The 57,671-nt window shown below is 44.0% G+C and carries 39 protein-coding genes (2 of these 39 only partly in view); all 39 read right to left on the bottom strand.

What is annotated here, in order from left to right; genetic code table 11:
* Nucleotides 1–581, bottom strand: the 5' end (the start) of a protein-coding gene (locus HNQ56_RS02705) for a glycoside hydrolase family 43 protein (protein WP_429142503.1). 1,096 nt of this gene lie to the left of the window's left edge; 581 of the gene's 1,677 nt are visible here — the first part of the coding sequence; the start codon lies at nucleotides 579–581; its stop codon lies off the left edge, out of view.
* A gap of 55 nt (nucleotides 582–636) precedes the next feature.
* Nucleotides 637–2,862 (bottom strand): glycoside hydrolase family 95 protein, encoded by a 2,226-nt coding sequence (locus tag HNQ56_RS02700; protein ID WP_429142501.1) that lies wholly within the window; start codon nucleotides 2,860–2,862, stop codon nucleotides 637–639.
* Between the two features lie 75 nt (nucleotides 2,863–2,937).
* Nucleotides 2,938–3,903: an endo-1,4-beta-xylanase gene (locus HNQ56_RS02695; RefSeq protein WP_429142499.1), complete on the bottom strand. Its 966-nt coding sequence runs from the start codon at nucleotides 3,901–3,903 to the stop codon at nucleotides 2,938–2,940.
* Nucleotides 3,904–4,226: 323 nt separating this feature from the next.
* A complete protein-coding gene (locus HNQ56_RS02690) occupies nucleotides 4,227–5,747 on the bottom strand; it encodes a hypothetical protein (protein WP_429142497.1) in 1,521 nt (506 codons plus the stop codon).
* The gene (locus tag HNQ56_RS02685; RefSeq protein ID WP_429142495.1) at nucleotides 5,744–6,685 is read right to left on the bottom strand and encodes an ATP-binding cassette domain-containing protein; all 942 of its coding nucleotides are present in this window, start codon (nucleotides 6,683–6,685) and stop codon (nucleotides 5,744–5,746) included. Before HNQ56_RS02685 ends, HNQ56_RS02690 begins: the two co-directional genes overlap by 4 nt.
* Entirely contained in the window at nucleotides 6,654–7,328 is a 675-nt protein-coding gene (locus tag HNQ56_RS02680) for an ABC transporter ATP-binding protein (protein ID WP_429142493.1), read from the bottom strand. Before HNQ56_RS02680 ends, HNQ56_RS02685 begins: the two co-directional genes overlap by 32 nt.
* Nucleotides 7,329–7,332: 4 nt before the next feature.
* On the bottom strand, nucleotides 7,333–10,179 hold the full coding sequence (locus HNQ56_RS02675) for an ABC transporter permease (RefSeq protein ID WP_429142491.1): 2,847 nt from the start codon (nucleotides 10,177–10,179) through the stop codon (nucleotides 7,333–7,335).
* 13 nt (nucleotides 10,180–10,192) lie between these two features.
* Nucleotides 10,193–11,293 (bottom strand): efflux RND transporter periplasmic adaptor subunit, encoded by a 1,101-nt coding sequence (locus HNQ56_RS02670; protein WP_429142489.1) that lies wholly within the window; start codon nucleotides 11,291–11,293, stop codon nucleotides 10,193–10,195.
* Nucleotides 11,280–12,362, bottom strand: coding sequence for an efflux RND transporter periplasmic adaptor subunit (locus HNQ56_RS02665; RefSeq protein ID WP_429142487.1), 1,083 nt, complete (start codon nucleotides 12,360–12,362; stop codon nucleotides 11,280–11,282). The genes HNQ56_RS02670 and HNQ56_RS02665 overlap by 14 nt, the downstream gene beginning before the upstream one ends.
* A 23-nt stretch (nucleotides 12,363–12,385) precedes the next feature.
* A complete protein-coding gene (locus HNQ56_RS02660) occupies nucleotides 12,386–13,471 on the bottom strand; it encodes an efflux RND transporter periplasmic adaptor subunit (RefSeq protein ID WP_429142484.1) in 1,086 nt (361 codons plus the stop codon).
* Nucleotides 13,472–13,504: 33 nt separating this feature from the next.
* Nucleotides 13,505–14,632: a family 8 glycosyl hydrolase gene (locus tag HNQ56_RS02655; RefSeq protein ID WP_429142481.1), complete on the bottom strand. Its 1,128-nt coding sequence runs from the start codon at nucleotides 14,630–14,632 to the stop codon at nucleotides 13,505–13,507.
* Nucleotides 14,633–14,661: 29 nt separating this feature from the next.
* On the bottom strand, nucleotides 14,662–16,212 hold the full coding sequence (locus HNQ56_RS02650) for a glycoside hydrolase family 43 protein (protein WP_429142480.1): 1,551 nt from the start codon (nucleotides 16,210–16,212) through the stop codon (nucleotides 14,662–14,664).
* 23 nt (nucleotides 16,213–16,235) lie between these two features.
* Nucleotides 16,236–17,363 carry an SGNH/GDSL hydrolase family protein gene (locus HNQ56_RS02645; RefSeq protein ID WP_429142478.1) on the bottom strand — a complete coding sequence of 376 codons (1,128 nt, stop codon included), beginning with the start codon at nucleotides 17,361–17,363 and terminating at the stop codon, nucleotides 16,236–16,238.
* A 21-nt stretch (nucleotides 17,364–17,384) separates the two neighbouring features.
* Nucleotides 17,385–18,674 (bottom strand): endo-1,4-beta-xylanase, encoded by a 1,290-nt coding sequence (locus HNQ56_RS02640; RefSeq protein WP_429142476.1) that lies wholly within the window; start codon nucleotides 18,672–18,674, stop codon nucleotides 17,385–17,387.
* Between the two features lie 107 nt (nucleotides 18,675–18,781).
* Complete coding sequence (locus HNQ56_RS02635) at nucleotides 18,782–20,224, bottom strand: ABC transporter substrate-binding protein (protein ID WP_429142474.1); 1,443 nt, start codon at nucleotides 20,222–20,224, stop codon at nucleotides 18,782–18,784.
* Between the two features lie 62 nt (nucleotides 20,225–20,286).
* Complete coding sequence (locus tag HNQ56_RS02630) at nucleotides 20,287–21,288, bottom strand: carbohydrate ABC transporter permease (protein WP_429142472.1); 1,002 nt, start codon at nucleotides 21,286–21,288, stop codon at nucleotides 20,287–20,289.
* Nucleotides 21,281–22,189, bottom strand: coding sequence for a carbohydrate ABC transporter permease (locus tag HNQ56_RS02625; protein ID WP_429142470.1), 909 nt, complete (start codon nucleotides 22,187–22,189; stop codon nucleotides 21,281–21,283). Before HNQ56_RS02625 ends, HNQ56_RS02630 begins: the two co-directional genes overlap by 8 nt.
* A gap of 4 nt (nucleotides 22,190–22,193) precedes the next feature.
* Nucleotides 22,194–24,716: a DUF5696 domain-containing protein gene (locus HNQ56_RS02620; RefSeq protein ID WP_429142468.1), complete on the bottom strand. Its 2,523-nt coding sequence runs from the start codon at nucleotides 24,714–24,716 to the stop codon at nucleotides 22,194–22,196.
* Between the two features lie 14 nt (nucleotides 24,717–24,730).
* The gene (locus HNQ56_RS02615; RefSeq protein ID WP_429142466.1) at nucleotides 24,731–25,393 is read right to left on the bottom strand and encodes a YIP1 family protein; all 663 of its coding nucleotides are present in this window, start codon (nucleotides 25,391–25,393) and stop codon (nucleotides 24,731–24,733) included.
* Entirely contained in the window at nucleotides 25,390–26,865 is a 1,476-nt protein-coding gene (locus HNQ56_RS02610) for a hypothetical protein (protein ID WP_429142465.1), read from the bottom strand. The genes HNQ56_RS02615 and HNQ56_RS02610 overlap by 4 nt, the downstream gene beginning before the upstream one ends.
* A gap of 35 nt (nucleotides 26,866–26,900) precedes the next feature.
* Nucleotides 26,901–27,767, bottom strand: a complete 867-nt coding sequence (locus tag HNQ56_RS02605) for a carbohydrate ABC transporter permease (protein WP_429142463.1) — start codon at nucleotides 27,765–27,767, stop codon at nucleotides 26,901–26,903.
* 13 nt (nucleotides 27,768–27,780) lie between these two features.
* Entirely contained in the window at nucleotides 27,781–28,719 is a 939-nt protein-coding gene (locus HNQ56_RS02600; protein WP_429142461.1) for a carbohydrate ABC transporter permease, read from the bottom strand.
* On the bottom strand, nucleotides 28,712–31,639 hold the full coding sequence (locus tag HNQ56_RS02595; protein WP_429142459.1) for an extracellular solute-binding protein: 2,928 nt from the start codon (nucleotides 31,637–31,639) through the stop codon (nucleotides 28,712–28,714). Before HNQ56_RS02595 ends, HNQ56_RS02600 begins: the two co-directional genes overlap by 8 nt.
* Before the next feature lie 180 nt (nucleotides 31,640–31,819).
* Complete coding sequence (locus tag HNQ56_RS02590) at nucleotides 31,820–33,391, bottom strand: carboxylesterase/lipase family protein (protein WP_429142457.1); 1,572 nt, start codon at nucleotides 33,389–33,391, stop codon at nucleotides 31,820–31,822.
* Between the two features lie 5 nt (nucleotides 33,392–33,396).
* Nucleotides 33,397–34,467, bottom strand: coding sequence for an alpha/beta hydrolase (locus tag HNQ56_RS02585; protein ID WP_429142455.1), 1,071 nt, complete (start codon nucleotides 34,465–34,467; stop codon nucleotides 33,397–33,399).
* Nucleotides 34,468–34,528: 61 nt separating this feature from the next.
* Nucleotides 34,529–36,037, bottom strand: coding sequence for a GH39 family glycosyl hydrolase (locus HNQ56_RS02580; RefSeq protein ID WP_429142453.1), 1,509 nt, complete (start codon nucleotides 36,035–36,037; stop codon nucleotides 34,529–34,531).
* Between the two features lie 26 nt (nucleotides 36,038–36,063).
* Nucleotides 36,064–37,944 (bottom strand): methyl-accepting chemotaxis protein, encoded by a 1,881-nt coding sequence (locus HNQ56_RS02575; RefSeq protein ID WP_429142451.1) that lies wholly within the window; start codon nucleotides 37,942–37,944, stop codon nucleotides 36,064–36,066.
* A 262-nt stretch (nucleotides 37,945–38,206) separates the two neighbouring features.
* On the bottom strand, nucleotides 38,207–39,127 hold the full coding sequence (locus HNQ56_RS02570; protein ID WP_429142449.1) for a carbohydrate ABC transporter permease: 921 nt from the start codon (nucleotides 39,125–39,127) through the stop codon (nucleotides 38,207–38,209).
* 12 nt (nucleotides 39,128–39,139) lie between these two features.
* The gene (locus HNQ56_RS02565) at nucleotides 39,140–40,102 is read right to left on the bottom strand and encodes an ABC transporter permease (RefSeq protein WP_429143004.1); all 963 of its coding nucleotides are present in this window, start codon (nucleotides 40,100–40,102) and stop codon (nucleotides 39,140–39,142) included.
* Between the two features lie 105 nt (nucleotides 40,103–40,207).
* Nucleotides 40,208–41,923: an extracellular solute-binding protein gene (locus HNQ56_RS02560; RefSeq protein ID WP_429142447.1), complete on the bottom strand. Its 1,716-nt coding sequence runs from the start codon at nucleotides 41,921–41,923 to the stop codon at nucleotides 40,208–40,210.
* A 202-nt stretch (nucleotides 41,924–42,125) separates the two neighbouring features.
* On the bottom strand, nucleotides 42,126–43,781 hold the full coding sequence (locus HNQ56_RS02555) for an extracellular solute-binding protein (RefSeq protein ID WP_429142445.1): 1,656 nt from the start codon (nucleotides 43,779–43,781) through the stop codon (nucleotides 42,126–42,128).
* Nucleotides 43,782–43,802: 21 nt separating this feature from the next.
* The gene (locus tag HNQ56_RS02550) at nucleotides 43,803–45,416 is read right to left on the bottom strand and encodes a response regulator transcription factor (RefSeq protein WP_429142443.1); all 1,614 of its coding nucleotides are present in this window, start codon (nucleotides 45,414–45,416) and stop codon (nucleotides 43,803–43,805) included.
* 55 nt (nucleotides 45,417–45,471) lie between these two features.
* A complete protein-coding gene (locus tag HNQ56_RS02545) occupies nucleotides 45,472–47,226 on the bottom strand; it encodes a sensor histidine kinase (RefSeq protein WP_429142442.1) in 1,755 nt (584 codons plus the stop codon).
* Between the two features lie 227 nt (nucleotides 47,227–47,453).
* The gene (locus HNQ56_RS02540) at nucleotides 47,454–49,613 is read right to left on the bottom strand and encodes a glycoside hydrolase family 3 C-terminal domain-containing protein (protein ID WP_429142440.1); all 2,160 of its coding nucleotides are present in this window, start codon (nucleotides 49,611–49,613) and stop codon (nucleotides 47,454–47,456) included.
* A gap of 157 nt (nucleotides 49,614–49,770) precedes the next feature.
* Nucleotides 49,771–50,910: an alanine racemase gene (gene alr, locus HNQ56_RS02535; protein ID WP_429142438.1), complete on the bottom strand. Its 1,140-nt coding sequence runs from the start codon at nucleotides 50,908–50,910 to the stop codon at nucleotides 49,771–49,773.
* A gap of 114 nt (nucleotides 50,911–51,024) precedes the next feature.
* Nucleotides 51,025–52,440, bottom strand: coding sequence for a LysM peptidoglycan-binding domain-containing protein (locus tag HNQ56_RS02530; protein ID WP_429142436.1), 1,416 nt, complete (start codon nucleotides 52,438–52,440; stop codon nucleotides 51,025–51,027).
* A 75-nt stretch (nucleotides 52,441–52,515) separates the two neighbouring features.
* On the bottom strand, nucleotides 52,516–54,366 hold the full coding sequence (locus HNQ56_RS02525) for a sialate O-acetylesterase (RefSeq protein ID WP_429142435.1): 1,851 nt from the start codon (nucleotides 54,364–54,366) through the stop codon (nucleotides 52,516–52,518).
* A gap of 23 nt (nucleotides 54,367–54,389) precedes the next feature.
* On the bottom strand, nucleotides 54,390–56,393 hold the full coding sequence (locus tag HNQ56_RS02520) for an alpha-glucuronidase family glycosyl hydrolase (protein ID WP_429142433.1): 2,004 nt from the start codon (nucleotides 56,391–56,393) through the stop codon (nucleotides 54,390–54,392).
* 174 nt (nucleotides 56,394–56,567) lie between these two features.
* Nucleotides 56,568–57,671: the 3' portion of an extracellular solute-binding protein gene (locus HNQ56_RS02515; RefSeq protein WP_429142431.1), read on the bottom strand. Its footprint extends 603 nt past the window's final position; only the last 1,104 of its 1,707 coding nucleotides appear in the window; its start codon lies off the right edge, out of view — the gene reads right to left on this strand; the stop codon is at nucleotides 56,568–56,570.

Genomic DNA, 57,671 nt, shown 5'->3' with positions numbered 1-57,671 from the left:
ATAAAAAATTTGTCCTTTCCGTCGATGACCTTGTGCGCTGCCGCCGGCGCCCAGGAATTATTCCCCCACTTCGCCGCTCCGTTTGGTCCCGCCGCCTTGATTGCTCCATGATCCGTCCAATTCACCAGATCGGGAGAGGATATTACATTCAAGGTATTAATCCTGGAATAGCTATTGGGCTTTACTTTGCCGTCACCGTCATATTCCACGGTATCTCCGGTCATATAAAGATACACCCTGTCATTGTAAACCATCGCATAGGGGTCCGCCCCCAGCCTCTGGGTCATCAAAGGATTTTTAAATCCGTAATTCTTAAGGGCCGGTGTCAAAGTCAGGTTGTCAAAGCATATCATCCATTCGTCCTCCAATTCTTTGTTTGATTGCTGTTTCTGTAACGGTTCCCCCGGGTCATTCTCTCCCGCCTCGATAACAGGTGTTATCAAATTACTATCCGCAGTATTGCCGTCCGCATCCGCAATCATCTGTTGCTTATGATCCGTATCCGCATCCTGGCAGGCAGTCAGCATAAGTGAAAATAAAGAGAATAATATAGCCCCCGTCACTGCATGTTTCCTCATCATATCCATCCCCCTCGTCAGCACGGCATTCCGGTGCATAATGCCGTACGGTATTTGCTTAATCCGTCATTCCTATGTGGATGACAGCCTCCTCGCCGGCTTGTAAAGAGATCCTCCGCTTTTCCCCTTGATATAACAGGTCCGCTTTATATTCGTGTTTCGCCTTTATGATACATCTCTTTAATTGTCCCTTTGTCCACTCAAGATGGATATTCGCTCCGCCGCGGACGCAGAGACCGTCTGCCTCGCCGTCCGGCCATGCTTTTGGCAGCGCAGGCAGTAAGATCAGCCTTTCCGATGTGCTCTGAACCAGCATCTCGGCGATTGCAGCCGTAGCACCGAAATTACCGTCGATTTGAAACGGCGGATGATTATCAAAGAGGTTGGGAAGGGTGGACTGCGCATACAACTGTTCCAAATTCCAATACGCCTTCTCCCCATCCCCAAGCCTTGCATAGAGATTAATAATCCATGCACGGCTCCAGCCGGTGTGTCCGCCGCCGTGCATTAATCTCCGTTCCAGGGTAAGCTTCGCCGCTTCTGCCAGCTCCGGCGTGCCGTCCACCGTGATCTGATTGGACGGATGCAGCGCATACAGATGGCTGATGTGCCTATGTCCGGGGTCCTGCTCCTCATACTCCTTTGCCCACTCCATAATCTGGCCGTGCTTTCCTATCTGGGTGGGAACAAGCCTTCCCAGGCACTCTTTTATCTGCAACACTGTTCCGTCATTAATTTCCAATCGCTCCATGGCTTTCAGACATTGTTCAAATAAATCCTTGAGAATTTGATTATCCATGGTAACTCCTGCGGAAACCGCTCCGGCTTCTCCGCCGGGAAGAAGATAGAGATTCTCCGGTGATACGGAAGGGCAGGTCTTTAAGTATCCATCATCCTCAATGAGAAAATCCAGGAAAAATACTGCTGCTTCCTTCATGATGGGGAATGCCTCTTTTAAAAACTCCAGATCCATTGTATATTCATAATGCATCCATAAATGAGTGCAGAGCCATGCCGCTCCCATGACCCAGTAGGACCCCGGAATCCAGTGATCCTGAACTGCCGTATCCCCCCATAGATCCGTATTATGATGAGCTACAAAGCCCCTGCAGCCATACATTTTTCTGGCTGTCTCCCGCCCGTTGGGAAGCATCCTTTTTATAAGGTCAAACAAGGGTTTGTGACATTCGGAAAGATTACACACCTCTGCCGGCCAGTAATTCATCTCCGTGTTAATATTGATGGTATATTTGGAGTCCCAGGCCGGACGCATATCCTTATTCCAGATACCTTGCAGGTTGGCAGGCAGGGTTCCCTCCCGGCTGCAGGAGATCAGAAGATAGCGTCCAAAATCAAAGTAAAGCTTGGAAAGACCATAATCAGCCTCTCCCTTTTTTACCCGTTCCAGGCGCTCATCCGTTGGTATCTCATCATATATGGGCGTACCTGTCAATTGAAAAGTAACTCTGTCATACAGCTTTCTATAATCCTCCAGATGCCGTCTCTTCAATTCGTCATAGGTGAACTCGGAGGCCCTGGATAACACCTGCTCCAACTGTGTCTGCAATTCCTGGTATCGGAAGGTCGTACCGGCGGTATATAACAGGGTTACCTCATCTGCATCACTGACAATCAGATGTTCTCCGATCACCTCACAGGTTCCGCCCTCGGCAGCCGCCTTCAGAAGCATTCCAAAACATAATCCCCCCTGGCCCAGATTGCCGTCCATCATAATCATATCGTTTGATATACCCAGGGACCTGTCATAAAAGCGTTCACGCATAAGCAGGGCCGTAAAGGATATCCTTCCCTTTCCCTTCGCCTTCAAATGCATCACCATCACATCATCCGCTGCAGACAGAAAGCTCTCTCTTTCATAGACTTTCTTTCCCGCAGTAAACCGAATGCGGTGAATTGCATCCTGCAGGGAAAGACTTCTCTCGTAATCTTTCACCTCGCCAGGAATACCTTTAAACCGGAGAAAGAGATCACCAAGGGACTGATAGGGTCTCTGGCTCTGGGGGGTACCCGATAGCGCATATATCATCAGTTCTTCTGCTTCTCTGATCCGGTCCTGCTTAATAAGCTCTCTTATCTTTGGTAAATTCCTCAAGGCGTCCGGATTATTCCGGTCCATGGGACCCCCGTACCAGACACTGTCTTCGTTTAGTTGAATGTGCTCTTCATCCGTCTTCCCAAACACCATAGCTCCCATGCGCCCGTTTCCCAGAGGCAGAGCCTCCTCCCATACGGCCGCCGGTTTCCTATACCACAATCTGCTCATACACCGCTCCTTGTCCAAACTTAAAATCACCGGTCAACTTTCCCTGTTCTTTTTGCCCAACAATCCCTTCTATGGCTAGAACTCCATAATTCTATAGAACGCTTCCTTCGGATTATGTTCTTCATCAAACAGCAGCGGCCAGTTCTTACGGTTACGGGCCGGAAAATGATCCAGCCAGGTTGCGTCATCCGCTACCCCCCAAATCGTAACACAATCAATATGCTCCTTATACTCGCGGAAGATCTTGAAGGACTTCTCATAGACGCTTGCCTGCTTCTCAATTAATTCTGCTGTTGGCCCGGCGATGCTGCCATGATCATTGAATTCAAATAATGACACATCCATCTCGGTAATATGTAATTTTACACCCAGCTCTGCGTATAATTCAATGGCTCGTTTCAATTCATCGGCAGACGGTTCATATATATTATGATGGCATTGCATTCCTATTCCATCCACCGGAATTCCCCGCTCCCGCATATTTTTAATGGTATGGTATATTTTCTGCCTCTTTATGGGATTGGTTTCATTGTAATCATTATAATAAAGCTCCTTATCCGGTAATACCTCCCTTGCCATCAGAAAAATATCATCCATAAAGCCTTCTCCCAGTATCTCAAACCACTTTGACCGGCGCAATACCTCATCCGCCTTGTCCTCGATCGCCTCATTCACCACGTCCCAGGCAAATATTTCCTTGCTATACCGCCCTCCCAAGGCTATCATATGATTTCTGATCCGCTGTAATAATTGATTCCGGTCAGCATCTCTAAACACCCATTCGGGGGTCTGGTTATGCCATACGAAGGTATGTCCCCGCACTGCCATCTGATTATCCCTGGCAAACTCCATAATATCATCGGCAATGCCGAAATTAAACCGCTCTTCCTCCGGTGCAATACTGGAATATTTCATTTCATTCTCACAGGTAATTGAGTTAAAATGTTCCGCAATCACCTGAGCATGGCTTTTTACCGTCCTTTTGCTTACTGCGGCACCAACCTTAAAATAATCCTTGTATTTCTCTTTTAAACTCGTCATAATAATCTCCATTCTCCTGTCCTTACATGCTGTTATTCTAAGTATTCTATTCGGGTATTATTTTACGAACTAAATACATGTCATGATCCTGCTGCTCTCATGGGATTTTCCTGCCCCCGTCTGAACCAATGTCATTTAGTTAAGGCCCGGGCGCTGTACCAAGTCCCTTTTACGCTGACCGTCTGAGCGTATCTTGTGAAGCGGAGCGTCCTGAACACGCGAAGGTAAGGCAAGTAAAAGGGACTTGGTACAGCGCCCGGGCCTTAACTAAATGACATTGCCGTCTGAACTGTTACCTGCTTCCCATTCCTGTCCCGGTAAAATTAATATTTTCTCTTGATGTAAAAATTGATTTTCCGGTAATTTCCCGCCTTATCCCATAATTCTACAGTATATTCTCCGTCTATATAGCAGTAATAGGTATTGCCGGAAGCGGTTATCTCCTCGTTGTCAACCATTATTTTGCTTATGCCGGATAGGTTATCCCTAAACTTCAGTATAACGGATTCCTTATATGTTTTCCCGTCTTCCACTCCGGCGGTAGGGGCAGTGCGGTCAATGGTGAACGCAACGGAGGTATGGTTGCCTATTTTATCGTATACCTTCAGGGTATACTTTCCTTCCTCTGTTATCTTAACCCCGCTGGTTACTTTTTTACCATTCAGAGTGGTTTTGTTATGGTTAATACCGCTGTGCTTATCCGTCCAGGTTATGGTTACCGCTTTCTTATAACTTTTCTTGTCAGTTACCCCTTTGATAACCGGTTTTGTGACATCAACATTGGATATCTCTATTTTCTTCATGGAATGGTTTCCAAACTTATCCGTAATTCTTACGGAATAGATACCGCTGTCCCTGGCCTCGAAGGTCTCGCCGTCAAGCTTCACATAAGCAGGATTGCTCTCGGTCCAAACAGAAGCTTTGTCAATTAATGTATCCTTCACATCCTTAAACAGAACCATAATTTCCTTATAGTCAATGACGGTATCAATATTGACTTCAACCGGCTCCGTCGTCCAGACGCCGTCGGTGTCAGCCGTGAGAGCAATATCATAATACATCGGGACAATCTGCAATGTCGTATTGCCGTATAACCCATGAAGCTTAACATAATAGACTCCCGGCTCCAGTAAATAGTTAAATTCCTTTACTCCTTTGTCTGTTTTGGTATAGCTTCCCTCACCCAGGAAAAACTCATCCTCATCATACAGGGTGCAATAGCCGGTTTCCTGATTGGTTTTTGCAGAAGAATCAAAGGTATACCGGATAGCTGCATTGGCTTTTTCTTTTACTTCAAAGGAATAATAAGCATTTGCGTTTATATTGGACAAGAACCCCTTTTTTACTTCCTTAAAATTAAGCCTGTTGCTGTCCTGAAAGCTTGTCGCTCTCTTATCTTCAATTCCCTTTGACCTTTCAAACAGCAAGGCCACATTTGCTTCGTAAGACTGATAGGTTGCAACGGCAAACAAGTAATAGGTACCGCTCTCCAGAAACCATGATAGTTCCGTCCCGCTGCCTGAGAATTTTGAAATCGTACCAATGATGTCCTTCCCTGCCGGATCCGTACTGATCCATATATTTCCGCTTGCTCTGGAATTCACATCAAGCCGGAAATAAGCTCTCACCTCTCCGGGAGTATCTATGGTGAATTTAACATAGCTATTCCGCTCATATTCATAATAAACGGCGGTCGTGTCAGGATAAGGCATGTTATCCAGATCGTCCGCTTCTTGCAGCGTTACATCACTTAAAGCGGAAGCCTCCGCTCTTTTTTCGGCTGCCATGTGAAAGCAGCCCATCATCAGGAACAATAAAATAACGGTTTTGATCACCTTTTTCATGATAAATCCTCCTCTTCCCTCTCAGGCTCTTTTGACGGTTTTATTACGATTGATCCATTTACATATTCCAGCCTTACCTTATTATCATTGACACCCATCTTTTCTAACATTTCTTTTGGCAGCTGCAAACGGCCTGCCCGGTCAAGGATGGCATATTCATCGTGCTCCTCCTGAAAGGACGCAATCTGACTCAATTTTGCCTGATAATCCTGCTTTGCATGCATCTCACTGTTTATTTTTCCGTCCTGTATTGACACCACCCTATGCACCCTCTTTGCCAGATTGATATCATGGGTGACAATGATAATGGTGGTCTTTAGGGTTTGATTTAATTCACGGAAAACCTCCAGTATATAATCCGCCGTATGCTTATCCACAGAACCGGTGGGTTCATCGGCCAGCAATATCTTAGGATTATTGGCAAGGGCAATGGCAATGGCGATTCGCTGCTGCTCCCCTCCGGATAACTCCCCAAGGCGATTATATTTTTTATGTGACATTCCAACCAGCTCCAGCAGCTTTATTGCATTTTCCCTCTTCTTTCTTTCCCCGGTGAAGATCATAGGTACCTGTATGTTCTGGATCGCGTTTAAATATGGGAAAAGGTTCCTGGCATTATTCTGCCATACGAAGCCGACGGTTCGTTTTTTATATTCAATAAGACTTTGCCTGTTCATTTTGAACAAGTCTTTTCCGTCGACAAAAAGCTTTCCCGCAGAAGGCTTATCCAATCCGCCTATCATATTTAAGAAGGTGGATTTACCGCTGCCGCTTTTACCCACAATTGCCATCAGCTCACCGGAGGCCACATTCATGTCAAGACCCTGCAGGGCGAGAACCTCACTATCCCTTGTTTTATAGATTTTAACCAGATTGTCGCATTGTATCATCAAAGATTCTTTGCCGTCATTCAACAAAACCACCGTCCTCCAGCTCATAAACCCTGTCACCGATTTCCATAAGTCCGGTATCATGGGTTGTCATGACGACTGTGATACCCTCTTTCTCAGTGAGGCTTTTAAATATTTTCATAATTTGAAGCGCCGTATTCGTATCCAGTTCCGCCGTTGGTTCATCGGCATAGATAATAAGAGGTTTATGGGCGATCGCTCTGGCAATGGCGGTTCTTTGCTGCTCTCCGCCGGAGAGCTCCTGGGGCATATGATACATCCGCTGCCCCAAGCCCACCATCTTCAGGCATTCAATCACCCGTTCCTTCCGGTTCGTCTTAACCCCGGCAAGCCGCAGCATGTATTCCACATTTTCGAAAGCGGTCATGGTGGGGATCAGCGCCACGGACTGAAAGATAAAACCTATTTTTCTTCTTCTCAGCTTACAGCGCTTTCTTTCCCCCAGCTCGGATAAGTTAAGATCCTCCAGCCATACAGCTCCGGAAGAAGCGCTGTCCAATGCCCCTAAGATATTCAATAAGGTTGTCTTCCCGGAACCGGAGCGTCCTTTTAAAATAGTCAGCTTGCCTTTTGGTATCTCCATATTAATATCCTTAAGAACATGTAAGGTTTCGTTATTAGGAATCCGGAAGTATCGGTTTACTCCTGCTGTCTTTATCATGTATTCCATACTGCTAATCCTCCCCTAATTTCAAAGCCTGGGTTATTTTCAAGTTAGAAATCAGTTTGCCGATGATACCCATACAAAATACCACCATTAAAGTAACAATAAATAATATCCGTATCTGGTCGCTTTGCAAGTTAATTATTTCCAGCGGTATCACCTGTTCTGAGGAAGTGTATGCCATCTGAATCAGAGGAACATAAAGCCGGGAAACCCAGTGCCCTATGAATAAACCTAAAAAAATCGGAAGAACTGACAGGAAGAGCTGTTCCTGCAATAGCATACCTATCATCTCCCACATGGTCATACCCATGGCACGAAATACTCCAAACTGCAAGGTTCTGGACAGGATGGATAAGATCCAGAATATCAGAAATCCAACGGCACAGATCAAGAGGATGATAATGAAGCCCAGGGTCAGGATTCCGTTGGTTCCCTGAAAGAACGGATCATTATTCTTATGAATTATCTCAGCAGACAAATCCTTGAACATCACGTATTCCACCTGATTTTCCTTTGCAAAATCATAAAGAAAGCCGGTTGAGTCCTTCGTCCTCATCCATACCTGATAGGGTCTAATTCCCCATACGGTCTGTACCCTGGATAAATTAGCAACGATTAAGAATTGATTTACCTCCTTCACCACACCGCTGGAATCTGTTTCCTTCATTACCGGCTGATAGGAGGGCCAATAATCTATGAAGCCCTGTATCGTGCCCCTGGCTGTTTTGTTACTGTTAGAATACGCAATGGTATCTCCTATCTTATATCCATATAGATCTCTGAAATTAGAGGAAACAAGAATTCCGTCTCTCTCCCTTGCAAGCTTATTGAGATAGTGATACCAATGGGCATCCAATAGGTTATTTTTAAAATATGCGGTTTGACCGAATTCCTTTGAATTAATCCCCATAAGTGCAGCTGTGATTTTACCTTTATCCACCTGAACCGTAATCTCTTTATTAACATATACCTTGGAAGCTGTTTGCACTCCTTCAAGCTCCTTATAACGATTAAAATCCGGTTCAATGTAAAACACATCAAAACTGTTTTCCGTGACATTCTGTCCCATTTCCTTCAGAGAAGTTATGTATGCTTTAATATCGTCTTCATTACTAACCCACTTCTCCTGTACAACAATATCCGCTCCTATGGAATATACGACCCTGTCCTCTTCATTGCCATTAATTGTCCGGGCTAATGTTGCATCAAAGACCCCTAAGGCTACCGTAATTATTAAGAAAAGGATGATGAACCCCTGATTGTCGGCCCCCTTTATCACCTTTTGGAAAGAGGCATAGGAAGCCGGACTCCACCGGCTCTTACCCAGCTGGAATAAAAGCTTTACCGCGATGGGAAACGCCGCCTGGATTAAAAATCCCCCGCCTATAATAAAAAATATGGAACTGCAAAACAGCAACGGGTCCAGTCCGGCCCCGGCCTCCACACTGGCAGCAATCGATCCGGCCCGCAGCCGAAAGCTGTAAAGGCCATAGAATGCCACCGCAAGAAAGATTCCTCCCGACAAAAAGCCGCGCAGTATCGCTCCTTGATTCCGTTTATTCATCTTTCTTTTGTAAGATACAATCGTCTCTCTGGTATGAAAAATCGCCAGCACTACGGTAATTCCCACGGAAGCAAAAGCACAAAGAATTGCTGCTCCTATACTGGTTCCGGTCAGTGCGGGAGGAAGAGGAGACCTGGAGACAAATTCTAAAAACGCGTTGGCATTACCAAGGGTGCGGCAAAAGAATAATCCCAGGGGAATTCCCAGTAATATACCGGTTACGGCTATGAATAAACCCTGAAGCAGATAAATTCGTATAATATGCAGATTGGATGCTCCTCTGCTCTTTAATACTGCTATATCTCCCCGTTCAAGAAGCATCATCTGATTATTTACCATATAGATAAAGATAACCAGCAGAATAAAGATAGGAATTTCCAGCAAAAAGAGGATGTTAACCAATTTAGCCTGCTTTTTTTCAAAGGACCGGAGGAGCTCACTATAAAATTCTTTGTAGTAATAGCAATCAATTTTTTTGATTTGACTATTGACTTCATCTAAAGTGGTGAGCATATGTCCGACCTGTCCGGACTTTATGCTGTCATAGTCCAGCAATGCGTACCAGGAACTGTTCCATGCATACTCCGGCTTCTCATAATTGACAAACATGGATTTGAATAAAGCTTCATCCATATAAAACTGTCTGAGCAGAGAGTCCGGGCTTTTGACCCAGTAGGCATCATTCTCCTTTGAATTCTGGAACACACCCGTAATTCTGATTTTATACGGTTTATCATTCTTATCCCGGACATCTGCCAGATACAATTCTTGCCCGATCATTAAATTGTGTTCCATCATTGTCTTTCTGCTGACGATGACTTCAATGGCGCCGTTGACGATCTCCCCGCTGTACATGGTTCCGGATAACATGGAGCTGTGCTCCGGAAGGTCGGATAGAAAGGCCAATTCCAGAATATATTTATTATCCTCTTCCTCTTCAGGCTCAAAGAGATAATTGGTGCGCATAGAGTAGCTGGATATCTGATACTTACTCTCCAGCTTCATATCCCTGGGCAGATCTGCAACCAGCTTCTCCAATTGTCTCACCTTTTTGGCTACGGTAGCATTAGAACGGGTTCTGTCCATGCGAATCTCTATCTGCATCTGCATCGGGTAAATTCCCGTGCTTGTCATAGCCTGATTTAAATCCTTGACCAGCATTCTGTTAAGAACAGCATTGGAGTAAACCAAGCTGCCCATTACCATTCCAATTAACAGAATATTGCCGATCAGCAGACTGATTACCATCCACTTTCTATTCCAGATCTTAAATATTACATAACTTATCACCTAGTCCACCCGCCTATTCTAATACAATTCTCTGCCCCTCTGACAAGCCGGAAAAGACCCACATATCCCTTCCGTTCTCCCGCCCGGATACATACTGTCTGCGTATTTCCCCCTGATTGTCCAGCAGATATACATAACTCACGTCGCCTGCATATCTTACGGCATTCTTGGGTATTACAATGACATCTTTAACCACAACTGACAAGGCCGTCAGATTAGCCCGTTGTATCAGGGATAACAATTCCGGATTCTCAGGCTGGATATAGATCATTCCCGTATTAAGCTTGCCATTGTACAGGGTATCAACCGAGATTACCTTCCCTTTGTAGATTTTCGATTTATCCTCTTTCATGTTACTTACTCCGGTTATAGAAACTTCCATTCCATACCAGAATTTATTCACTCCGGTAATCTCAGTTCCAAGTATTGCACTTTTTATATCATAGATATGAAGCAGCTCCCGGTAAGCATCTATTCTTGCCCCTTCCTTGTAGTTCTCATTCATGATCACCACCCCGTCATAAGGAGCCTCAAGATATTGGATCTCCATCCTGTCCTCCAGCTCCTTCACCGATGTACCGGTATTCTTCAAATCCTGTTTGCTTTGCATTTCAAATTGCTCTAATTCTATCTCCAATTTATCGATATTCAATGCCAGTATCTGGGCATCCATCATGCCAAGATCCATATACTGTAACTGATCCCGCAATTCTTTGATATAATCTTCTTTCTGCTTTACTTGCTTTAAGTACGCACTTTCTTTCCGTTTCAAGGAAATTCTTGTTTCTTCCAGCAAAATACTGTCAACAGGAACCTCGTAGGAAAGCAGCGGCTCCCCCTTCTTCACTTCCTGATTGTTTTGAACCAGATATTCTACTAAAGTAGCTTCCTCCTCCGCTACCATGAGTGAATCATGCCGCTGGAATATCCACTTTACATCCTTCAATACACTATATTCTGTGTAATCCGAACGCTCTGCCGTAATGGTCTTTGTATTCTCTGTTTTCTCCCGGTCCGGCTCCTCCTGTCCTGCATAAACCCCCTGTGATACAAGGAATAAGGCACCTAGCAGTACGGCGGCAAATCCTCCCAACCATTTATTATTTCTGAACATAAATGATATCACCTTCTTCCAGTCCCTTAATCACTTCTATCTCCGTATTCGTTTTTATTCCTAGTTCAACATTGCTTCTAACCAGCTCCCCATCAACCATGCGATAAACAAAGCTGCCTGAGGAATCTTTATATAACGCATTGTTCGGTATGATAAGGACATCCTTCTTGAAATTCTTAATCAGGCATACACAGGCATAGTCCCCGGCTGTTAATCCCTGACCCGCAGCAAACTCATACCTGGTCTCCGGCTTAATTCCACTGTTCTTCATTTTAATAAGCTCATTTGTCTCAAAAGGTATATATTGAATGGCATATTTCCTTCCCCCGATCAGGGCATAAACTTCATTTGCCATGGATAACTCACTTCCGCTGATAAAATCGCTCTGTATATGAAGTCTCGTTTCATCGGCAATGATGATTGCCGTCTCGTAGGCATTGATTCTGCTGTTTCCGCTGAATTGCTTTATGTAGGTAATACTTCCGGAACAGGGTGCCTTCAGTTTATATTTTTCCAGCTCTTCCTCTATTTCCTCTATCTTTTTAATCACTCTATTCTTATCAAGCTCTTGCAATTTCAGAGCATGCTCTCTCTTCAGCTTACTCTTTCCCAGAGCAGCCTCCATCCGTGCGATTTCAACCGCAGATGCCCCTGCCTCTCCTCTCCGAAGAATATCAAGCTCTTGTATCTGTATCTCCAACGACGTTTTTTTATTATCAAGCTCATTATTCTTTAGGGTTGTCTCCAGCTCCTCCTTTAACCTGTTCAGTTCCTTCCCCCGGTTCTCATCCTCAAGGCTTAGCAGCAGGTCCCCCTTCTTCACTTCCTGTCCCATATAAACTGCAATATCCCCTGCTTCCCCATCGATGGGAAAGGATAGCTCATGTATCTCAGGATATACCTTGGCATCATAGGTGAATAAATCATAGATATCACCTCTGGATACCGCAGCAGTATCAATCTCCGCTTCGACAGGCTCTTCCAGTATCGGGATTACGGTATCCTTTTTATCACAGCCGCCCAATAAAAGCATAATTGCCAAAGCTATCATTACCAGCCTTCTAACCATGTTCTGTCAACCTCCCGGGCAGCTTAGTTAATGATTACACTGTCCCCCTCTATCAATCCTGATTTTATCTCTGTCTTCTTATCAGCGATCAGTCCTGTTTCTATTTCTTTTAAACTCTTGAAACCGCCTTCATCCTCCACATATACAAAAGCTTTCCCGTTTTCCATATGCACCGCCGAGGAGGGCAGAAAAAGCGTATCGGTAATTTCGTTCAATATAAAGGTTATTATTCCCTCATCACCACTTTGCAGGTTCCTCTCCGGATCTTCCGCCCTTAATAAGAGCTTTCCCTGCTCAAGCTTGATTTCCTCCTCCCGAAGCAATTCCCCGGGAGGAACAACCGCCGCCTTATACTCTATACCGGAAACATTAATTGTTACCTCCTGTCCGGGACTAAATCGTTCCGAATTTGTTCCGTCTGTAACAAATAACATGGTATTCGGATCGTACACCCTTATAAATACGGCACTATCATCGGATACTTCCCACTCACGATAGCTGGATACATACGAGACAACACCATTTATATCTGCAATGATCTGACGGCCGCTCCTCTCCCGCACAAGAAGCTCCAGTCTCTTTTGAGCAATATAAAGCTCATCCTCCAATGCCTTGATGGCATTATCATAATTTTGCATTTCCTGTTCATATTCCGAGTCCATCTGCATCGTATAGCCCTCCAGAGACCGCAGCTTATTCTGGAGGGTAATGGCATAAGTCTTCAATTCCCGTTCGTTTTTATCTTTTAGCTCTAAGAGTTCTATATGATCCGTAAGCTCTTCTATCTGCTGATTAATTTGATTCATATCCAGATCCGCAAGGAGTTCCCCTTCCTTAACAGTATCTCCTTCTGCAACATAGATATGATCTATACGGATACCATTCACTGAGAATTTATATTCTTTGGTATAAATGGCATTATAAGCGCACCGGGTTTTGAGACTCTCAATCATATCTCCGCGTATTACTTCTGCCTTTTGATAACCCTTTATGGCAGCGGCGGGAAGTACAGGCGCATCCGGCAGTACCTCCTCTTTCGGCGCAAGGCTGCATCCCGACAGAAGCAAAGAGAATATCAATAAAAATATGTACCTTGATTTATGCTTCATAAACTCCAGTTAAACTCCTTTGATTTAAATGAATTAATAGATCCGGTACCTTCCTCCAAGCATGAGGAGCGAGAAAAAGTAAAGACAATTATCATAATATCTGCGCTCTCCCTTTCTTAGGGGCGTATTCCAGAATTCCTTTACCCAGTCCAACCGGTATCGGCCCCTCGCTGCCAAAGATCCGGCGGCATTTGTGGAAATAATTGCAATCGGATGTAAGGCAGGCTGGTTAAGGGGTGTTCCGTCAATGAGATAATTTGAATATTCTCCTGTTTTGATGTGTTCCGAAAAAAATTTCTGCAGCTTATCGATCACTGTTCCAAGGCTTGTATCCGCGTGAAACCAGGAGGCATCCAGGCCGATATTCATGGCAACACGGTAAGCATCCGAATAGAATTGTCCGTCATGGAATAATCGCTTCGGGGTACCGTCAAATTCTGCATACTCACTGGCCATACCGGTGATAGGATGGCAGGATAGGGACAGATACTTACGGCTTTCCTCCGCCGCAGCTTTCCAAAACTCTCTGTCCTCCTCATTCGCTCTAAGTGCAAAGAGCTCATAAAAATGAGGCAGATGATAAGAGGGATCGGAAAATGGTGCCTCAGGAACAAATTTAATATAATGGTTATCGGCATCCCACATCGGGTTGCCTCCGGGAACCAACTCCGCCTGATGAAGGCAATGCTTCAATATATCACGGGCCTGAACGCTGTAATCAAAAGGAGCCGCTCCATCTCCCCAACGGGTGCTTGCGAAGAAGAGAGCCATAGCAAAATACTCCTCCCCGTCCGGAGCCGGTCCCTCCGCATTCTTCCTGCCATCCGTCCCGACGGACCATGCGAAATAACCTTCATATTTTCCGCTGCTCTGATACATAAAGGTCTTAGAAAACAGCCACAAGCGGTCAAATATATCTTTTCTGTCCATCTGAACCGCCATCATCATGCCGTAGCTCATACCCTCCGACCTCGCATCATTATTACCGGTATCCAGCATATAGCCCATGTCTTCCCCCATCTCAAAATATATTTTCTCTATGGGGTCAAAAAACAAGGTCTCAAAGGTTTCATTAATTCTTGACGTAATTTGTTCCCCGGTTAATCCAATCTCCGCAAATACATTAGGATATTCACCGGTATAAAAAGCTCCCCTGGCCATGCTTATCTTATCTCCTTCCGTCTTATAAATTAGTATATAATTGTAAATTTAAGGATATCAATATAATGATCGGACCGCCTGCCACAGGAAGATGCATAAACACCAATTGTATTACCTACAAAGCCTCCTGCTACCTCAGTGCTCATCTCGTGGATATCCACATCAGCAATTACTGATATTTCTTCCTCTTTATGACACAGTATGAAATCTGCTTTTTGGCCATGACCTTTTACCTTTAATCTTAGAACCTCCAGGCTCTCTTCTCTCAGACAGGTCTCTGCCAGCAAATGTTCCTCTTTTTTAAGACATTTTACCACCTGCAGTGCAACCTCCTGATTTTCTGATAGCTTCTTTATCCGAAAAAGCATATGGAATTCATTGCTCTGCAGAATTGCCAATCCAGCCTCTTCCTGTTTCAGAAGCTTGTCACATCGAAACTCCAGCTGCGCTTCATAAAGGTAGTCTAATTGCCTGAAGCCCATATACGCCGGACTTTCAAGCTCTTTTAGTGTCTCAGGAAGAAAGCTTAATCTTACTACCCCATCCACAGTCTGAGCAAAATTACTGCTGGGATTCCTTAGCATTACCACATCATATTTATCCGTGCTGTACGGGATTAAGGTCTGTTTCGTTCCGGTATAATGCTTCTCCCCGCCAAAGGGAAGCTCCACCATATCTTCAAGCTTACCGACACCGGGATTCACTACGGGCCAGCCGTCCTCCCATACCACCCTGGCCAGAAAGGTTTCCCTTCCCAAGCCGACATAGCCCTCGCACCTTCTGCTTGCCAGCATAACCATATACCAGTTGCCCTCGGTATCATCCACCAGGTCCGCATGTCCGACATAGATTACCGGATAATCCTTTCCCAGATGTCTGTGGGTCAAAATCGGGTTATTGGGGTTATTTTCATAGGGTCCAAAGACTTGCTTGCTTCTGGCAATGGTTACCGCATGATTTGGTCCTGTTCCGCCCTCTGCAATCATAAGATAATAATAATCGTCTTTTTTATACAGATGGGGGCCTTCAGGCCAGATTACATCCTTAAGCGCTCCCTTCCAGACGGCCTGGCTCTTCCCGATTAATCGCATTGTGACCAGATCCAGCCTTTGTACCCATATTTCCCAGTCTCCGTTATACCTCACACCTTCCGGATTCGGCCTGGTGCCCACATAATAACTGGTACCATCCTCATCGATGAATAGGCTCGGATCGATTCCTGATGCTTCCGGCCCCAGATAATATGGCTCCGACCATGGCCCCTCGGGCCTTGCGGCAGTTACAATGAAGTTGCCTCCGCCGGATACATTGGTGGTTATCATATAATAGATTCCGTCGTAATATCTTATGGTTGGTGCAAATATACCTCCGGAATGCCCGCTCTTTTGTAATGGAATTTGTGAGTTTCTATCCAATACATTGCCGATTTGCTTCCAGTCAGACAGATTTTTGCTATGCCAGATGGGGACTCCCGGAAAATACGCAAAGCTGGAATTCACCAGATAAAAGTCATCTCCCACCCTGCAAATGGATGGATCCGGGTAAAACCCGGATAAAATCGGATTTTTTGCCTGCAACATAGTTATGTCCTCTCCTGTTCGTATTAAGGCGTGTAGCCAAAGGCAAGAAGGCTGAACTCTTTCTCTTCACTTCCTTCTGCCATCCTTATCTCAATGGTATGTCTCTTAGAGCTTCCTTTCTTGAACAGAAGAAGAGTCACCGGATTATTCCATCCCCCTCCTTCTTTACTGTCAAGCCGGGCAATACGCTCACCGTCAACATACACATCAGCTATTCCAAATTCCTTGTCAGAGCTGGATTTATATACCAATAATAAATTTCTGCACTTCAAAGACATCACAAAGGGGTCAGCCGTGCTTGCCGCTGTATGCTTCCAATTATACGGAAAGGTCTTCTGCTTTAATCCGTATACCATACATAGCTCTTCATCAACGGTATCAAAGCCTCCGGGGGTGATACGGATATCTTTTACCTCCGTGCTGCTGTCCAGCATCCTGATTTTCTCAAAGGAATTCCCCAATACTGCCGGACCCACCAGCTCGGTATCCATCTTATGGGCTTCTTCCGCTTTCACCGCATTGAAGTAATTCTTCGCACACTCTGCCATAATTCCATGTCCAAAATCTGTCGGGTGATACTCATCGGAAAAAAAATCTTCCTCGGTAATATTGCCCTCCAGCAATTCCGGAACCACCGCATCCTTGATACTGATCATCGGAAGCTCATAATAAGCCCCCATGGGCTTATATAAATCCTGCATATTCCACCTTGATTTGAACACGCTGAATACAAGAATAACAGCCGGTTGATTGTCGGCTGACAAAATCTTACGGATTAAACTCTCATAAGCTTCGCCGCCCGTAGTCTCCTGATAATCATTCACAGCAAATTCGATGAATACAATATCCGGCTCTGCTTTTCCATATCCGGTTACGTCACGATCATACCGGATTAAACCAAGGGAAGAGGGGGTTCCGCCCATGCCGGCATTGATATATTCAACATTGCTCCCATCCCCCGCGCCGAAGGTATTTCTAAAATACAGGTATGATTGAAATGCATAGCAATTGCTGTTTTTACTCGTTCCCGCACCTTCTGTAATGGAACCCCCGATGAATGCAACTGTAACCTTCTCACCTTTCTGCGCTTTCTCTATCACCTTTTTTATCCGGTAATTATTTCCGGTTGATATAAGCGAAGTAGTAATCATATTTTTATTTTCCTCATCTTTTCAGTATGCTCTAATTGATTCATCCTGCAATACACCGAAAAATGCAGGTTTTGGCTCCAGGTTTTTATTAAATAGCAGCGGATAACTCGGCCCTTCCTCATTATTAAGCCAGGATCGGTCATCAGATAACCCCCAGAAGGTAATACTGTTTATCTGGGCATTATTTTTTTTGCAGTTGTTGATTATCGCAAAGATATTTTTATATCTGGTCGCTAATTTTTGCTGTGCTTCATCTGTATTATCCCTTATACCGATATCCAATTCTGTCACTTGAAGGGTAATTCCCAGCTCCGTATATTTGTTAATTGCATATTGATAATCGAGAATAGCAGGATAATCAATCCCTATGTGATCCTGCATGCCGATGCCGTCGATCAGATTCTTTTCTTTCAGCCCGCTGATCATATGAAGGATAGGAAATAATTTGCTTTTTTCATAGGTACCATAGTCATTATAAAATAGCTGCTGATCCTGAGAAGCATATCTTCGTGCAAAAGTAAATGCCATCTCAATATAGTCATCTCCAATTACCTCAAACCATAGATTATTCTTTATACGGATGGAATTTTCCTGTCCGTCCCCCGGTTCTATTGCTTCATTGACAACATCCCAGGCATAAACAACACCCGGATAATTTTTATTGACATATTCTAATTCCTGTCTAATATAATTCTCCATTCTTTTCAACATTACTTCTCTTGTCACAAATGGAGCGTCCGGCGAATTATCGTAACCTACGGTAAACAGCCATCTGGGTGTCTGGGAATGCCAGACCAGTGTGTGCCCCCGCATTTTCAAGCCATTTTCCATGGCATATTTCAGTATAGGGTCAGCATGTTTCATATTGACAACCGGAGATTCTTCATTACCTAAATCTATTGTTGCAGCCCTATCCAGGGTAAAGTCCGCCTTCATTTCATTTTCGCAGGTCAGACTATTGAATTGGTAAGCGATTAACTCTGCCTTATCTTTCCTATCAAGATCAATCTTGGAGACTGCAACGCCCATATAAAAGCTGTCCTTATAGATTTCTGCAAGACTTGGCAGCTCCCCGGTTTCCTTATGGTTTGCTTGATATGCCTTTGATTCATCTTCACCCGTACTCACGGCTTCCGCATCAACAGGTTTATCAGCGGCTTCGGGAATTACGGCTGACGTAACTGCATTATCATCACTGAGAGCCTCATTTTCACTTAAGCCTTTCCCTTCTTCCTTTGCTTTGCCACAGGAAGTACATAATAAACAGAATGCCAGGCAGAATAGAACCAGATACTTACTTCTGAAACACAATCATATTCCCTCCTCTCTATATCGCATCTATGAAGCAAAACAGATCCATGATTTATATGAAAAAGGGGAGCCGGTATAGCTTCTCCCCTTTTCCATGGTTCAGTTCATTATTTGTTAGCGTCATCAATCAGGGATTTCCATATGCCTGTGACTTCCTCAATCTTTTCAGCCGGTGTTTTTTCTAACGCATATGCTCCCCATAAGAAGTTGCCCAAATCAACACCGTATACAAGCGGGGCATAATCTGTATTAACCTTAGCCTTGTCATACATCATAGAAAGTGTCTCGTCTACCGCTCTTTCATCACGGAATCTTGTGTAATAACCGTCCTTCCAGGCATCCGTTTCATCTTCATAACCAGGGGTGGGATTAGTCCAAAGATTATAGGCGAAGGCAATCTTTTCTGCAGTTTCTGCATCATAGCAGGAAGGTATTACAGCCACATTATCGTTGAAATATACGGTATACTCCTCACTCTTAGGTCCCCTCGGGAACAGTACGAAGCCCCAGTCATCTGTCATATCAGCCCAGGTTCCAACCTTATACTGTTCTGCAAATGTCATAGCAACCTTTGCATCATGAAATGCAGAGATAAACCAATCCCAGTTGGAATCCGGAGGAGCAGGCATCTCATAGCCCTTTTGGATTAAACCTGTAACCCACTGAGCTGCTTCAAGGAAATTAGGTTCCGTAGTAGCATTGTAGAATTTGCCGTTCGCATCTCTTCCGATATAACGTGCATCATTACTGTTAAATGCTCCGGCAAAGAAATCTGCTGAAAAGCTTACCATGGGATAGCTGTCAATCGTACCATCATTATTGCTGTCAATTGTTAACTTCTGGCACAATTCCTCCAGTTTTTCCCATGTCCATTCACCGCTGGCCTGCAGATCATAGGGTAAGTCGGGATCAAGACCTGCTTCTTCGAACAGTCTCTTATTCCAGAACATACCAAGTTTAGGCTCAGGCTTACCGGTTGCCATACCATAGGTAGCGTTACCAAAGGTCATTAAGCTCTTAACACTCTGATTCCATTTGCTTTCTGTAAAATCAAAGCTCTCCAGCGTTGACAGATCATAGAACAGACCGTTGGCTAACGGCTGAGCGATCCAGCCCTGGCCTAAGAGAAAGATCTGCGCCGCAGGATCTTCAGCCATTGTGGAGGTAGTGAAGGTCTCCTGCATACCGCCCCAATCAGCAACTGCAACCTGTTTCATTGTAAAATTATACTTCTCCTGAATCATCTGACGGTAAGCCAGGGTATCCTCTTCCTGAGCTGTCTTAGGCTCGGCAGGGTCCGGGGATGACCACCAGTCACCAATAATGATTTCCATTCCGCCAAGGTCCATGGCCGGCTCTTCTTCTACAGGTGCCTCTGTTACATCATCGGCATCCGGTGCTTTTGTTGCGGTGGCCTCTGGTGCAGGTGTCTCTGTTACGTTTCCCTCGTTACCTTTTTCGCCTGACTTTGTCCCGCATGCAGTCAATGCAGTAATACACATTGCCAAAACCAGAACTACTGATAACCATTTTGTTACGATTTTCTTCATAATACTTTCCTCCTTAAATTTTCTTTATAGTAAAGTGACATTCACTTTCTATTCTTTGATTGTTACATTTTTAAACCGGTCTGGCTTAAGCTCTCCACAAACCCTTTCTGAGCAACGACATAAATCAGGAGCAATGGAATAATCGCCATTATCATTCCGGTGGAAATCATCATCTGCCCATAGGCTATGGACGGCTTACTCCCTGTTCCGTTAATACTCACCATATAATCCGACAGCAGGCTGGTAATAGCCGTCAATCGATTTGATAACAGAGGAAGATTGCCTACAAACATTTTAGAATAAAAGGAATCGGTCCACTGCCATACAAATGCGAACAAGAAACAGGAAGTTAAAATCGGTGTTGCATCCGGCAGCATAATCCGAATAAACGTCGAAAAATTACCGCATCCATCCACATAAGCCGCTTCTTCCAGCTCTTTTGGAATTCCTCTGAAATACTGTCTGATCAGGAATATGTACAATCCGCTCTTTAATCCCATACAGGTCATGCATAATAGAATATACGGCAGTACAGAATTCTGTAAGTTAATGGTACTTCCTGTCATGAGCTTAAATATTCCAAAAATATCAAAAAAGCGAAAATTCAGGTATAATGAAGACATAATTGTCTGCGGAGGTACAATAATAACCAGAAGAACGCAAGCAAACCACAGGTTTTTCAAGGGAAACTTAAATCTTGCAAAGCCGTATCCCACCATGGTGCAAAAGGCCACCTGTATGATACTGGATATAGCGGACAGACCAATGGAGTTGCCCAAGCTCTTCCAAAAACCGATTAATTCATTTACCAGCTTATAATTACTCAGGGTAAAATTTCTTGGTACCACGATTATGGTCGGATCATACAGATCTCTTTCCACCATAAAACTTAATGATATTTTATTTAACAATGGTTGTAATATTAAGAAGCAAAGACCAAATAAGAGAACTGCCCTTAATAATTCATAGGTCTTTTTCCCTATTACTTTTTTCAGAAGATAGCCGCCTGACTTCTTATTCCGATTTATGGCCTCCCGCCATCTTTCTCTTATCTTCTTATTCATAATAATACACCCACCTTGAAGTAATCCCGCTAAACACAGCAATGACCAGTATAACAGCTCCAAAATAGATCCATGCCATAGCAGAGCTGAAGCCGTAATCCATCTTTGCAATCATCGTTGAGCTAATCTTAGTCATAATCTGGCTATTGGTTTTCATAAAGAAATCAATAACGGTATAAATTACATTAACCAGGATAACGGAGCTTACCATGGGTAAGGTTATTTTCCAAAAGCTCTCCCAGGCAGTACACCCCTCAATTACCGCCGCCTCATACATACTTTTTGAAATAGTCTGAAGTCCTGACAGAAATATGATGATTTGAATTCCGGATGCAATTACCACGTCATATACATTGTTTACCGTGCTGTAGACAATCTCCAGGAAACTACGGCCAAATCCGCTGTTTGACAAAACCTCTTCTAAAACCGCTGTAATATTAGCCGATTGTGTATTCTCTTCGATATAACTTTGCATTCCTGATAACAGGCTATTATTATATTCCAGCCCCACAAGAACACCGGAAGAGAGGATAACCGGAAGAAAAAAGATTGCACGCACAAGGCCTCTTCCCTTAAAGGTTTGGTTCAGCAGCATCGCCATGAAGAAACTGACAATCAGCGTCGTAGGTACCTGAACCGCCATTCGGGACATCTCTTCTGTTAACCATCTGTTAAAATCCGGATCAACCGTAAAAGCTTTGATGTAATTGGCGAAACCAATAAACTCCAGTAGAAATCCTCCATTTCCCACGCCAACAATGACATTACTGAAGCTCATACGGAATGATTCAAACAGAGGTACTATCATGAAGGCGATAAAGCCTATTATAAAGGGTGATATAAACAAGTAGCCGGCGATTGCTTTTTTCCCCCTCAAATCCTTTTGTTTTTTTCTTGCCATATGATTACCTCCTTTCCACTTTAAAGTCTCTTGCAGGAATACGGATATCTCCTTCGTTAAATTCAGTATCATTATAGTTTACATATACTTTGGTGCCGTCTTCATAGGCGGTAACAGTTACGCCGTCCGCCAAAAACCCATGCTCGGTAATAAACTGGTTATAGCAATGCCCTAATTCACGTTCAAATCTGCTATAGATGGAATATGCTTCATCCTTCCATAAATCATAGTCCGCACCAAATAAGTAAGTGTAGAAAGAGTCCTGCAGGATGGAGGTACTTTCTTTCATAAAGGTAAAGGATAATCCTGCTCCGGATTCGGCACTCTGTAAAATCTCTTCCCGGTAGTCCCGGGATAAGTTCAGGGGGGATCCGGAATATTCTACCAGCCCATGAATTGCCATGGTATAGAACGGAACCAGCTCATCGATAAGGTGGTATTTATTACCCCGAAGCTTCATATCATTGATATATGCCACGTAGGGTAAGACATAATCATTCCCTCCGCTGACCATTAAATCCGTACCCTTTTCTGACACTTTTTTCAGTTCATCCTTCTGAAGCTCAATAGCCTGCTGTCTTGTTACGAGATTCTTGGGATTATAATCCGCACTAACCCGGAAGCCGATATCTGTAAAAGCAAGATTGGCTGAATTTTTTTCTGCATAATCTGATAATTTATTAATTATATCTATGGTTACCTGAGGCTTCAGCAGATAAAAGCAATCCTTCCAATCCTCTTCTCCAAAGTAGACTTTAGAAAAATTATAGAGCTTTATTATCTTTCTGCTGGAATATTTTGCCCCATCCCTATTGATTACAAATCCATCAAATAAGCCCTTGTTGTATGCATACTGGGTCATACTCTCAAGATAAACCGGAACACCTGATTCCTCCGCATGTTTTAAAAACTTCTTAAATTTACTTTTGCTTCCCAGCTCCGAAACTGTTTTAATGGAGGTGGGTAATTTCTGCTTAGTACCACCATTCATCCAGCCGCTGTACCGGATGGAGAGGTTATGATAGCCCGCCTCCTTCAGGTCATCTATGATATCGTATGCTTCCTGATAGGAAGTAAGTTCAAGCGGAACCGAAACAGGAAAACCCAGACGCTGCTCCACCTTATCAATTGCACCAATCAAAGTAATATTTATGGGTGTACTGCTGCTCTCTATCTTTTTCAGAGAAGGATTTTTTGCCATCAGATAATCCCTGTATGCTTTTGCCATCATCCCATAGGAGGAGGATTCCATAAAGCGATATCTTTGCCGGATCGTCCCCTCCGGTTTTTTTGCTTCATATACCATGACCGACTTATCCGTCTTGGCCGAAACACTGATGGAAGCGGCATGCAATGTGGTATAGGTCGCCGATGCATAATTATAGCTATGATTCCTGGAGCTGATATCTGCTGATATGGAAGCTACACTGTTGTAATCCTCAAGGATACATAACATAGAGCTTCCGTTTTTCGAGATACCAAATACCGGATAGTCCGATCTGTTATCATCTGTCAGATAGTCCCTTTCCATCCCATCATCCCAGCCGTAGACCTCTGTATAATAAGCGCTTTGCTCGTTGCGCCCGTTGTTAAAATTAATAATCCCCCCATTTCCTTCGGGCACCAGAATAAATCCCGTGTCTTCCGTGCTTCCTGCACCCATGTACGGAAGTACATTTACCTTGGTCAACGGAAAACGGTCACTCCAGTCCATGGCTTCAAAAGGAAGCTCCACCACCAGCTCATCCCCTTCCAGCCGATAGAGAATCGATACATTAAAATAAGGATTTTCTTCCGATCCCACCTTGGAATAGCGTGCCTTATCCTCTTCATAATCTTCCCGGGTATAGCCGACTGAGGAAAAAAGATCTTCAATCTTCTTTTTTAAATAGCCCTGTGTCCCATCACGAAGTTCATATACCGGTTCCTGCTCGATGTCGGGATACCGGGCAATGAGGTCCGCCTTATTATCAGTTGCCCGCAATTTAGCAATATCTATCTTACGGTAATAGGTGTTGATTTTCTTTTGATCACTTGCTTCCATCCGATCCATAAACTCTTTCATCCTGGATTCCGGAGCAGCTACGGGAAGCAAAAACACCTGCTCCACATTGCCGATGGTATAATTCACTTCGATATAGCCTTCTCCCTGCTCAATATTATAGTTCCGCTTCAAGATACTATACTCATAGTTGTTATACAGAACCCTGATGCCGGTATCGTTACAATATTCGATCAAAAGAGTGGACTGCAGGTATTTCTTACTCTGATTATCTGCGAATGCATCGTCTGCTCCGCCAACCGGATTCGAATCCCATGTGACATTGTTGGATTTATTTAATACCTGAAAATAAGTCGTATCAGGATCTAATGTGAATTTCAAATGGTCATTCTCAAGAGTGTAGGAAGACTTATCCTCTTCATAAGAATAAGTATCCATAACCTGCCTGTGTAACTCTTCTTTTGCACAGCCAACCAATAACATGGATGATATTAGGATTAAGCCTGCCTTTTTTATTAATTTCATACTTAGTCCTCCTATCAATAGAATCGAAATGCTATCTCTTTATATAAAGAAACAAAATATGCCCCTGCGTCAGTTATCAGACTGAAGAATAGCAGAATTACAAATACAATTAGCATCATACCAACGATGGTGGCCAATATGGTCAGAATTGCCTTTCCCAGTGTATAATTATGGATCATCATTACTGCACATAGGATCAGCATTCCGCACCAGATTTGTGAAAAGATTGTAAGGTACATATAGAATGCGCCTTCCTCAATTGTCATGAGGTTACTGATAAAAATTAGCGGGAATTGGATCAGAACATATGGTGTCAGAGCATAACCTATCGCCATATAGATCTGCCTCATGGTTCCCTTTCCGTTGAACAGAGTGGTAAGTCCCCAATTAGCAACACACCCCAGAACAATCGGTGTCAGAAAACCCAGGATAATTTCAATGACATTGACATATTCCCAGATTACTTTGATAAACACAAAGCTGGTAAATTGTAATTTAAGTATTCTGGTCAGCAGGGCCAGTAATATAATGATATTGGCTGCCGCAGTGGAGCCTCTTTCTTCATGGGTTAAATCCCAAAAGCCATCCAGCGGATGAGTAATTACATATAGAGAATATCGTAATGTCCTGCCTATATGCGTCAATTTTTGTTTATTCACATAGGAAATCACACTCATTCTTCAGCCACCTCTCTCTTTATTTTCTTAATAAACCCTACAAAGGAAGGGAGGAGAATGATGCCAAAGAAAATTGCCATTATCCATCCGATATTATCTTCAATCCACTGTTTACGGTATAGCTGAAATGCCTTGGAATAGTTGACATCATCGTATTTCGTTTTAAAATAACTCATAGCAGCTTTATAGTCCCCTTGCCTCAATAAGGAACGGCCAATCCCTATATAGGCTAAATCATAGTTACCATTCTGCATCAATACCTTTCTCCAGTAATTGGAGGATTCATCATAGTTCCCTTTTTTATATTCTGCCAATGCCGCATTGATCATCCTGCCATATTCCGTTAAAGTCATAACTGTAATTCCGCAGGATCTGGAATCCAATACCAGCAAATCGTAATCCATGTGATCTAAGGCGGTGGGGTATTGAAAATATCCCATCCGGTTACCCAGTCCCCCGAAAGCATACAGAAGATGTCCTTGGGAATCATATCCGAATATTCTTCCTCTCGACCGGTCAATGGCATAATAGGTATCATTCTCCATGGCTGTTATATCAATGAATTTTGACGCGCCGGATACACCCGCCGCATTTCCCCACCAAAGATCACCTATAGGAGGCTCAAAGCCGTTCTTCACCAGAATATCCGTACCCATGGCATTCAGCTTTCGAATGGGTTTTGCCTTATCGGTTCTTAATTCGCTCTCTTTCAAAACAGATGTGGTACAGTAGATAAAATCATCCTGGTCCAAAGACAGATTATTATATTCCGTCGGAACAAATTGCTCCATCTGAGCCCTCTGTTCCTTGGTAGCTAATCGCTTCCATATATAATCTATCATATAGAATTTAACTTCATTGGCTCCAATGAAGCCCGAAAATTCGCCGTTGTTCTTATACTCAACAAATCCTTTATTATAATTTCTGACCAAGGCAATTACTCTGCCTGCCTTATCGGCCACAACCTTCAGGGGCAGGAAATCCGAAGCCTGATCAACAGTCGGATCAATGGGTCTTGTCATTTCCTTTATCAGCTCATACTGTGAATTCAGATGCAGAATTCTTTGATTATTGGTATCACATATGTATAGATCTCCGTTATCTGCCACAAAGATATCCTGCGGAGCGGATAATACCGTTACCGCCGTTTCTCCTGTAAATTCGCTGAACTCATCCACAAATACATAGTTACCCTCTGTTTTTTCCAGGATAATTATCCTGTTATTACCCGTGTCGCATACATAGATGCGCTTATCTTTCACAAACATTCCCGACGGATCTTTAAAGTCTCCGACCCCCAGATCGCCGCCTGTTATAAAGTGCTCTGCCTTGTAGGCATCCGGTGATTCCCTATCCTCGGACCAATAGTCATAGGTATAGGTATAATTCGTCTTCTCGGCCCGTACTGTTATTGGTGGAAACAGCAGTAATCCCGTAAAGCAGAAAAGAACAAATGCTATACTTTTTCTCATCATTATTACCTCCATGATGCCGCTTTGCGTTATATTTAGTCCTTAATACCAGAACTTGCCATAGTTTCGATAATGTTACTTTCTACTATAATGAATGTGGTAATAGGTACAATCATCATTACTAATGATACCGCAGCACCAACACCGGCTCTTGCTATCCCGCCGCTTACAATCTGCTGCAAGGCATAAGGGAGTGTCTTTAATTCCTCCGAGTAGATAAAATTCGATGCCTTGGTATTCCATAAGCCCTGAACCGATAATATCATCAGCGTAAGCCATGCCGGTTTAACCATCGGCATTACGATCCTGGTATAAATCCTCCATTCTTTTGCCCCGTCTATCTTAGCAGCTTCCAGAAGCGCATCGGGAATACCTTCCATATACTGCTTCATCAGGAATAAGCCCATGGGGGATGCAAACGCGGGAATTACTACCGCCCATACCGTATCCACCCAACCTATCTTTGACATTACCAGGTAATTGGGTATTGCTGTAACATAACCATTAAACATTAATGCTGTAATTACGATACTAAAGAAAGTTTTTGACCCCGGAAAATCATATTTTGCCAGTACATAGGCGCCCATGGATGAAATAATAAGGTGTCCCGCGGTACCTGCCACCGTTATAAAAACCGTATTAAACAGGTACCTCGAAAAGGGAACCCAGGATCTACTCATGATTACAAATAAATCCTGAAAATTATTTAAGGTGGGGTTTCTCACAAACAATCTTGGCGGATACACAAATATCTCATCCAATGGTTTAAAAGCACTATTTATTGCATAGACCAGAGGAAAGGCCATAAAAAGGCCAAAGAAAATCAACAATAAATAAATTCCGAAATCACCGCCCCTGGATCGATTCGGTTTACTGCGCTTAAGATGTTTTTTCATATTCATCGCTTTTTCTCCCTTACGTTCCTACGCGTCTTAACATGGCCTGAATTAGCTTATTACAAAGAATCATGGTAATAAACAGAAGCGTTGCAATTGCAGACGCATACCCCATTTCAAAACGGATAGAACCGTAATCAACTAAATGGGTAACGACCGTCTGTGTAGCATAGTCCGTACTGGGAAATCCCGTAAGTGCAATGGGGACATCAGCGATACCAAAGGATTGAGTAATCGTCATAACCGCACCAAACATAAGCATCGGCTTCATGCTGGGCAAGGTAATATACCATAGTTCCTGCCAACGGTTTTTGATACCGTCAATATACCCCGCTTCATACTGCGCTTTATCGATGCCCTGAAGCCCCGCAACAAAGGCCAGGAAACCGGTGCCGAGACTCATCCACAACGATACAATAACAACTACCGTCAGCATATACTGCGGATTCGTCAGCCAAAGAATAGGAGCACTGATAATTCCTAATTTGATCAAAAAAGCATTGATGTAACCATAGGCGTCTCCCGAGAACATAATGGCCCAGATCAAATACACCTGGCCTGATATGGTCGGCGCATAAAAGATAACGATGGCAAACGCCCTTAGATATCGCGGCAATTCGTTGATAAACCAGGCGAACAAAAATGCTGCCATATAACCAATGGGTCCTGTAATGGCCGCCAGTAAAAAGGTGTTCTTAACGGCCGTCAGGAAAACATCATCTGCCAGGATCAGATTGATATAATTTTGTAATCCGATAAACCTCGGCGGCTCAAGGATATTGTAATAAGTAAAGCTTAAGCATAAGGATGTAATAACCGGCAGGACATAAAATACAATGAATAATATCCCATAAGGAGCCAGAAAAAGGTAATAAGTCTTAGCACTCTTTGCTCTCTTCCATGAAATGGCGGCATCTCTTTTCTTCTTTCGGATATATTTCGCTAATATACTACTCACTTTCTTCCCTCCCTCTGATGTCCAGACCAAACTCCAGGCGTTTCTTCTCTATTTCTTCGTTAATGGTTCTGGTATAGTCAAGCAATGTCTCCCGAGGATCTTCCTTTTTATTGATTACTTTACGTATGGCATTGGTAATATGTCTTCCGGTGTAATATCCCCCGGCGATCTCCCGAAGTCCTACCGCCCAATCGGATTGCTCCTCCAGTACCTCGAGCTGGCTATGACTCCAGGATAATTGCTTAAACGCCGCGGTATTGGCTGTAGCATATCTTGCCGAAGCGCCCATTACACTTTCCATCTCCTGCCCAAAACGAACCTGGGCATCTGCACTCACCCACCATTTCATGAATCTCCAAGCCTTCTGCTTTACCTCGTCATCATCCTGTTTTGTCATAAATGTACCGAGACCATTGCTGTGACAGGACCTATTAATGGAACCGTCCTCCATTACCGTACCCGGAATCACGGTAAAATCCCATAAGCCTCTTATCTCCGGAGCAAAAACCACCAATGTATTAAAGGTACTGTAATCCGCGATTCCCATAGGCATCTGCCCCGACCGAAACTGGTTAGGAAAATCATATATGGTTGGCAGTTTATAATGGGTAAATAACTTTGTAAAGGTTTCAAATGCCTTTACGCCGCTTTCCGAATCAATGACTGTGGATTTTCCTTTTTCGTCATATACCGTTCCGCCATTCTGATATAACAGGGCAAACATACTGGATAAATCCGGATTGGACGAGTTATTCAACACCCTTTCTGTTGTCGGTATCGCAACGCTCATATTATTCTGTTGAATAATCGGCAGTATCGCAATCAGATCATCCCAGGTCTCGGGAACTTGAATCTCCAGTTGGTCTAATATGTCTTTTCTGTAAAACAAAACATTAAAATTCTGTGTTTCAGGCAATGCATAGATACCATCCTCGAATAAAAACGGTGTATACGCACTCTTACGGAAGTCTTTCAGCACTTCCCCAAGATCACTGAACTGGGAAAGATCCTCGACTGCACTTCGAAGCGCATAGTTTACGGGTTCTCCCTGTCCCGCGGAGATTACAACATCCGGCCCTTTGCCTGCAATAATTGCATTCAAAAGAGTTCCCGGCTCAACCAGTTTAACATTGACCTTTATCTGCGTTTCCGGTGTGAAGGTGTCATCAATCATCATTTTTAGGATGGTGCTTTGATCACGTCCTGATAATATCCATACCTGTATTGCTTCCTCTTTATCATAAACATCACCCACTGCATTATAGTCCTCCGTAAAGGATGCAACAAAGGATCTTACTTCGTGTACAAACCGGTCAGCAAAGGTTTCCCTTACCCTCTCCGGCTTCACATTTTTACCGGTTATGGCTATGTAATCGATATCCAAAGGCGCTTCACTCATTTTAAGAATTGCGGTTCCCATTGCACTGACATTATCTTTAAAATTAGTAAAGCTTCCCGGTATTTTATCCGGATTCTTAACAAACTTCTCAAGCTGCTTCGCAAGCGTCTCCAGGGGTGCAACCTGGTCCGATTTTTCTCCGGAATACTCCACGATATCATCAATAATTTTATACAGTCTTTTGGCTTCCAGCTCCATGGCCTGCATTACTTCAGGATAGATCTGGGCTATTTTGTAATCACGGTATTTATCCGGTGTGGTTCCGGTTAACACCAGTATCTTCCTGTACATCTCGTTTAATCTATACACGGAATCCTGCATACTATTCAAAATATCCCCCAGGTCACCCAGCGTAACTTCCAGGCGGATTGTGTGCACTCCTTTATCCAGATAAAATTGGTATGCTTCCTTTTCACTGTCGGAAAGAGTTAAGGTATCCCATTCATTGTTGTATTGAAAGCCAACCTGCTCCAATTCACTGAACGGAATCTGTCCGTCAATATAGACAGCTCTGTTGGACATGGAACCGCGAACATAATTTTGCCTGCCCTTTAATGTAATATTATAAAACCCCTGCTCAGGCACCTCAAATTCCCACTCGATCCATTGTCCCGCTATTCTCCATGCATTACCGCCGATCATATTCAATCGAATCTTCGACACACTATATGGCTCTGTCTTAGAGGAGGATCTGTCATAAATTGCATACAACGCCGGAGAAGACCGTAAGGTGGAAGCTTCCCCCTGAATGATCTGAGAATAGGTCAACCCCTTCTCTGTCTCTTCGAACTCAGGTAAATTTGCCAAATAGCCCGAATAATTGATATCATCAGTAACTGCACACAAGGTCAGGGATTTAATTACAGCCGGTTCATTCACCGCTTCCAATCCGATGGTATTATTACCTTTTTCGAAATAAAAGGTATAGGGTTCGGAAAAGTATCCCAGATCATCTTTGAAATATGCCCTGATCCAATCCGGTATGTCAATCTGCGAGGGGCGTATGTCATTGCCCTGATTATCACGTTTCACTTCATTCTTATTGGTCCAAAGCCGCGTAAAACTAAGAGCATCCGCGCCAAAGAAGGGGACCTCGCCGTTGATGTAAATTTTTCTCTCAATATCAACTCCGCGGGATTTTACCGGATAATATTCCATAAGAATTTGATACATTCCGGAAGCCGGAACCTCTACGGTCCACTCTGCATAGGAGTCCTCGCCGGTCAGCAGAGCGTCCGGAACCCCTTCATACTCTGCAAGCAGCTCCACGCCCGCAGCATTCTTATAATTCTTTATGTCAATATCAATGTTCTCATCCGGGTATGCTGTCTCCGAGTGTTTCATCAAATACTTTGCATATGTATTCTCCCGACCTATGCCCTCTACATCGGTACTCAGATCGCCGGCATTTTCATATTTACTTTTAAAATCCCTGGTCTTTTCACGAGGTATTAAGATAAACACGGCTACAAGAATTAACAGGATTATGAATCCCATCAAGCGCAATTTTTTTGATTTCATTTTCTTCACTCCTACGATTGAATTGATATAGCTGATGTGCTTTTCCAGTAAACAACCACTAGATGCTTACCGGGATAATTTGTACATATTTTATATAAATGTGATTACTTATCATCATTTATATATCTAATTATAACATGTCATATTTGATATTTCTTCTTGCGTATTGCTAATTGCTTATCAAATATTGCTATTTTTACAGTCCGGTATTTTAAAATATTGATTTACCAGGAATTTCATCATATTACTTGGACCGGTTTTAGAAAATTCAGTTTTATCACGAAATAACATTCCATAGGGCGCTTCAGGGGTATAGATATCCCAATAAGGCAGTTCCTTGCCCGTGGAATCTTTTCCGTTAGGATCCCCGGTACGAATGAAATTAGCCCAGTAATTGCACATCTGGCGAGCCAGGTCATAGTGTTTACCGGTAAATGGTCTCCAGCATTTTGCTAAGGTTTCAAAGAAGAACCACAGATCTACCGAGTGAAAAGTTCCCGGATTGTCCCATCCCGGTATCTCGGCATCAAAATTATAGTAGTAAATCGGAGTATTCGTACCTGCGGCGGAATTGGCCAGGGCGGCAATACGTATCGCATACTCGATTCCGCTGACTGCGGCAAGCCGGCGGGCCTCCTCCAGATCCGCCTCCTCAATCCGGCACAGCTCCAGATATTCTCCGCTGTCATCGCCAAACATGGAATATGCCAGCTCTTTGAGTTCCCTTTTTGTTTTTACCATCGGTATGCTGAAAAACTCCGTAGAAGTATGTCCCATCATAACCGGCACCATCCAGCGCTTGTTTTCAAGAAACAACTCAAAGGCATTCCCAACACAGAATGCATCATCAACTACGGTTCCCCAGAACTTTTTATATTCCAGGGTTTTGCTGTTTATATATTCCGCATTCAGGCCGCGCGCCTCTTCCAAAGAGGACACTCCCAGATATTCAAAGAATTTTATTCCTTCCTGCTCCGCTTCCTTAAGGTTCTGTTTCGTAACCGGCATCGGATTTCCGGGATATAGCTTGGTTACGATCCCACTCTCTATTATTACTCGTTGAAATAAGCCTTCATTTTGCGGAGATGTAAGCTGGCTCAGAACACTTCCTCCTCCGGCAGATTGACCGCCGATGGTAATATTGTCAGGATCTCCGCCAAAGGCTGCAATATTGCGTTTTACCCATTGTGTTCCTGCCTGCTGGTCCAGATGCCCAAAATTACCGGGTGAAGCCGGAGCCTCCTCCGTAATCTCCGGATGGCATAAAAACCCAAAGGAGTTCAGCCTGTAGTTAACCGTAACCACCACAATACCTCTTCTTGCAATTCGTTCCCCGTCAAATTCCATCTCCGCGGTGTGACCGACCTGCAGCCCGCCGCCAAAATACCATACGAACACAGGAAGTCTTTCCTCTCCCGTGCATACCGGCGTCCACACATTCAGATAAAGGCAGTCTTCATTCATTGGTATCTCAGGATCCACGGACCACTCCCTGGTGTAGATATTATTTATATCGATCACTGTGGGCGCCTGCATCGAAATCGGTGCGAATTCATAAGCCTTTTTGACCCCTTCCCAGCTTTCTGCCGGCTGGGGAGCCCTCCAACGGTTTTTCCCAATGGGCGGAGCCGCAAAAGGAACCCCTTTAAAACTGGTAATACGCGGATCCGCAGCCGGCAATCCCTGAACCAAACCATTTTCTGTTTTTACAATTCTCAACATAGATCTCATTCCTTCCCTATGGATTTTCATAATTATTAGATTATTCTACTGATTTGAGAAGCCTTTCTTGTTTGCTCTGACGGATGTTCTGATATAATACGGAGAAAGTTATAGGCTCCATTGTTCCAGACAGAAAAATCATGAGCTCCATCCCGGATAATGACTTCATATAATTCACCCAGCTTATCCCCTGCTGCTTCCGCCAATCCTTCCAGTGCCGTTTTATAGCCCGCCTCATAAGCTACCCCATCCGCATCACCGCATGTGAGATACAGAACTTCAAGCTTATTGGGACCCGATGCCAGACCGGTACCGAGAATTCCCCCCGCACTGGTAGTAGGAGCATTAGAAAAAGCGCCGACATAAGAGAATAAATCCAGCATTCCAGGCGCCTGCACCGTCCTATCCAGGCCATTCTTCCATCTGCTGGCACTCTTTGTATATTGGGTTGAATCGTACCGGTAACCGCCAAGAGCCAGATTCAGGGCCTGCATCCCCCCCATGGATAGTCCGGCAATTGCTCTGTGACGGCGGTCAGCTTCCGTCTTCCCCTGTGATTTATCGTTAATATCAGAGCAGGTACGGTATTCTGATTCTATAAAAGGGATAAGGTCATATCTCAGCTCATAATCAAAATAGTAGAAGCCCAGCATATTCGTGCCTTCTGAGGTAAAAGAGGTATCCGTCCAGTCCCAGGCGCTTCTTCCATCCGGAAAAACAACAATCAAAGGGTCAATGTCTCCATTGGATATCAAATGATCCAGCAGATTGCATATCACATGATTCCCATCCGCATTACCGCTGCCGCAGGGCCATTCATAACGATTTCCTCCCACACCATGAAGCAGATACAATACATTGTATCTGGTATTCTCTTTGTCATAGGCTGCCGGCAGGTAGATATTACACTTCTTAAGGATAGCCTCTCCCGGAACCGTCTCCCTTCCCGCCATAGCCGGTGTAATTTTCTGATTTGTAACAAGCTGCCTCTCTTTGTTAATGTAATGATTTACAGGATAAGTCACTTCTGTAAAGGTCCCTTGCAGTTCCTTGCTAACCGTACCGAAATATTCTTCCGGTATCGCAGTCACCATATTACCGTCCATAATCTTCCTCCTCGCACAAATGTATATTCTTGCTGTAATACCGAGGCAATGATTGTGCAGATTATCTTGCCCCTCTGATACGTTTTCGGTCAAATCCTCTGTCTGTCTCCGGAATTATTTTTCTTAATTCAAAATAGCATACCGCATTGGAGGATAAGCTAATCTCTATAGAAAGAGGATTGTCCGCAACAGTAAACCGCTCCATACTAACCTGAGGACGGGCGCTTTCCTTTATTAAATCATATTGTTCCTTATCCGGATTCGAGGGCGATCCTAAATCAAGCCATGCCCGCAGCGGATTACAGCTTTGTTCGTCCACTGTTTTTTTTATGAGTACATATTCCCCGTTTGTTAAATCCAGGTTATACTTTAAAACAAGAGCGTTATCCTCCTCTTCCTCTGTGGGATTCCACGCAACCCCCTTTAAAACATCATCCTCCTTCGTAATAATGAAATGCTCATCGCGTGCGACTGCATCAGAACTAAGCTTGCTAAAAAACAAGAAGGTCCAATAGGTCGGCTTGGGAATCATTCCATTGGTCAACAGACCAAAGCAACCGGAAAAGGGAGTATAAGCTATACCCGCTTCTTCAAACACATCGCCAAAAGTCCAATAAGAGTAAGAAGCACATACATCTCCCATCTCACTTAACAGCCTTGCAACATAGGCTGCGTTTAAATTGGTATCATGGATTGGATTAAGCGGTGTATAAGAGGTATTAAATTCCGTAATATGCATCTCCATTCCGGCAAACTCCGGATAATGATCAATGATTTTACGGCTTTGCCTCAGCTCATCCATGAATACTTCCGGTGTCCGGAGCCTTTGATAGGCGTAATGTCCTTGATGCTCCGGCATTTCCGTAGCATAGGCATGCCTGGTTACAAAATCTAATGGAGTCTTATCCTTTGAGCAGTAGTCCATAAAGGAGTCCAGCCATCGCTCATCATCCACACCGCAGATTGCCGGTCCGCCAACTCTGATTCCGGGATCACAGGCCTTCACCGCCCTGCTGGTAACATCATACAGCTTAAAATATTCCTCCATATCGGCATCTTTCCAAAAACCAGGAAGATTCGGTTCATTCCAGACTTCAAAGGGCCAGGTAATGACCTCTTCTCTGCCATACCGTTTGATCCAATGATGGATTACCGCCTTGACCAGATCAGCCCATTTGCCGTAATCCTTCGGAGGAGTCACATTGCCCTTCCAATAGAAGACCGTCTGGTCTCCCGAAGCTAATCTGCCAGGCATGAAGCCCAGTTCCACAAAGGGCTTGATGCCCATGGATAAATAGTCGTCAAACACCAGATCCACATAAGTAAAATTATATTCTGACTTTTCCATTCCATCTTCTTCGTAGGTGTGGTAGATTCCCATATCATCACAGAAAAGGCCGTGTCCGCGGATATAGGAAAACCCGATCTCCTCCTGCACCTTTTTTAATTGATTATGATATTCATGCCGCAAGGCAAGATTCATACGGCCTGTTCCGATACAGAATGTTGCTTTGTTGTTAAACGGTACTTGATTTTTGCAATTAACATTGTACTGATAAGTGTTCTGCATAGTTCTCCTCCAAATTCTTTGCTTTCTTATACGATAAACCATTGTGTCTCCCGGTACAGTTCCTCCGATCTGTCTGACAGATAACCGGATGTCCGGTGTAACTGCTCGATAGAATGAAGCTGATTACTTGCGGACTGACTTACCTGATCCGTAGAAGCCGCAATCTCCTCAAGCACTGCAGATATGCTCTCCACGGCCTCCAGTGTGCCCATTCTGGCCTGGTCGATATCATCTACGCTATTCATAATATGCCCCATATGGATGGTGAGATTATCAACATTATTATTAATGATCTGATAGGAAGCCGTCGTGTCTCTAACAGCCGCTTCCTGCAATTCCATCACTTCACCTGCCTCCTTTGCCGAGTGGCTCAGCCGCTTCGTGCCGTCTTGGATGATGCCAATCATATTTTTAATATCATGGATTTGACGGTTAATCTGTTCCGAAAGATTTCTGATCTCCTGGGCAACTACCGCGAAGCCTCTTCCCGCCTCGCCGGCTCTTGCCGCTTCAATGGAAGCATTAAGAGAAAGCAGGTTTGTCTGCTGGGAGATGTCATTAATGATATTGATAATAGAATCAATTTTTATTGACTTTTCTGCCAGGCTTTGGATCTCATCAACGATATTCGCCGTTATACTCATTGTTGATTTGGTTTGGTCATTTAGCTTTCGTGTAATCACGGTTCCCTCGCCGATGCTGCTCTTTGTTTCTTCCGTAATTTTACTGATTTCTTTCGTATTATGGCCCATTAGAATTATCTTTTCGGACAGATGATCCATCTGTACAAGACATTTCTCCGCTTCCCCTGCCTGCTGCATGATTCCCTGTTCTATTTCTTTCATGGCGTTTGAGATATCCTCTGAAATTTTTACAAATTTCTCCGAGGTTGACGTCACTTCCGCAGAACCTTCGGAAGCGTCCCTGCTCAAGTTTTTGACCTGCCCGATCAATTCCTTCATCTTAGTAAAGGTATTGTTAATCTCCTTTAAAAGTATGTGAAATTCATCCCTTCTCCTGGTGCTGAATTCAACGGTAAGATCACCCATAGACGCTTTTTTCAATCCGGAGATAATGTATTTTATAATCCTGTCAATCCCATTTGATATGACAACTCCCGTTAAAACAGCGGCAATGCATGCGATAGCGACAATTACTGTGGTTATCCGCCAAATATCATCCGCCTGGCTTGATATGGTGCTTTTCGGAACCAGCGCGCATATCGCCGCCCCGCTATTACCTAATTTAGAGTACATAAAAAGGTATTCTGTTTTCATATAATCGACATAATATGCATCATTCATGATATCCGCAGTCAATATCTTCTGATAAAAGCTTTGGTTTGTGAATATTGGCTCCTTCGTCTCCTCCGGTCCGCTTCCAAAAATCTCTCTTCCGTCCGGAGTGACCAGCGCCAGTATCCCTGACCCATCCAGTTCTACGCTATTTAAAATATCGCGAACTACATCCATATCCATGTCCAATACAAGAAAGGCTTCCGTATTAGGAAAATTTCTTACAAGGCGCAAGGAATACTCATCTGACTCTGCATCCAGCTTTTCCTCCAGATAGTCGTCCTGCCCCAGCCATAATATCTGAGAACGCTTCTTGTTGATTACTTTTCCCGCTTCCGTTTCATAATAACCTGCCGCAATATTACTGATCTCCGTATCCACGGAAGATATGGATCTGGTTTTGTCGGTTATAATATAAATCTGTGAAATAAAATCATCTGTTTTTACCTTTTTTATCAATTCATTTTTTATACTGTTATAGATTTCAGCATTTTTAACCTTATCATCAAGATAATAGCCCACATTATATTTTTGGATTTTGCTGTCACTTATATATTGGGATGATATGCCTTCTATTGATCGGATGCCCAGTTCCAAATACTTACTTGTCATATAAATCGTCTGTGTTGCGGAGCTTTCATAATTGCTGCGTATTGCATCCGCTGCTTTATTGAATGAAACAATTCCTAAAATTATGATGAATATAATAGGTATCAGAAAGGATATAATTAATTTCGCACGTATTGTTTTGATACCCTTTCGTGCCGAAAATAATTTGCTTATTAAGGATTTCATCGCGATGTCCCCCTCTTCTCTTGTGTTTCATAGTACAGACCAAGCCTTACAGGCCGGTCCGGCCCTTCTCTAGGCGCACTTACTCTTTCACGCCGCCGATGGTAAGTCCCGAAACAAAATAACGCTGCAGGAACGGATAAAGTGCGACAATCGGCAGACAGGTCAATATGGTAGCAGCGGCACGAACCGAGGTTGTTGTTACCTGAGCCGCGGCACCGGTCTGGGCTGCCGTATTGGCATCACCGCTCAGCTGGCTTACCGAGGATAACAATTTCATCAGCTCATATTGCAGTGTCGTAAGATTTTCTGCCATTCTGTTATAAAGCATCGTATCGAACCAGGAATTCCACTGTCCCACTGCAATGAATAAGGCAATTGTTGCAAAAACAGGCTTACATAACGGTACAATGATCCTTAGGAACACTGTGAAGTAACCTGCTCCGTCAATCATTGCCGATTCCTCCAGGCTATCCGGCAGGCCGTTCATATAGGTTCTGATCACAAGCATATTGAATGCGCTCACCAACCCCGGAATAATATATACCCAAAAGCTATTGGTAAACCCTAACTCCTTATTCAGTAAAAAAGTCGGTATTAAGCCGCCGTTAACATACATAGTCAAAACAAACAGCACAGAAATGGGCTTGGCGAAAATATAGTTTTTTCTGCTTAAGACAAAAGAAATCAGTGCCGTTACAGAAAGCTGCAACACCGTTCCCGCAAAGGTTCGCAGGACCGAAATATACAGGCCTGTCACCATGCTCTTTTTTCTTAGAACCGTAATATAATTAAATAAAGTCCACTTACGCGGCCATAAATAGATTCCTCCGCGCAAGGCATCCATGGCTTCATTAAACGATACCGCCAGTGTATTTAAAATAGGATATATGGTGACGATGACAAATGCTGTAAGGATCACTCCTATTATAGATGAATAGATAAAATTCTTAAGGCTAAGCCTCTTCTTATAGCTTCTATTTCTTATCTTAGTTGTTTCCATTATCTTCGCCCCCTAGAAAAGTCTTTCTTCCCCGGCAGATTTCGCGGCGGAGTTAGCTAAGTAAATTAAGATAATACTAACAACACTCTTGAAAATACCAGCTGCTGTACCAAGTGAATAATCCGTCTGGCTGATACCGTATTTTAGAACATAGATATCAATTGTCTGGGATACACTTTGCACCAAACCATTGGTTAACAAATATTGTATTTCAAAACCGGCATTCAAAACATTTCCGACATTGATTAACAAAAGAATAAATATCGTCGGTTTGATACCGGGTAAAGTAATATTCCACATCTTTTTGAGTCTGCCTGCACCGTCGATTGAGGCAGCTTCGTACAGATCAGGATTGATCGCTGTAATAGCCGCCAGGTAGATAATGCTATTCCATCCGGTTTCTTTCCACACATTGGCAAAACCGACAATCCACCAAAAAAGACTTTTATAGGTGAAGAAATTGATTGGCGCTTTCAAAATATGCAGCTTTACAAGGATTTCATTCACAATCCCGTTATCGATTGACAATGCGTCCTTTAAAATACCGCACACAATAATCATTGACAAAAAATGGGGTAAATAAGATACGGTCTGTACTAATTTCTTAGGCCCTTTGTGCACCACCTCATTTAATATCAGTGCAAAACCAATGGCAAAGGCAAAGCTTAATACGAGGTTGATAATTCCCATGGCAAGGGTATTACGAATTACCCTCAAAAAATCCGGATTATCGATAAATAGAAATTCAAACTTTTTTAAACCGACAAATTGTGAATTAAAAAAACCTTTTACCGGCTTATAATTCTGAAACGCCATGACCCAGCCGATCAAAGGGACATAACAAAACAAAAGAATATAAGCAACAAAAGGGACTGACAATAATATCAATTCCTTTTGCTTCTTAATATCCTTCCAGGTGATTTTAGCCTTAACTTCCTTTCCCTTTTCTGCCTTTTTATGCTTAACTCCCGTCATTGATAGTACCATACTTTCTTTATAATAATAATGCAGGCGGCCGCGGCAGCCCTGCTGTCCAGCCACCTGCATCGTGTTGGTAATTAAGTAAATATCATTTACTTATTATTGAGGCCTTTTTCCTTGAACTAATTCAATTCTGTCATATACGGCTTCCTGCACTTCTACAAAGAAATCCTGAGGCTTGCATGCCTCATATGCTTTCAGATACTCCTTCCACATCGCATCAAAATCATTGGCAATAACCACTTGAGGAAGATACTGCTTCTTGGCCTCTTCCATCTTTGCCCAGGCAAGTCCGCCAGGAGTCTCTGTGGTCATCTCACCTACAAAGGACCACATGGGATACCAGGGCTGCTCATAACCGTCAATTTCATTGTAATCCAACATATCTACATAAGTCTTGGCGCCATATGCCTGTAAACACTCCTGAACATCAGGTGTTAAGCCTGCAAAGAACTCAGAAGGCTGAGTATCCGGAGTCATAGCATTCTTACCGTCCGGATTCATACCGGAGTAATTGGGGAAATAGCCATAAGAACAGATATGGGATGCTTTATATTCCGCGTTAACCGCATTATCTCTCATCGCCTGCTCTCTATAGAACAGTCCGTCACTGTCAACCTTGTAATCCACACCTTCCACACCCCAGCTGCGAAGGGTGATGATTTCAGGATCCAGCAGGTCATTCACGAACTTCAAAGCACCTTCCACATCCTTACAGCTTGTGGTAATTGCCAGACCGCCGGAAAGCACCGCAGCTTCATTCGCCGCATAATACATCTCCTTCATACCGGGATCTATTGTGATACCAAGAGGAATATAAGTACACCCATCTAGCTTCTGGGTTTTAATCGCATCTTCCGCGGTCTGGAAATCCCATTTCTGCTCAACCATACAAAGCACACGGCCGGATGAGATTTTCTCAAGGAACTGATCATGGTTCATTGTCATAAACTCAGGGTCTACGATACCTTTTTTATACTCTTCGTTTAACTTCTTGAAATATCTTACAGCAGTAGGTGTGATATTATAGTCCGATACCAGGAAGGTCTCAGGATCTACGATACAGCGTCCATTATTCGGATATCCGTCCAGGAACTGCGGAGGATTCTCAAGACAGAAATAATACCAGTCATAGGCTAATATTTCGAAGGGAACTACCGGTGTGCCATCTTCCATAGTAGGGTTGGCCGCATAATAATTACCCAGAAGATCAAAGAGCTGATCAAGTGATTCGATTATGGGATAACCAGCCCACTTTAATACTCTGGTCTGAATCCAGAAAGCCTCTCCTCCTTGGGCCGTATCCATTAATTTCTCGTTGATATTACCAAACTGGGGCATGGAATAGATGTGCCCATCAGCCTGTCTGAGAGTATTCCACTGACTTTCACTCCAGAAGTTCTTAATGTTGGGGTATTTATCAAAATATTCATCGATAGCTACCACGGCCCCGGCGTCCTGCAGCTGAGGTGTCCAGTTAATAAAGTCAGGATACTCACCGCTGGCAATCAGCATACCTACTGCTTCCTCTGCGGTCTGACCGGTCAACCAGGTTTCTTTACATTTTGCGCCAATCTTTTCGGCAATGATCTGCTGGATTTCATTATCGGAATTCAGCTCAATACCCGGTCTGTCAAAAAATGCTGTAAACTCTTTGATCTCCTTTGAGGAAGATCCGCCATCGGCAGATGTCGTGTTCTTTGCTCCGCTGCCCGTCGTACTGCTATCATCCGAGGAACTTTTCTTTCCGCAGCCAATAAGCAGGGATGATACCATAGCAACACACATAATAACTGCAATAAAACGTTTCTTCATATTTTACCTCCCTTTTTTATCACTTAGGTGATAATTCATTTTAGCATATATGCACAATGAACAATTCATACAAACTATATAAAAAACCACTACAAAGTATATATGTGCATAATTTGTAGTGGTTTTTATCTTTTTTTATTCACTTTTTCTAAACATCAGTACTATTTCTTCATTCACTTGCGGCATTATTTATATCCTGCTCTTACGGTCTGATATTTTTACCGGTGACAAGTTCAATTCTCCTATACACCTCCTCCTGCATCTCTGCCAGGAAATCCTCAGGCCTGCATCTCTCATATGCTTGCATATACTCCTCCCATATACTATCAAAGTCTTGGGAAATGATCACTTGAGGAAGATAATTATGCTTCACTTCGGCCATTCTTATCCATGCCATTCCCCCTGCAGTTTGTGTGGTTAAAGTATTTGAATGGGTCCACATAGGATACCAGGGCTCCTCCTCCGGATCGATTACATTGTAGTCCAGCATATCAATGTAGGTTCTTGCACCGTAAGCCTCCAGGCATTCCTGTACTTCAGGAGCCAGTCCGGCAAAAAACTCGGAGGGCTGGGTATTGGGAGTTGCAGCATTTTTGCCATCCAAATTCATTCCTATATAATTAGGGAAATAGCTATAGGAGCATAAATTTGATGCCTTGTACTCAGGATTGACCGCATTTCTTCTCATCTCTTCCGTTCTATAATAGAGCCCTTCCCCGTCCGCAAGATAGTCTTTTCCTTCCACACCCCAGTTACGAAGTGTCATAATCTCCTGAGATAATAAGTCATTTATAAATTGTAAGGCACCTTCAATATCCTCACAATCTACCGATATACTTAAGCCGCCGGAAAAGGTCGCCGCTTCATTGGACGTATAATACATTTCATGCATTCCGGGATCGATTGTTATGCCAAGAGGCACATAGGTACACCCTTCCAGGCCTTGAGCCCTGATGGCTTCCTCAGCTCCTCCGAAATCCCAATATTGCTCCACCATGCACAGCATGCGGCCGGAAGCAATCTTCTCCAAAAACTGGTCATGATGCATGGTCATAAACTCCGGATCCACTATACCCTTCTTATATTGTTCATTCAATTTTCTGAAATATCTTTGCGCAGTCTCAGATATATTGTAATCCTTAACCCCAGCCGTTTCCTTCTCCACAATAACAGACCCGTTATTCGGATATCCATCCAGGAATTGAGGCGGATTCTCCATGCAGAAATAATACCAGTCATATGCCAGAATACCAAAGGGTATGACAGGAGAACCGTCCGGCATGACAGGATTAGCGGCATAATAATTTCCAAGGAGCTCAAAAAGCTGATCCAGTGTTTCAATTACCGGGTAGCCCGCCCACTTCAGCACCCTGGTCTGTATCCAAAATGCCTCCGAGCTCTGCTGTGTATCCATGGTTTTGATATTGATATTACCAAATTGGGGGATGGAATAGATATGTCCATCCCCCTGTCTCACGGATTCCCATTGTATGTCGGACCAAAAGTTTCTGATATTGGGATAAGCCTCCCAATATGCGTCAATTGGTATAAAGGCACCTGCGTCCTGCAGCCTCGGACTCCAGTTTAGAAAGTCCGGATATTCCCCGCTGGCAATCATAATTCCGATTGCTTCCTGGGAGCTCTGCCCTGACAGCCAGACCTCCTTACACTTCGCTCCAATCTTGTCTCCGATAATATCCTGTACCGTATTATCATCATTAATTTCGCTCCCCTCCACATCAAAAAATGCTGTAAATTCTTTGATATTCCGGGAAGGCACCTCATTACTTTTGCAGCCTGTAACAAAAAATATCATTCCGGCAACACACATCATAAATCTTACCATACGTTTTTTCATAAAATCACCTATATCACTATTCTAACCGTTGCGTTTCCGAAACCTTGCCGGAGTAACGCCATATACTTCTTCAAACCGGTTAATAAAGTATTCTACGTTTTTATATCCGACTTCTCCGGCTATCTCATATATCTTTTTATCCGTATTAAGCATCATCTCGGCCGCTTTCCGCACTCTCACGCTATTAAGATAATCTTTAAAGGAGCATCCGAATTGCTTTTTAAACAGCTGTCCCAGATACGCACTATTAATATAGTATTTTTCTCCGAAAGATTTCAAGCTGATATTTCCAAAATAATTTTCCTCAATATCAGCCTCAATCAGATTGATGGTTCCCTTCGCCGTATTCTGACGGAGCTGGGCAAGATAGTCCGCGTATTCAACAGTAAATTGCTGCAGCTTCTGTTCATTTTCAGAATCTGTCCCTGAAGAAAACACCGCTTCGCGGATATATTGCATTATCTCTTCCTGATTGATATCAGCGTCTTGATTATATGCCAACCCTAATAATCTGTAAAGCATATATTGTATATCTTTACTGACTTCCTCCGGATCCGTGCTGTTATCCATCATGTTTTTATATAAGTCCTTTGCATAAACTCTGATTTTTATTCTGTCATTGATCTCCATAGCATGGATCAGTTCATCAATCTGCTTCCTAAAAGCCTCTGTCTTGATTCCCTTTGATTCCGGCTCCTTCTTACCGAGCCATGCCAATTTATTGTCTTGTTTCATATAAAACCGCAGGGAACGTATCATAATTGCTTCCCGGTAGGAATTCACAATCGACTTGATGCCATCAACCATACTCCCCATGGTTGCCACCACTTCATATCCCACCCTGGAAGACAATTCATCCGTCAGCCATTTCAGCCATTCCTCATGGGATACTCCCCTTTCCTCCGACATAAAGGAACAGTAAATAATTCCGATGCCATAGCATTGGGTGTGCTTCATCGTATCAAAAACAATATGATCGGAATAATTCTTCAACAGCAAGCCGGCATAATTATAGAGCTTTCTTTGCTGTCCGACCCTGCCATCTTCTGAAATAGCATGAAATTTATCGTCATTCAGAGATATCTCACAATGAATATAAGCCATATGACGGGATAATTTCATTCTCCCTTCGATATACTGCAGATTAACATCGTCATATTTTCCCCACAGGATTGCTATCAGATGGCTTTCCATGTATGCCTTTTCGCATACCTTCTTCTTTTGTTCGCTCCCCGCCTCCTTTTGGTGCTCCTCCATTATTTTGCGGAGAGTAATAAGAAGCTCCTCCTTTTGAATCGGTTTCAGAATATAATCGCAGCAATTGTATTGAATCGCTGTTTTTGCATACTGAAAATCATAATATCCGCTTAAAAATACAAATCGGGCATTACTTAGATTTCGGTTCCTTACGTAAGCAATCAGATCAATCCCATCCATTTCCGGCATTTTAATATCAGAAACAATCAAGTCATATTCCTCTTTTTTTAATAATTCTATGGCACTTATCCCGTTGGATGCCTCACCGGTAATACAGTATCCCTCCGACTCCCAATCAATTAAAGCAGCAAGACCCTTTCGGATGAATGGCTCATCATCTACCAGCAAAACTCGTAAAAGCGGTGTAACAGTCTGCATTTTTACCTGACCTCCCTTCTTCATTGCCATATGTTATCATGGTGCATAGGCTGATCTATTTAAAAACCCTCATGTTTTCAACCGGTATTTCTATCATGATACAGGTTCCAACCTGCTTTTCACTTTCGACCGTAAATATGATTTCGGAGCCGCAATACTTTTTAAGACGTATGCTTGCATTTAGCATTCCAAGGGAAGTGGTTCTCTGCAAATCATCGATATTGGCTTCATTCAGAAGCTTCTCAAGGCGGAAAACCTGTTCCTCCTCCATGCCGACTCCCGTATCTTCAATTTCAATATGCAGATACTGATCTTCTTTATTAACTGTTACAAATATAGAGCCGGCATGTCCCTCCCTGTCAAATCCATGAACACAGGAATTCTCTGCAAAAGTCACCAGCAGCAGGCTAGGCACCAAAAACCCATAGCATTCTTGATTCGCCTTAATCTTATAGTTGAAATCGTCACCAAACCGATATTTCTGAAGATTTAGATAATCCTTCATAAAACCAATTTCCTGTTCAAGGGGAATAAGATCCGATCCCCATTCCGCACTTTTTCTCATTAATTTGGCCAGGCTTTCTACCATCAGGGAGGTTTCCTGCTCCCCTTTTATTACACAGCGCATTCGTATATTTTCCAACACATTAAACATAAAATGCGGGTTAATCTGGCTGTATAACGCCAGCAATTCCGCCTGCTGCCTGGCGAGATGAAGCTCCTGCTGTTCCAGCTTGCTTTTAAACTCATATTCAATCAGATTCTTCATTCGGTCCGCCATTAAATTATAGTTCTCCAATAGCTCGGCAATCTCGTCCTTGCCTTCTATCACAGAGATTACAGAGAATTCCTCCGCTTTTACCTTTTTAAGATACTTACCCAAAATCAATACCCTTTTTGTGATTGATTTACTGAATAAAGCGATAACAATTGCAGGTATCATTGCATCTGCAAAAAATAATATAACGATCAGCCATAATTTATCTTTTAATATCTTCGCATAATTGGATTTGTACCCCTTCAGATAAACATCAAAATCCAAACCAAAGGAATTGACAGATTTACTGTGTTGTACTTCATCCATCGGAACAAAAGAGGATGCCATAAAATTCTTTTTTATATCTCTGTCCTTCGGATCATTGCTAAAAATGACCATATCACTGCAGCACACATAAACAATTGTATCAAAAGCAGAGCTGTTGATATGCTCGTTTATTTTGTTGTAATTTAAATCCAGCTTAACAAGTTTTTCATTTTTGTTTAGCTCGATATAATTTAATTTTCTTATCACAGAGATGACTCTGCTATTATTTTTATCATATCCGGCAGCATTATAATTATAATAAGGATAGATCAACAGCTCCTTACCGGAATTCACAAAATCCTGATACCACTTTTCAGATCTTATTGTATCAATCCGATAATATCTGCCTCCGTTATACATCGTTAAATTATCAGAATATAATGTAATTTCACTTATGATATGTTTTGAACTGGCATAAAAGACATAATTTTCAAATACCCTGTTATATGCCTGAAGATATTCGATTTGGTTTCCATAATGAGTATCCAGAAAATTGTATATCGAGGCACTTGCATATAAATCAATGGTTACATACACGGCGCTTTCTATGGATGAGGTTATATCCTGTGCAATAGAATCGGCTATATTATCAATTTTTTCCCTTTCTTCTTTTCGGGAAACCTCCAGCATATTCGAAATAATGATTAAATTAGTAACAAAAATCGGAACCATTACACAGAAAACATATAAGAATATTGTTTTTGTCCGGATTTTTCGATTATTCATACTGAGCTGCAATTTTCTTTTGTTCTGTCGAAGCAGCATTGCAGCCTTTTTAATAAAATTATACTTATTTCGCTTCATGCTCATAGACCCATCCCCTTATCTCGCATCCGGTATAAAATGATCATCAGCCAGCAGCTTCCCAAGAAGCAAAGATATGCACAGAGATAAGAAATAAGCCATAGATCTTCGTATCTACAGCTGTATCTCTTTCTCTGCTATAATTCACTTTACAAAATACCAAATCTGTTATGGGCTTGAATTGACAGCTTGGCAGGCTTCCTGCCAGTAAGTTCTACACTTCTGTTGTCCGGCTGGGAGGTACCCACATATACGGAATAGCTGCCGGGCTCAACCCATTTATCTCCATTCTCATCGCTCAAGCCAAAGGCCTTCAACGGAAGATGGATTGCTATCTCCTTATCCTGTCCTACTTCTAACGTCACCTTAGTAAAGGCCTTCAATTGAGGATTTGGAGTTCCTTCTCTTTCTGCCTTGACATATACCTGGACAGTTTCTCTTGCTTTCATGCCGCCTGCATTTGATATCCTTAAACTGATATTAATTCCCTGCTCCGTTATAAAATTCTTATCTCCCTTGACCTCAGAGATGTTAAACTCGGCATATGACAATCCATAACCAAATGGATACAGCGCCTCATTCTTCATATAACGGTAGGTTCTGCCCGCCATGGAGTAATCAGTAAAGGCAGGCAGCTCTTCTGTGGAACGATAGAAGGTTACCGGCAGCTTGCCTTCCGGAGAGTACTCTCCAAAGAGTACCTCGGCTATTGCCCTTCCTCCCTGCGCTCCGGGATACCACCCCTGCAAAATTGCCGGGATATTATCATCAGCCCAATTAATTGCCAGCGCGCTGCCCGACAATAAAACCAATACCACCGGTTTCCCGCTCTTAACAATGGTCTTAAGCGTTTCTTCCTGCAGACCGGGAAGATTGAGATCCGGCTTATCACCGCTTGCATATGCATTGCCCTCATCACCCTCTTCACCCTCAAGGCCTGAATCCAATCCCATGCAGGCTATAATAACATCACTTTTCTCACAGATAGCTTTAACCTCTGAAATTCTGTCATTCATCCGGCTTAAGGGTTCCACTTTCTTCTTATACAAATGGCAGCCTTCCGAATAATACACTTTTACTTCATCGCCAAGATAATCCTGGAGTCCCTCGCTTATGGTCACATACCGTGACGCTGTTCCTTCATAATTCCCTACCAGTGCCCTTCTATTGTTAGCATTGGGACCGATCACACCAATACTTTTTATCCTGTTCTTATCAAGAGGAAGCAGGTTGTCCTCATTTTTAAGGAGCACTAAGGTCTTCTTTGCTGTCTCCAGATTCTTCTCACTCATCTCCTTCGAATCAACCACAGAATAGTCAATCGATGAATACGGAACCTTATCCTGATCATCGAATACTCCGAGCTTCATTCTTGAAGTTATCAATCTTTCCACAGCAGCAGTTATCTTCTCCTCCGCAATCAGCCCTTTCTTTACTGCCTCCGATAAATACAGGAACATATTGCCGCAATTAAGGTCACATCCCATATTAACAGCAAGCGCGACAGATTCAAAGGGATCATTGGTAACGTGATGATGCAGATGAAAATCCTTGATAGCCCAGCAGTCAGAAACCACATGACCATCAAAGCTCCATTTTCCGCGCAGGGTGTCCCTTAATAAATAACCGCTGCCGCAGCAAGGCTCTCCATTGGTCCTATTATAAGCTCCCATCACTGTTTCGACTTTTCCGTCCCTTACGCAGGCTTCAAAAGCAGGCAGGTATGTCTCAGCCAGATCCTGTGCCGTTGCTTCTGCGTTAAAACTATGCCGGATATCCTCAGGGCCCGAGTGTACCGCAAAGTGCTTGGCACATGCCGCTGCTTTGAGATAATTCTCATTATCCCCTTGTAAACCCTTAATATACCTTACGGCTAATTTTGATGTTAAATAAGGATCCTCCCCATAGGTTTCATGGCCCCGTCCCCATCTGGCATCCCGAAAGATATTCACATTGGGAGCCCAGAAGGTTAATCCTTTATAAATATCCGTATCATCAAATTTCTGCTGGATATTAAATTTAGCTCGTCCCTCCGTTGATACCGCGTCACCGACGCTTTCCAGCAACTCCTCGTCAAAGGATGCCGCCAGGCCGATAGCCTGGGGAAATATTGTGGCAACACCGGCTCTTGCCACACCGTGTAAGCCTTCATTCCACCAATTATATGCTTTTACTCCCAAACGTTTAATGGCAGGAGCATTATGAAGCATCTGCAGACATTTCTCTTCCAATGTCATCTTACCGACTAATTCTTTCGCTCTGGCCTTATATTCATTGATCTTATCCTCATTATGCTGTAAATCGCCCATATCTTCTCCCCTAGTCAGATTTTAATGTTTTCTTTTCTTATAAACTATATTTCAGCTTAGTTATTGTTATATACTACTTATATCATAAATGAGAATTTATTACTTCTTGTGCATTGCTAAGTAATGATCAAATATTGCTCTTTTGTAATTAAATCATCTATATTCCTGTGATATATACTCTTGGCACCCTGCTTCCTATGCCTGTCAATATCTCATAATTAATGGTCCCCAGCTTCTCTGCCAGCTCCGTCGCAGTGATGGTTTCTTCCCCCTGGGTCCCGATGAGCACCGCTTCCTCGCCCCGATAGCCTTCCCCATCTCTGCCCAGGGATACTACAGTGTGATCCATGCTGATATTTCCCACCACCGGGTATCTGCGTCCATGGATCAACACTTCGCTTTTGTTGGAAAACCCCCGAAGATAGCCGTCACCGTAGCCGATCAGAAGGGTAACAGCCCTCGTATCCTCATCCGAAATCCAGGTTCGCCCGTAACCCACCGATGTCCCTTCCAAAACTACCTTAAAATAGGTTATTTTCGCCCGCAGAGAAAGTGCCGGCAGTAACTGCGCTTCCTTTTCCGTATATTCGGACGGATGATAGCCGTACAGCATAATCCCCGGCCTTACCGCATCCAGATGACTTTCCGGCAGCCTCAGTATGCCCGCACTGTTGGCAATATGAAACATGGGAGGCTCGATATCATGTCTTTCATAAAAGCGGATCGCCTCCAGAAACCGCTCCAACTGCAGATGAGTAAAATCAAGCTTCTCATCATCTGCTGTGGCAAAATGGGAAAACACTCCCACTACATCACAATATTTCGAACGAGAGGCCGCTTCCAGGAATCTGGGGGCTGAAGTATCCCGTACCCCGACTCTCATCATTCCTGTGTCAATTTGCAGATGAATTCTCGCCCGCTTTCCCAACGCTCTTGCGGTCTCCTCCACTTCCTCCAGCCCTGTGACAGAAGAAACCGTAAGATCAAGATCATGCAACAGATATTCCTTAATCTGCGGCTTTAAAAATGCCCCGGTAATAAGAATGGGGGCCGTAATCCCCGCATTTCTCAGAAGAATACCTTCTTCCACGAATGCAACGCCAAGATAATCCGCCCCCTGGGAAATCAGGTGTTCCGAGACCCGGACAATTCCATGTCCATAGGCATTGGCCTTCACCATAGCAATTATTTTTTTTCCGGGGGCCCTTTGCTTTACGGCCTCCAGGTTATGGCTGATGCAGCTAAGATCCACAATTGCCGCCGCACGATCATATAAATCAGAACTATTCGTCATCATAATTCAACCTCTCATCCAGCACATTCTCTGTTGTACTTCTACTATAATGCTTGTACTAGTATTATAGTCCAAACCAAAATACAAGTAAATGCTTTTTGGTTAACCGCAACTTCCCTAGATCTCCGGCAAAACTTTATCTATCCTGTACTGAGAATTAATCACCAGCCACATCTGCGTAAAGTAGCTCATGATGTTCCAGATCCCGACTCCCTGAATGCCATATTCCGGCACAAAACTTACCAGAGAATTGATGCTTCTGGCATCGCTGAACCATACGATATGTCTGACAGCCTCTCCTCCCTCCTGGGCAGTATACTCGAAATACGGAGCTTGGGCGCTTTCTTCAAATTTAATAACAGATTCTGTCTGCACCGCCAGCTCGATTGCCGCGTCATTTGACAGGGAATTAGCCCGTGTCATTCCCAGGACGTAAGGCTCCTGCCAGTTGTAGCCTATCACGGAGATGCCCGCATATATTTTCTGCGGCGGTACCATGGTAATCGCCTCCTGAAGCAGAAGCTCCGTCAAATGAGCTGATGTAATGGCAGTAGGAGGCCCGGCCAGCGATCCCCAGCCATAGGTTAGAATCTGCATATAATCCGACGCTCTCCCAAGAACCGTATAATCGACCTGCTCAAAAAGTATCTCATTGGAGTTCACTATGATTCTTGGAGTTACGGTGATGAACAGCTTATATCCTTCCGCCCTTAATCTCTGGGATAGTTTGGATATAAAGTTTTCATATGCCTCTCTGTTTATCTGAGTCAGATTTGAAAGGGATATATTTAATCCATAATAGCCCTTCTCCCTTAAAATCCCTAAAATGGTATCAATATGCCGTTCTAAGTTATTCTCATCATACAGGATGCTGTTCACTACTTCAATATTGCCGGTTCCCTGGTAGGTTAAGGTGGATAAGGACATCAGAGGCGCGACTCCGAATCTCTTGGCCATATCAATGATCTCCGTATCATCGACTCCTTCAATTTCTCCTGCCTGGACTGTTCTGTAATTAAATATGGTCAGGTAGGTCAGGAAGGGAAGGGTTTTTCTGAGGGTATTCCTATTTATGAACGGGTAGGCATATGCATTAATTGAGACTCTGCCCTCAGTATCATAACGTATGACAATGATCTCCCCCTGGTAGATCGCTGTCCGGTTAAATAAAAACGGATTATTTCTCAACAACTGCATTACTGTAATCTGGAAGATTTCCGCTATACCTTCTACGGTGTCACCTTCCTGTGCGATATAGACCTGTGCCGGATATGCGATTACAACTGTCTGCCCAATTACCAGATGTTCAGGATTAATTAATCCGTTATCCTCTACCAGCCTTGTTACCGATACATTATAGTCTGCTGCAATGGTATAAATGGTTTCCCCTGGTTTTACAACATGTATTATCATAACTGCCCCATATCGGGCGACGGCGCAGGAGAAGGCAGTCATATCATCCTCCCTCACACAACTGCTGCCAATAATGTATTGCGGAAAAACCGTATGACCCCAGGCCTTCTTCCGCACCATTTTACATCGCCCCGGTCTTTTTATTAAATTATATGTTGCCCTACCCCGTCTCCATAACAGCAAAACTGCCATACATTACAAAGACATTCGGAAACAGGCAGCCGGCAAGCCTTTTGCATTATAGAAATTGATGTTTTCCGGGTTATCACGCCAGGCATACCGGACAGATACAGGAATATCCACCTGACCGCTTGTTACAGTCACCTGCGCTCCCTTTCGGACAGCCTTTGCAGGATAGTATATTCCGTCCCTTCCCGCCAGCTCAAAGTGATTGATCTCCTGTTCCAGATCCAGTGCTTCCAGATAGCGGAAGCAGATCACAGCTTGTTTTCCTGATGTCCGGGCCTCCTCCGGTATGGGGCAAAGATTCTCTTCCTCCTCATGGTAGATCAGGGCTTTTGCTGCCCATGCCAGCCGCACGCCGATCCCCTTCTTATTCTGAGGATGCAGATCATTATATTCCCCTAAATCCAGGGCTGCCACCATTGCCACTTGCTCCAGCTTCAGCCCCTGTCTCTGCTGCTCCCTCAGCTCCGCCCAGCCGCTGTCCGAAGAAATACCCAGGGGCTCCTGGTAATTTGGGAGCTGGACATAGATGCAGGGAACCTCACACCCCAGCATTCTGCGCCAGGAGGTCAGCATTTCTTCGAATTTACCGGCATACTCCTTCGGATCAGAGGTGTTGCTTTCGCCCTGATACCAAAGAATAGCCTGAAAAGCAGTTCTTTGCAGCGGTGCTATGGCCGTGTGGTATAAGCCTGTGGGCAGGCTGGCCGGAAACAGGGCTTCCGGCATCGGCGTATCCGTTCTCTTCCCAATCCGGTAAAACCATTCTCCCTCCAGGCACAGCTTCTTGCCGCCGCAGCTCAAATAATAGGGCCTTCCTTTAATTGTGCCTCCATTCCCCCTGTTAATCACGATACGCAGCATGATCCGGTTGCTGCCTTTTCGCAGTACTCCCCGGGGTATCTGATATTTTCTTGGAGGATACCGGTATTCCGTTCTGCCAATCAGCATTTCGTTAATCCAGATCTGGTCCGAATCGATAATAGTACCCATATAAATACCCGCACCCTCCTCGTCAGCAGGCTCTTCTTCCAGTGCTACCTCCCGGCACAGATACACGGATCCTTGAAAGAATTCATCCGTATAATCCCTTACCAGAGAGGGCAGGGTACAGGTCTTCCATTCCTTATAATTTTCCTGGGACACAGCCTTAAGCTCTTCCTCCTCCAGCTCCGACAGCCACCGGTTGACCGGCTCCTGCTGCTCCTTCATATAACACTGAAAATATTCCTGGTTATAAAAAGCTTTCACCCTCGGATCGTATTCCCCAAACTTATGAAGAGCGTCCGGGCTCATCCATGCTTCTATGGTGGATCCTCCCACTGCCGCCATGATTAAGCCGACAGGTACCTGGAAGGCATCTCGGATTTCCTTTGCGAAGAAGTATCCGACGGCGCTAAAGCCCATCAGATCCTCTCCCGCTGCCTTCTTCCACGAGCTCTCCGCCATATATTTCCTCGGCCCATGAAACTGGTACTCTGCCGGAAGCAGGTATTGCCGTATCTCAGGTTCACAGGTCCGGCTCACTTCCTCTCCTGATACATCCAGAACCCTTCGCAGGGGCAGCTCCATATTGGATTGGCCTGCCAGAAGAAAAACATCCCCAAAGAAGACATCCGAAATAATGATCTCCCTGCTGCCCCTCACCGTTATGCTATAGGGGCCTCCGGCCGGAACCGGGGGAAGAAAGATGCAGAAATCTCCCTCCTCATCCGGCACCTGGCTGTATTCCCCTCCCATAACGCGCAGGATTACCCTGTCCGCTTCTCTTTCCGTCCCATAGATACAATTGATCTTATTCCGCTGCAACACCATGCCGTCACTGAAGACAGGCGCCAGTATAAGTCCGCTTTTCTCCATAAAAATCCCCCCTTCCGCTGCATCTAATATAGACTTCTGCCTTGATTGTCCGGTATCCCTGTTTTGCGGTAGAAATAAGAATTGACCACATCCCGCCATTCTTTTGCATGCTCCTTTTGATGCTCCAATCTTCCCAAGACCCTTTGGTAGGCCGCCTCATCCACATATCCCTTCAGCTCCTCCCATATCTCATAGAACAGCTCCGCTTCTTCCGCTCCTTCATAATGGGTATCATAAATGTGCTGCAGCAGAGTCTTTCCGCTGGAGAGGACGTAATCATACCGCACATGATGGAAGAACAGAAGCAGCTCTTCCGGGCAGGTGCCCATATTCCCATACATAGAGGCTAAAGGCTCGTTATACTGATTACAGTAGCCCGTCCCCTTCTCCGTCCGGTCAACGCCGATTCCGGTGTGATCGGCCTTGTGGTAGGTTCCCCACCGGTCATACTCGTATCCGTCCACATCCGGTCCGTAATGTAAGTTAGGCTTTACCATCCAGCCGATGCCCAGGGGGGAGGTGTATTTTTCATAGGCGGGCCAGGACATCATCAATATTTTCAAGATGCTGTCCATCACTTTACTGTCGCTCCCGAAAGTCAGAAGAATCCATTCCCTGGCAATCTCTTCCGCCGTCAGACCGGTATCAAAGGCAAGCCTGCCAAAACCATAGAGGTTGGCTCCCGCCAGATCATGTCCCGTCCAATTCACGTCACTTCCGGTATTGGCAACGGCCGCCATCCCGCAATGAACATTCCCGTGGATTCTGCCGCTTACAATATCCTCCATCTTATCCAGCTCATCGCCGCAGCGGGAAGGAAAGTCCAGAATTTCCTTGAACCAGGGAAGCAGATAGCATACATGTCTCTGCTGTCCGGTATATTCCTGGGCAATCTGCACCTCCAGCATCATATTGGTGTTCTTCAATCCTCCAAATAAGGGGGATACCGGTTCCCTTACCTGGAAATCCATAGGCCCGTTCTTAATCTGGAGAATCACATTATCTGCAAATTGCCCGTCAAGAGGCATGAAATTATCATAGCCGGCCCTTGCTCTGTCTGTCTTAAGATCTCTCCAGTCCTGCTCGCAGTCATATACAAAACAACGCCATAGTACAATTCCTCCATAGGGTCTGATTGCTTCCGCCAGCATATTGGCGCCGTCCGCATGGGTTCTGTCATAGGTAAAGGGTCCCGGCCTCCCCTCGGAATCCGCTTTTACCAGGAAGCCTCCCAGCTCCGGCACATTGGCCCAGATCTCCTCTGCTTTCTCCTTCCACCAGCTCTTCACCCTGCCGTCACAGGGGTCAGAGACCGAAAGGCCCCCAAGCTCTATGGGTGCTGCAAAATTTATGCTCAAATACAGCTTAATATGATAGGAGGCAAATAACCGCGCCAGGCATCGCAGCTTATGATAATACCGCCCGGTGATCAGTTCCGTCGCCGTATTTCTCACATTGACATTGTTGATTGCAACAGCATTGATTCCAATGGAGGCGGCCATTCTGGCATAGACTCTGGTCCGGTCATTGAACAGGAGTTCTTCCTTTTCAAAGAAGAAGGAATTGCCTGAATACCCCCTCTCAATGCTGCCGTCCATATTATCCCAATGATTGAGCATACGCATGGGATTCGATGGCTTTTGCCGTTCCTCCAGGGAAAAGGAGGTAAAATCTGATGCCCCTTGCAGCTGCAGATTACGCAGCAGAGCGAATACACCATATAAAATTCCGGCCTCAGAACCTGCCGATATCAGGCATTTCCCTCCTTTCGCCTCAAGGCGGTATTCCTCCTCGTCATAGGGCAGCGCAGAATCCAACTCAAGACAAATTCCAGATTGTGCCTGTCTATAGGCCTCCATATTCGCCGCCTCTTTCAACGGTCTCCCGTAGAGTCCCTCCAATCCGATTTTCAGCTCGTCCACCGCATTGTAAAGCATTTTACTTTCTTTGTTGCTGTAAATTACAATTTCCAATGCATCCTCACCGGAAAGCTTATGGTATTGCAGCCAGCAATGTGTATACTCCATGGCTATCTCCTTCTGTTTTGTTTTCTGGATTCGTGTCCGTTTTTCATTTCGGCGCTCCTTTCGCCGGTTTCCCGGCGCTATGAGATTTCTAATCCCCTCATCTTATTGTTTAAAAAGAAGGCCCGCAGTGATACGGGCCTCCTTGATAAGCTTTTACAATCCCCTTAGCTTGCATTAATTGTGACTCTCCCATGCTGCTTTGCGCTCATCAATAATTGCCTGACCGCCGGAACTGAGATAATCTGCCATTCCGCTGTCAAATACCGAGTCGAACTTATCAGCAGGAGCTGTCACGGACTGAGTCAAAATTACGTCACGCTTCTCACTGAGTGCAGGCCCCATACCGCTTTCTGAGGTAATCTCGCCATAGCTGTGCTGCTTGCCATAGATTCCGTCACGGATGGAGTAGTCGTATGCCAGCTCAATATATTTTGCATCTACGCCCACATAGCTGAGCGACAGGGATTTAGCTGTCAGCTCCTGGGTCTCCAGATTCAAACCATTGATGGTCATGGTGTAGTCAATATTTAACGGAGAGTTCATGATCTTCTCGCCCGTGGCCGCCATAGCCTGTATGCTGCCGTCGGCCAGCGTGGTATGGTTAACGCCTTCCTCACCGATCTGTAAGAACTTACGGTTTTCAAAAGCAGTAATCCAGTCAAGATACAGAAGGGAAGCAAGAGGCTCCTCATTGGTTGTAGGGAAGAATATCTTACGGTCAACCGGAGCGGGAAGGAATTTGGCATAAACGCCTGCATCATTCTTAAAAGGCATAACTGCCACATAACCGGCATCTTCTCCAACCAGTCTCTTGAGGTTGTTATTAATGCTGTTATCACCGTCACGGTAAGGATAATCCCAGTTATGCATGAACGCTCCCACATAGCCTGCCTTCATCATATTGTCTTCCGTCGGGTCACCGGAACCGTAGATAGCAAAATCCTTCCAGATCAGTCCATCGTTGTACCATTTATTAAGTAATTTTACGCCCTCTTTAATTCCCGGATACAGGAATCTTCTGTCATCAAAGCCATTGATATACTGTTCCTGCTCTGTAATCGAACTGGGAACAAAGGAGGCCAGCAGATGATCTGCACGCCAGCCGATATCAAAGCTGATACCGAAGGGTACCATCTTGTCGGCATCCGCACCAAGAAGGAGGGAAGCATTGTCCTTAAAGGCCACCAGCATCTTCTCGAATTCTTCCAGGGTTGTAGGGGACGCAAGGTTTAATTTCTTTAACCAGTCTTCGCGTACGAAGGTGTTGATTCGGGTGGA

Origin of the sequence: Anaerotaenia torta, assembly GCF_050433395.1 — a bacterium.
GTDB classification, from domain to species: domain Bacteria; phylum Bacillota; class Clostridia; order Lachnospirales; family Lachnospiraceae; genus Mobilitalea; species Mobilitalea torta.
The sequence above is the reverse complement of the archived record's forward strand: the minus strand, read 5'-3'. Positions and strand labels throughout refer to the sequence as shown.

Coding starts and splice junctions, on each gene's coding strand:
- HNQ56_RS02700 (WP_429142501.1), bottom strand. CDS start 2,862: ATGAGCAGATTGTGGTATAGGAAACCGGCGGCCGTATGGGAGGAGGCT.
- HNQ56_RS02695 (WP_429142499.1), bottom strand. CDS start 3,903: ATGACGAGTTTAAAAGAGAAATACAAGGATTATTTTAAGGTTGGTGCC.
- HNQ56_RS02690 (WP_429142497.1), bottom strand. CDS start 5,747: ATGAAAAAGGTGATCAAAACCGTTATTTTATTGTTCCTGATGATGGGC.
- HNQ56_RS02685 (WP_429142495.1), bottom strand. CDS start 6,685: ATGAGCTGGAGGACGGTGGTTTTGTTGAATGACGGCAAAGAATCTTTG.
- HNQ56_RS02680 (WP_429142493.1), bottom strand. CDS start 7,328: ATGGAATACATGATAAAGACAGCAGGAGTAAACCGATACTTCCGGATT.
- HNQ56_RS02670 (WP_429142489.1), bottom strand. CDS start 11,293: ATGTTCAGAAATAATAAATGGTTGGGAGGATTTGCCGCCGTACTGCTA.
- HNQ56_RS02665 (WP_429142487.1), bottom strand. CDS start 12,362: ATGGTTAGAAGGCTGGTAATGATAGCTTTGGCAATTATGCTTTTATTG.
- HNQ56_RS02660 (WP_429142484.1), bottom strand. CDS start 13,471: ATGAAGCATAAATCAAGGTACATATTTTTATTGATATTCTCTTTGCTT.
- HNQ56_RS02655 (WP_429142481.1), bottom strand. CDS start 14,632: ATGGCCAGGGGAGCTTTTTATACCGGTGAATATCCTAATGTATTTGCG.
- HNQ56_RS02650 (WP_429142480.1), bottom strand. CDS start 16,212: ATGTTGCAGGCAAAAAATCCGATTTTATCCGGGTTTTACCCGGATCCA.
- HNQ56_RS02645 (WP_429142478.1), bottom strand. CDS start 17,363: ATGATTACTACTTCGCTTATATCAACCGGAAATAATTACCGGATAAAA.
- HNQ56_RS02635 (WP_429142474.1), bottom strand. CDS start 20,224: ATGAAGAAAATCGTAACAAAATGGTTATCAGTAGTTCTGGTTTTGGCA.
- HNQ56_RS02630 (WP_429142472.1), bottom strand. CDS start 21,288: ATGAATAAGAAGATAAGAGAAAGATGGCGGGAGGCCATAAATCGGAAT.
- HNQ56_RS02625 (WP_429142470.1), bottom strand. CDS start 22,189: ATGGCAAGAAAAAAACAAAAGGATTTGAGGGGGAAAAAAGCAATCGCC.
- HNQ56_RS02620 (WP_429142468.1), bottom strand. CDS start 24,716: ATGAAATTAATAAAAAAGGCAGGCTTAATCCTAATATCATCCATGTTA.
- HNQ56_RS02615 (WP_429142466.1), bottom strand. CDS start 25,393: ATGAGTGTGATTTCCTATGTGAATAAACAAAAATTGACGCATATAGGC.
- HNQ56_RS02610 (WP_429142465.1), bottom strand. CDS start 26,865: ATGAGAAAAAGTATAGCATTTGTTCTTTTCTGCTTTACGGGATTACTG.
- HNQ56_RS02605 (WP_429142463.1), bottom strand. CDS start 27,767: ATGAATATGAAAAAACATCTTAAGCGCAGTAAACCGAATCGATCCAGG.
- HNQ56_RS02595 (WP_429142459.1), bottom strand. CDS start 31,639: ATGAAATCAAAAAAATTGCGCTTGATGGGATTCATAATCCTGTTAATT.
- HNQ56_RS02590 (WP_429142457.1), bottom strand. CDS start 33,391: ATGAAAATCCATAGGGAAGGAATGAGATCTATGTTGAGAATTGTAAAA.
- HNQ56_RS02585 (WP_429142455.1), bottom strand. CDS start 34,467: ATGGACGGTAATATGGTGACTGCGATACCGGAAGAATATTTCGGTACG.
- HNQ56_RS02580 (WP_429142453.1), bottom strand. CDS start 36,037: ATGCAGAACACTTATCAGTACAATGTTAATTGCAAAAATCAAGTACCG.
- HNQ56_RS02575 (WP_429142451.1), bottom strand. CDS start 37,944: ATGACAAGTAAGTATTTGGAACTGGGCATCCGATCAATAGAAGGCATA.
- HNQ56_RS02570 (WP_429142449.1), bottom strand. CDS start 39,127: ATGGAAACAACTAAGATAAGAAATAGAAGCTATAAGAAGAGGCTTAGC.
- HNQ56_RS02565 (WP_429143004.1), bottom strand. CDS start 40,102: ATGACGGGAGTTAAGCATAAAAAGGCAGAAAAGGGAAAGGAAGTTAAG.
- HNQ56_RS02560 (WP_429142447.1), bottom strand. CDS start 41,923: ATGAAGAAACGTTTTATTGCAGTTATTATGTGTGTTGCTATGGTATCA.
- HNQ56_RS02555 (WP_429142445.1), bottom strand. CDS start 43,781: ATGAAAAAACGTATGGTAAGATTTATGATGTGTGTTGCCGGAATGATA.
- HNQ56_RS02550 (WP_429142443.1), bottom strand. CDS start 45,416: ATGCAGACTGTTACACCGCTTTTACGAGTTTTGCTGGTAGATGATGAG.
- HNQ56_RS02545 (WP_429142442.1), bottom strand. CDS start 47,226: ATGAATAATCGAAAAATCCGGACAAAAACAATATTCTTATATGTTTTC.
- HNQ56_RS02540 (WP_429142440.1), bottom strand. CDS start 49,613: ATGGGCGATTTACAGCATAATGAGGATAAGATCAATGAATATAAGGCC.
- alr (WP_429142438.1), bottom strand. CDS start 50,910: ATGATGACGAATAGTTCTGATTTATATGATCGTGCGGCGGCAATTGTG.
- HNQ56_RS02530 (WP_429142436.1), bottom strand. CDS start 52,440: ATGGTGCGGAAGAAGGCCTGGGGTCATACGGTTTTTCCGCAATACATT.
- HNQ56_RS02525 (WP_429142435.1), bottom strand. CDS start 54,366: ATGGAGAAAAGCGGACTTATACTGGCGCCTGTCTTCAGTGACGGCATG.
- HNQ56_RS02520 (WP_429142433.1), bottom strand. CDS start 56,393: ATGGAGTATACACATTGCTGGCTGCAATACCATAAGCTTTCCGGTGAG.